A 57,671-nucleotide genomic window follows, 5' to 3' on the forward strand; every position below is an offset into this window, starting at 1 on the left:
ACGGCACGCAAGGCTACTTCGTCGGCGCCTCCCTCAAGGACGCCGGGAAGAAGAGCTTCGCCATCACCCGCATCGAGGACGGCGAGTCCGTGCGCGCCGTGCTCTCGCGCCTCGAGAGGTAGGGGCCGGCAAGCCTGCTCGCCTGAGAGGCGGGGATTCCTAGTGGCCGCCGCCGGCGGTCATCTTCACGGCGTGGGGCAGCACGCCCACGATGCCCTCCCAGTTCTCGGTGGCCGCCTTCGTGGAGCCGGGCAGGTTGACCACGAGCGTGCTTCCGCGCTGCATGCACACCGCGCGCGAGAGCATGGCGTTCGGCGTGATCTTCAGGCTGTAAGCGCGCATGGCCTCGGCGATGCCGGGCACGTTGCGGTCGCACACGTCCATGGTGGCCTCGGGCGTCACGTCGCGCAGCGAGAGGCCGCTGCCGCCGCAGGTGAGCACCACGTCCACCTTCAGGTCGTCAGCGCAGTGCTTGATGGCCTGCGCGATGTGCGGGCGCTCGTCGCGCACGAGCGTGTGGGTGCGGCATACCCACCCCTGCTCGGCGATGAGCTTCTCGAGCGCGTCGCCCGCGAAGTCCTGGGTCAGGTCGCGCGTGTCGGAGCACGTGACGATGCCGAACGTGATGGGCTTGGTTTCCTCAGACATGCTGTCTCCTATCTCAAGTTCTTTATTATTACAGGTTTCAATTCCACAAGTCGTTCGTAACGTCAGCGAGGGTTCTTGCGGTGCCTGAGATAGCCCCGCCGCGCGGCTGAGCGTACTCTGTACGCGAGGGAAAGCGCACAAGGGGCTAGGTCAGGTGCCGCAAGAAGCCGCAGCGTCGAGCAGTTCCGCCCGCTCCGTCAGGACGGGCGGAACGCTTAGAGCGCCACTTCCTCGGGCACGTCGAGCAGGAAGCACTCCACCAGGTCGCCCGCCGCCTTCGACTCCATGCCCTCGGGCATCACGGCCATGCAGTTGCTCTTCTGGATGACGCCGAACAGCCCCGAGCTCTGGTTCTTCGCAGGCGTGACCACGTAGGCGCCCGCCTCGTCCTTCGTGAGCGTGGAGCGCATGAGGATGCGGCGCGGGTCCTTCTTCCGCACGTCCTTCGACAGCGCGGCCATCACGTGCGGGTGCGCAAGGCAGCCATACCCCTGCATCTTGCGCAGCGCCGGGCGGATGATCATCTCGAAGCCGCAGTAGGCCGCGGCCGGATTGCCCGGCAAGCCGAACACCGGCGTGCCCTTCACCAGGCCGAACGTCTGCGCCTTGCCCGGACGCATGTTCACCGTGGTCATGTAGAGCTCGCCGGCGGCCTCCACCACGGGCTTGATGAAGTCGAAGTCGCCGTTGGCGGCGCCGCCCGTGGTCACCACGAAGTCGAACCCGTCGGCTGCGGCGAGGACCGCCGCCTCGAGCGCCTCGTAGGTGTCCTCAACGATGGGGAGGATGGTGGGCACGGCGCCGGCCTGCTTGGCGCAAGCCGCCATGGCGTAGCTGTTGGAGTTGCGGATCTTGCCCGCCGTGGGAACTTCGCTCGGGTCGACGAGCTCGCTGCCCGTGGCGATGATGGCCACCTTCGGACGGCGGTACGTGGCGAGCTCGAGCACGCCGCAGCCGGCGAGGAAGCCCACGCCCGCGCTGCTGATGACCTCGCCGGCACCCACGATGACCTCGTCGGCGCGCGCCTCCTCGCCCGCAGGGCGGATGTTGGAGCCCACCTTGGTCGGCGCGGCGAACGACACGACCGAGCCCGGCTTGCCGTCGCCCTCGACCACGCCGACGATCTCGTACTTCACCACGGCGTCGGCGTCGGCGGGCAGCGGCGCGCCCGTCATGATGCGCACGCACTCACCTGGCTCGATGGCGCCCTCGTACACGCTCCCCGCGCCGATCTCGGCGATGACCGCCAGGTTGACGGGCGCCTCCTCGCTCGCCGCCGCGATGTCGGACGCATGCAGCGCGAAGCCGTCCATGGCCGCGTGGGCGAACGGCGCCACGTCGATGTCGCTGCGCAGGTCCTCGGCAGCCACGCGGCCGATGGCGTCCAGGATGGAAACGCGCTCAGTGGGCAGCGGCTCCACGTGCGACAGGACGAGCTCGACCGCCTCCTCGAGCGAAATCATCTCAGGCATAACTCCCCTTTCGAAACAGGCGCGCAAAGCCCTCGGCGCGCCTCCGTGCATCGGCACTCATTATACCGCTGAAAGAATAAGCTATGACGAGAACATCTGCGGCGCCAAACAACCCCCAGCCGCCCACGGCCCGCTACGCGCGAGGCGAGCGGAAGCGGGCAAGCGGGATGAGGTAGAGCGCAGCGTACCGGTAGACGAGGCGTCGCGGCAGGCTCGCGCGCTGCCAGTTGCCGGCCTCGAGCTTCTCGAGCAGGGACTCGACGATGCGCACCTCGAAGTCTTGGAGCGGCACCTGCCCGTAGCGCTCGCGCTCCATGAGGGCGATCACGCGCAGGAACTCGGACGGATGCACCTCGGGGCGCGCCTGCGCAAGCGCGTCAACGCTCTCGCGCGGCTTCACGCTGAGCTCCACGCCCGCGTCGGCCGCAAGCCGCTGCAAGCGCTCGAACAGAAGCGCCGACGCCGCGCCGCGCTCGCACGCGCCGCGCAGCCGCGTGCTGCGCAGGCGCAGGCGCACGAGGCGCTGCAGCTCGAGCACGCCCGCCACGCACAGAAGCTCGATCATGCACAGAAGAACCAAGCCGATCCAGGCGAAGGGACGCAGCTCCTCGGGCAGAAGCTCGGTCCAGTCCGGCGCGCTCTCGCCTGTCGAGCCCGTGCTCGCGTCGTCGTCGCCGCCGCCCGCCACCTCGCGCGCGATCTCGACCGTCTCGCCCGATCCGTAGACGCGGTCGTAGAACCCCGGCGTCACCTCGACGGGCAGCCAGCCCGCGCCGTCGACGTACGCCTCGACCCACGCGTGCGCGTCGCCTTCGTCAAGCGTGCACGCGCTTGCGCCCTCAGCCTGCATGCGCCCGAGCGCGTCCTCGTCAAGCAGGTAGCCCTCCACGTAGCGCGCGGGAATGCCCGCCTGGCGGAAGGCGAGCACCGCCGCGCTCGCGAACGCCGCCGCGTTGCCCTCGCGCGCGTCCTCCAGAAACCACGTCACGTAGTCGGCCGACTGCTCACCTGAAGGCGCGAACCGCACGCCTTGCGCGTTGTAGTCGCAGCCCACGTCGAGCATCGTGCGGATGCGCGTAGCCGCCGCGTACAACGTGCCGTCCTCGTCATCCCACGTATCGTCAGAGAAGAAGAAGCGCTCGACGGCAGGCGCCACCCCATCGGGAACCTCGAGGTAGCGGTCGGCGACGAAGGAGCGGTACGCCAGCTCGCTGCGCAGGAAGTCCTGCTCGCGTGCGTCGAGGTCGTCTCCCGCAGATGCGGCGTCCGCGTCCGCGTCAAGCGCGGCTGCCTCCTCGTACACCCAGCTGCCCGGCATCGCCACCTCGGCTGTCTGCGCATCGGGCACCACCTCGAACGTCGCGCTCTCGTTGCCGCCGAGCCGATCGGCCGTGCGGTACAGGTCGAGCAGCGAGCCCACGTCGCCCGCCGCCGTGGCGGACACCGGTGCGTACGCGTACTTCTGGTACGCGCCGGGCGTGCGCACCGTCACGTCGACGGCGTCAGCGACGACGCCCTCCTCCGCGTCCTCAAGCGCGCGGTAGGCCGCATATTGGGACAGCGCGTCGAAGTCGCGCGCATCGAGCCAGTCGAACAGCCCCGTCCAGTCGCCTTCGTAATCCGCAGGTTGCAAACGCTCGAACGCCGCCCCCGTGTACGTCGCGCCCGTGAACCCGCGCAGGTAGAGCGCCTCGGACCTGCGCACGGCATCAGCGTCAGCGAAGCTCACCTCGAGGCGCTCAACCGGCCGCTCGTCCGGCGCCACGTTCATCGCATGGGCGGCAGCGAGGTCTCCCTGAGGCAGCGTGTCCGACCCGAAGCGCATCTCGTCAAAGCCAGCGACCGCGTCCTCCTTCGCCGCGTGCAGCCCCGCGCTTCCCTGGTAGCCCGCGCACACGAGCAGAGCTGCGCCCATGACGACGACCGCCGTCACGGCGAAGGAGATCGTAGCGCGCGGCGGTGTTCCGACGCGCCGGGAGCAGCAGCTCACCAGCATCAGGCCGCCGAGGAGCAGGCAGGCGAAGGCAGGTGCGCTGAGCGTCCGCAGGAACAGCCCCGCCGCGATGAGCAGCGCCGAGGTGGCGCCTGCCGAAAGGGAGAAGCGGCATGCGCACATCACGTGCGCCGCCAGTCCCGCGACCAAGCCCACGAACACGGCGAACATCAAAGCCGCAGCCTCGGGGACACCCCTCACCGCGAAGTGCAGCACGTAGCCGTCCGTCTGGGCGTTCCACGCGTCGATGAACGTGTTCGCCAAACCCGCGCCCGCCGCGCGCAGCGAGGAGCCGCCCACGACGAGGAGCGCCACCAGAGCGAACACTGCAAGCCCCGCGATCACGCCGTACGCCATGCGCGAAGGTCGCGCCGAGGCCAGCAGCACCGTCACGAGCACGGCGGAGAACACGCCCGCGGCCACGACGTGCGCGGGCCACGGAGCCGCCAGCACGGCGAGCACCATGCCCGCAGCCAGCAGGGCGGCCGCCAGCATCTCGAGAACGCGCGACGCGTACGCGCCCGCAGATGCGCCCGCGCGCTCGCCGGCAAAGCCAGCGGCCGCGTCGCCCGCGCGAGCGCCAGCCACGCCCACGCGCTCGCGCGCAGCGTCAGAGCGTGATGCGATGCTCACGGTCAGCCACCCCCTTCGCGCGCAGCGTGAAGAGCCCGTAGCGCTCGCTGACCGAGCTCGCGGAGCCCGCAAGCTCGTCGTCTGTCACCACGACCACCGTCAAGTCGACCGCCTGCGCGAGGTCGGCCCAGGTGGCCTCGTCGTAGAAGCACGTCACCAAGATGACCTTCGTGAAGCGCTCGGAAAGCGTCTCCCCTGCCAGGACCTGCGACACCTCACGTGCCGAAGACGCGAGCGGCGTCGAGAGCAGGCCCTCCGAGAACAGCGCGTGCGTCGCGACGTCATCAACCAGATGGCAGCTCACCCGCTGCTCGTGCAGAAAGCCCGCGTCGTGGAGCACGCCCGCGCGCAGCAGCGCCTCGGAGAGCGAGAGCGCCACGGAGGCAACGCCGTTGCACGCCTCGTCGGACGCCTCCCTGCAACCGCAGGCCACGAGCGCCACGTCGTAGTCAGCCGGGCGCGAGAACTGCCGTGCGATCAGCGTGTCGAACTTCGTCGAGAGCTTCCAGTGGATGCTCGTCAGGGAGTCGCCGGGGACGTACTCGCGCACGTCGAACACCTCGCCCACGTCATGCCCGCTCTTCGTGTTGTCGAACGCGTCGCCGAACACGTGCGCCTGCGGCGTCTGCGAGAGCAGCACCTCCGTGCGCACCTGGGCGGGGCGCATCACGCTCTCGCAGCTCAGGTCGAGCGGCAGGCGAGCGACGAACAGCCCCAGCGGGTCGCTCAGGCGCGCGTCCCGCGCCTCCACGAGCAGGCGCCCGTAGCGGTCGGGCAATACGGGCAGGCTGCACGCAGGATGCCGCGTGCTGACTGCCGCCTCAACCTCATGTTCCTCTTCCGCGCTGAACACGCAGTTCACGACGCGCACGCGCAGCGAGATCACGGCCAGGCACAGCGGAAGTCCGCGCTCGAGGCGCAGGCTGACGGCGCGTCCCTCGCCGATCTGGTAAGACGGCTCCACGTCAACCGTCACGCGCGTAAGCGCCGCCGCAAGGCGCAGCTGCGCGAACAGCACGGCGGGCACGGCCACCGACGCCAGCAGGAACGCCAGCGACAGGGAGCTGTCCGCCCAGAAGTGAACCATCGCGGCCAGCACGATGACGAGCGCGGATGCGATGCGGTTCTTCAGCATGGGAGACTCGCGCGCCCCTAGCGCAGCATCGGGGAGCCCAGCGTGGGCGCAGGCACCATCTCGATGACCTCGTCAAGCACGTCAGCTGCCGTCACGCCGTCGATGCGCGCCTGCGGGCGCATGGTCATGCGGTGCGCGCACACGTCCTTGAACACGTAGAGCACGTCGTCAGGCGTCACGTAGTCGCGGTCGGAGAGCACCGCCGACGCGCGCGCCATGCGCACGAGCGTCAGCACGCCGCGCGGGCTCACGCCGAGCTGCACGAGCGGCATGGTGCGCGTGGCCTCGCACAGACGCACGGCGTAGTCCATGATCTCGCGCGACACGCGGATGGTGGTCAGGTAGTGCTGGATCATGAACAAGTCGTCACGCGAGGCCACCTCGCGCACGTCGTCGAGCGGCGTCGAGACCAGCTGGTCCTCGATCATGCGGATCTGCATGTCATGGCTGGGATAGCCGATGGACAGCTGCACCATGAAGCGGTCGAGCTGAGAGTCGGGAAGCGGCTGCGTGCCCGCCGAGCCCATGGGGTTCTGCGTGGCGATGACGATGAACGGCTTGGGGATGTGGTGCGTCACGCCGTCGACGGTGACGCACTGCTCCTCCATCACCTCGAGCAGCGCCGCCTGCGTCTTGGCCGAGGTGCGGTTGATCTCGTCGCCGAGGAGCAGGTTGCAGTCGACTGCGCCCATCTTGAACTCGAAGGAGTCGGTCTGCTTGTTGTACATGCTGAAGCCCGTGATGTCGGATGGCATGGTGTCGGGCGTGAACTGCACGCGGCGGAAGTCGAGGCCGAGCGCGCGCGAGAACGCGAGCGCGAGCGTGGTCTTGCCCACGCCGGGCGTGTCCTCGAGCAGGATGTGCCCGCCCGCGTAGATGGCCATGAGCACCTTGCGGATCACGTCGTCCTTGCCCACGATGGCCTTAGCCACCTCGCGGATGATCTGCTCGTTCTTCTTGATTATCATGCGGTCTCCCCCTCGGTGGGCTCAGTGGAACGGGTTGCGGAAGACGAGGCCCCGGCGGGCGAAGCCGCAGGAATGGGCGAAGCTGCGGCGGCGTCGAGCCCTGACTCGGGGCTGCCAGACCTCGACGCTGCCCCAGATGCGGCGGAAGCGTCCTGCGCCTGGCCGGCATCGCGTGCCGCGGCAGCGTCCTGCGACTCGCGAGCGCTACCCGACTCGCTGGCGCCGTCCGTTGCAGCAGGCGAAGCCTCGGGCTCAGCCGCGCCTGGTTCAGACGAGGTCGCAGGTTCGGCGGAGCCCGGCCCCGCGGAACCTGTCTCAGCACCGCCGCCTGCCGAGCCCACGGCGTCCTCAGCCGTCGCGCTCGCAGCGCCAGCCGCGCTTGAGGCCGTCGCGTCCGCGGCGCTCGAAGCGCCGTCGGTGTGCGAGACACTCGGAGCGTTCACGGCGGCCGCCGCATCGTCGGCGTTCGCAGCGTCGCTGGCGCTCGCGGCCGCCACGTCTCCAGCAGCTTCGCTCGCCACGCGCTCAGCCTCGCTCGCTGCGGCCACAGCCGCCGCAGCCTCGTCGAACAGCATGCCGCGCGCAGCCTCCTCACCGATCGAGGCGGAGAGCACCGGCAGGTAGGCGTCATACGTGCCGTCGGGCACCTTCAGCTTGAATCCTTCCGCCATGTTCGCAAACGCGTTCGCGCCGAGCGTCGGCGCCGACTGCAGCTCGATGGAGGACAGCCCCACGCACCCGTCGAACGCGTTCGCACCGACATCCGTAAGCGAGCTCGCCAACGTAAACGAATAGGGAGCTTCCGCATGCTTGAACGCGCCCGCGAAGGCCCCGGCCCCAATACTCTCCAGCGCCGTGTACTTCCCTGGTGACCAATTATCAGCCGCTTTCAACGAAGTACAGCCCGCGTACGCACCTGCGCCGATGTGCGTGAGCGCGCCGTAATTCTTGCCAGCCGTGCGCGTAAGGCTCACGCAGTTCTTAAAGCAGTCCTTGGGAATCACCGCGAGTCCGCCGTAGATGCTCACCGTCTTCAGCTTGTCGCACTCTGCAAAGCACGCCTCACCAAGCGTCTTGACGTTCTTGGGAATGTACCCGTTCACCATGGAATCACAATTGGCAAACGCCCTCTCACCGATACTTTGCAATCCTGTATAACTGGTAGCGAGAGGCCCCGCGCTCAAGCTCGTGCAATTCATGAACGCGCGATCACCATAGCGCTGTATCGCCTTGCGTGCAGTGGCAGTCGAAGCGATAGTTGTTAAGCTCGTGCAGTTTATAAACGCCTCGTCCCCTATCTCGTTCATCGGCAGAGTGAAGGTCAGGCTGGACAGCGACGGGCAATCCGCAAATGCCCGCGGACCAATGCGAGATATAGTGAGCTTTGTACTCGAATGTCCTAGATAGGCTGACTTCAGGTTGGGGCACCCCTCAAATACACTCACGCCCCATTCCGGAATGCCACCGTTCAGCGTAACAGATTCGAGACTTTTGCACCCTGCAAACGCCCGATCTCCCAAGGCAATGCTCGCACCCAACTCGCACTGAACCGATTTCAGCTTGTCGCAGCCCTTAAACGCTTCGGGCGCAACTTTGACCACATCGCTCGTAAGCAAGATGTCGCCCGACAGGCTCTCCATCGCGTCAGTCACAATCCAGTGTCCGTCGCCGGTTGCGGTATAGGTAATGCCACGCAGCGTCTCCGAGGTGTCACTGTGCACCTCAAGCACGGAAAGCGCATAGCCGTCGCCATATTCGGGGTCGAGCTTTTGCTCGTAGGCATCAAGGTACGTCGCATATGCCTGTTCGTCAGGTACCCAAATGCGCACATACTCCGGCGGCGTTGCTCCAAACATGGAGGATCCCAACTCCGTAGGCTTTGCAGCAGTCAGCTCCATAATAGAAAAGTTGGGGCAATTCTCGAAGCAACGATCGGACACCTTCGCGAGAGATGCGGGCAACGTGACACGCAGCAATCGTGCGCAACCCTCGAATGCTCGATCTCCCAGGTACGTCAAATTAGTGCAGTCAGAGAGATCTAGGCGCTCGATGACATTGCAGCTGGCAAACGCGCACGCGCCCACCGTCGTGAGCGCCTGCTTCTGGCGATCGCCCAAGTTCACATTCGACAGGTTCGTGCAGCCGTAGAAGCTGTAGCGCCCGATGATGGAAAGCGAGCTTTCCGCGTTCAGGGTAAACAGAGCCGTGCAGTCACGGAAAGCCTCTTCGCCCATCTCGGTCAGCGTCTCCGGCAGCACCACGGTGCGCAACGTGTGACAATCGCGAAACGCTTGCGCACCGATGTGCGTGAGCGACTTCATGTTGAGCTCCTGCGTGCTCGCATTCTGCGCGAACGACACGCAGTAAGCAAACGCCCGGTCACCCACCCAAGTGATCTTATCGACATCAATTCCGCTAGCGATCGACACCAGCTGCTCGCAGCCGTAGAAGCTCTCGTCACCGACGACGCTCACGTTCGAGGCTTTTATGCTTTGCAGCGAAGTACAATTCGCGAACGTTCGCGGTGCAAGCTCACTTATTCCTTCGGCCGTCACGTACATAAGCTCCGAACAGCCGGAGAAGGCACCCTCACCCACCGTCTTCGTGGCAGCGGGCAGCTGCACTCTCTCAAGATTGGCATGGTCGGCAAAGGCCCGCTCACCTATCGACTCAACTGCTGTGTCAGCCAAGGATGCCTCGCCCAGCCCAGCACCTCCCTCGAAGCAGTGCGCACCTATCGATCGAAGCGTCTCGGGCGTAGCGAGCGTGACGCTATAGGAGTTGGGATTGAAATGCGTGCACCCTGCAAACGCCGCATCTCCCAAGTGCGCCGTGTTCGCACGCACTGTGATAGCCTTCGTGTCGGTGGGCACGTTCACTAAGGTGAGCTCACCGTTCTCATCCGTTCGATAGACGGCGCCCGTGTCGGGTTCGTAGTCGTAGGTCACACCATCACCTGGCTGGAGCAGCTGCGCGGCACCTGTGTCGGGAAGCGCAGGCAGCTTGCCGCTCACCACCACCGACTCCAGGTTCGCACAGCCTTCGAACACGCTCTCGCCCACCGAGGCAACTGATGCGGGAATATGCACGATCTCGAGCGAAGCGCAGCCTGAAAACGCCCCCTCGGCAATTTCCGTCGTGCGCGCATCGGGCTCGAAGAACGTTTGCCCTTCGTCGAACACTTCCACCAAGCGCAGTTGCGTATCGTTCTCGTCAAGCGGCAGATACTTCGCGTTGTCGAGGTACAGGTAGGTCGCATCGATGGGCTTGAGCAGCTTTTGCGCCACGTCTTCGCCAAGCGCGCTGCCCCATGAGGCCCTATAGCTCTCGAGCAACTCGCCAGGGACGAAAACCGTCATGTCGGGCACGCTGGCACCTGAACCACTACCCGAGCCGCCTGCGCTTCCAAACGCCGCTGAGTCGATGGTCACTGCCTCTGTGCCTGAAAGCGTCACACGCACCCCATCGCCGAGCCCCACCAGGCTGTCCGCGCGCAGCTCCCGCACGCTTTCAGGAATGACCACTTCACGCAAGCCATCTGTCGCCGCAAATGCGCCGGCGCCAATGGCGGTTATGCCATCAGGCACCAGGTACGCCTTCGGCGCTGAGGCAGGGACGCCCGCGAGCACCACCGCCGGCGACTCCGTGGCAAGAACCACCACGTCGCGCTCCGCGTCGTACCTGTAGGTAGTGCCCGGCGTCACGACTGCACCCTCGCCGTCGAGCACGCCCACATACATGCCGCTTGAGCTGCCCACCGCCGCTGTCCACTGCTTGCACGCCGTATCATAGGGAGTACCGGGCACATAGAAAGTGCCTTCAAAGCCAGATTGCGCCATGCCGTCGACGGGCGTCTCGCTCGCAAACTCAAGTTTGGTGACTTCTTCTTTATCTTTATTGATTCCCGCGAAGCAGCCCCCCTCAAGTTCGATAATCTGCGTCGGGATCGTCACGTGAGCGATTTTGCAGCTCTCAAATGCACTTTGGGTAATAACCCGAGCATACCACGACAAAGAATCGACCTCCGCGTGGTTCGGCGGCACATAGAGCACGCGCGAAGCGTCGGCACTGTACAGTACGCCATCATGCGAGCTGAACGTCTGACTGTTATTGTAAACCTCACCATCCTTGCCCACTTGGATATGCTCAAGGTTCGGAAAGTTCTCGGAGAGGCTGGCAAAATCAATATCGAGCACGCCCTCGGACAGGACGAGCTTCTTCACGCTCTCGTTGCGCTCCGCAAGCTTGACCCGCGTCACGCCCAGCGGCACCTCTATTTCTGCTTCCGTCCCTTTGTAACCCACGAGCACCTGATCGCTTAGGTTTCCATTCGCCCAGCGCTGCACATGGAACCCGGTAGGCACATCTTCCACTATAAGCACGGCGCTTTCCTTGGCCGATAGGCCTCCAACCTCACTCGGCATATAAATGAAAGGCCCCTCTTTTATTTCTCCTCCGGAAACAGTGGCAAAACCCTTAGCCATCTTGTCAAGATCGGAGACATACGATGTAGCAAACGGATGCAAAAAGGTCACCGCGCTATGCGTTGCGCAGGCCTTAAAGCGCTTAGAACAGTCCTCCCGGCCCAAAACGGTAACCATGAAACGGAGCGCATCGGAGCAGTCGGTAAAAAAACCGCCAACGAGGCTTTCTGGTATCGCTTCATCTTGAATGCGCTTCGCGGTTTTCTCTAAAGACTCATTGCCCAGACAATTACAATCATTGGGAAATGCTGCTGGATACCATCCGCTATTCCACGATCCATATTTTACGTCGTAGCGTTTTCCCATTACCGTATAGGTCGCATAGTCGCTTTCTCCCTTGTACACGAACGTCGCCTCATGCGTACCCGACCCCCACGCCTTCGAAAGGTACGCCTCGTATCCGTCATCGCCGCCGTAGGGCACTTTCACGGGATCCATCAGCGAGCCATCGGGCTTGCGGTAGGTGGCCCAAACCGTCACGCCATCGGGACTGTAGCTATCGCCCTGCGCGAACGTCCAGTCCGCAGGAACATCAGCCTTGATGTACTCTAAAGTGTTGCCGTCCTCATTAACGTGGGGCGGATACGGGGTGAGCTGCTCTTGCTGCTCTTCGGATGGCGGTGGGGGCGTGTTGCCTTCCTCACCGCCGGGGTTGGGGCTCTCGCCGCCGGGAGCGTCGCCGCCCGGGGTCTCGCCGCCAGGGCTTTCGCCACCCGGGCCCTCGCCCTCGCCGGAGCCAGGCTCATCGCCGCCGCTGCTGGCGCTGCCGGGAACGCTGGGGATGACCGGGGCATCGGAATTGCTCGGGTCGGCCACGACGACGGTGTCGTCACCCACCAGCGTGCTGGTATCGGTCGTGACGGCGTCGCCGATGACGGCGGCTGCCTGATCTGGGTCGGTTGCGCCAGCCTCAGGCGCGGAGGTGGGCTCGTCGCTTACGCCCTCGTCTTCGCCCTCGTCCTCGTGGATGCGGTTATCGGACTCGTCAACCTCGCCCACCTGGTACGACACGGCGCCGAACGCCTGGTTGTTCTCGTAGATGCCCTGCTGCCAGGCCATCTCGTCGAAGAAGTCAGTGCTGAACGAGCCGGAGAACGCCACGTACCCTACCATGCCTGCGAGCATCAAGCCCGAGGCGGCCCCCACGGCCTGCGCCGCATGGCCGGAGAGAAAGCCCACGACCGTCTTAAACATGCATAACACCCCTTTGCATGCTCATGGCAAGCTCAGCGTTGATCAGATGCTCGAGCTGCTCAAACTCAACGGGCTTCGAGATGTGCCCGTCCATGCCCACCTCGCGCGAGTGGCGCTTGTCCTCCATGTAGGCGTCGGCCGACAGCGCGAAGATGGGCGTGGTCTGCGCGTCAGGGCGCGAGAGCGCGCGAATGTGCTGCGCGGCCTCCCAGCCGTTGCGGTTGGGCATCTGCACGTCCATGAGGATGATGTCGAAGTGCTCGTGCTCGCTGTGCTCGAAGATCTCGCACACCTCCACGCCGTCGACGGCATGCTCCACCTGCGCGCCGAGCTCCTCGAGCATGTCGATCGCGATGCTCGCGTTGAGCACGTTGTCCTCGGCGAGCAGTATGGTGCTGCCCGCCAGCCTGAAGCCGCCGTTGTCGGGGGTGAGCTCGGTCACGGCCGCCTCGCCCGACGCCAGGTAGGCCGCCACCTCCTCCTCGGAGGCGATGGGCAGCCCCAGGTGGATCTCGAAGGTGGTGCCCACGCCCACCTCGGACTCGACCGAGATCTGGCCGCCCATGAGGCGCGTGAGCTGGTCGGTGATGGCCATGCCCAAACCTGTGCCGCCGAAGCGCCGCGAGATCGAGCGGTCCTCCTGCGAGAAGGGGTTGAACAGATCCACGAGGAACTCCGGCGACATGCCCTTGCCCGTGTCGGACTCCACGAACGCCACGTGCAGAACGCCGTCGGAGACCTGCATGCACCGCAGCGACAGCGTGATGGCGCCGCCGGGGTTGGTGAACTTCTGCGAGTTCGAGAGCAGGTTCGTGATGACCTGGGTCAGCCGCAGCTCGTCGCCGATGACGTAGGTGGTCGGCAGCGGGTCGACGCTCACCTCGAAGCTGATGCCCTTCGAGGCGATCATCTCGCCGAAGATGTTCTGCTCGGAGCGGATCACGTTGGTTATGTCGAAGCAGCGCTGCTCGATCTCGAGCTTGTCGTTGTCGATCTTGGAGATGTCGAGCACGTCGTTGATGACCGAGAGCAGGTACCTCAGCAGGTCGTCGGCTTGCGTGAGGTAGCCCTCCATGCGGGCGGCGTCGCCAAGGTGCAACTTCGCGAGCGACAGCGTGCCCATGATGCCGTTCATGGGCGTGCGGATCTCATGGCTCATGTTCGACAGGAACATGAGCTTGGCGCGCTCGCCCGACTCGGCGCGCTCGCGCTGCTCGACGAGCTCGCAGTGCATGTTGTGGGCCGACGTGACGTCGCGCGCGGAGATGAGCACCTTCCCCTCGCCGCACGGCACCACGCGCAGCACGCCCCAGCGCGGCACGTCGGGAGCCTCGGGCGTGATGCGCGCCACCGCCTCATTGCTGAAGGAGAACTCCATCGCGAAGGGGCTTGACCTGTCCCAGCCCTCGATGGCCTCGCGCACGTCAAGCAGCGAGTCGTGCTCGATGGCGCGGGCAAGCACCTCGACGTCGCCTGCGAGCGCGCGGGCGTCGATCCCCAGGATGCGCTCGACGGCCGAGGCGCTCACCACGCGATGGGCCGAGGCGTCGTAGAGGATGAGGGCCTCGTCGCAGGCCTGGTCGACCGCCACGAAGAAGGAATCGGCATGCGCATGGCCCGCGCTCGCGGAGCGCGCGGCGCCGCCCGAACGGCTCCGCCTCGCGCTGCCCGCGCGGCGAATGATCGAGAGCGTGGCGCAGAAGAGGACGACCGCCACGACAAAGGCCGCGATGCCGCACACGAAAAACGCGTTGTCCTGCAGCACCTCGAGCACGTATGCCCCTCTCCCAAATTCACATGCGAAATCCCTGCGCGAAATCTCGCACGCCAAGACGCACATCGCAAAAAAGCCGTCTTGACTTTAATCAAAGCCTAGCTTTTTCATTATGCCACAGATTGCGAATAAACTGATATATCCTCATCATTGCCCCATTGAGCTTCGCCATGCGCCTATGCGCCTCCCGAGACCTCAAGGCACAGCAGCCAGGAAGACGGCGCAAGCGAGCTCGAGGACGGCGGATGCTGGCTCGGATCCCTACTTTGTCACCCCTCCCCCTTCTTGAATCTGCGGTTTGCCTGACGCAGGGCGGCGTCGGCGTTTGCAAGCGCCCGTCCTCTGGCAACATGCCCATCGGAGCCTAGCCGCGCATGCGCATCTTCGCCAATCCCGAGGCCCCCGCTAGCGCAACGACGGCAATGCCCACGCCGGCCGCGAGCACCATCCAGCTCATCGGATCCCCGGTTTGGGCGAGCCTCGAGAAGAAGCCTTGCCCCTCTTGATCCCCGGTTTCGGCCTCGTCCGAACGGTGGACCACCTGCTCCTCGTACACGGTCTCGTGCACGAGGAGACGCACGTCGGTAAGCACGATCTGCTCGCGATTCTCCGCCACGGCATCCGCGCCGTTTACGACCACCGCGTTCCCATAGCTGTCAATGTAGAACTCGACATCCTCGATCGACTCGTAGCCCTCAGGCGTCTCGATCTCCTTGATGACGTAGTGCTCGTTCACGTTCAGCGGCACCCCGCTGTTCAGGTAGCGATCGAAGATGCGGTCATCCTCTTCGGTCGTCCATCGCACCAGCTCCTCGCCCGTGTCGGCGCGGCAGATGGCAAGCACCGCGCCTTTCACGTACAAGCGGTTCTGGTCCAGCTTCGTCACCACAAGCTTGGTCGTCAGGTCGCTGACGCCCTCGCCCTTGTAATCGTAGGTGAGCGTCTGACCGAGCGCGCACGTCGGCACGAGCGCCACTGCAAGCGTCAGGAAGACGGCGAGCGTGGCAGCTTGCCCCCATATCTTCCTCTTTGCTGCCGTCACCATGCTACTCCTCCACCATGTTGTCTTTCCACTGAGTGGGGTCGCCGGCGCCGTCGCCGCCTAAACCACGGTTGACGAACGACTCCTCATCCTCATATACCAGCGCGACCTTGCCGTCCCTCCACACCGGCGAGAACATAGCGGAGCGGAAGGAGTCAACCAAATGACCCTCAGGCGCCGCCTCCTCCTTGAAGTAGTAGCACTCGCCCTCAATGAGGTTCACGTTGCGGAAGGTGATCATTCCGTCCTCATCGGAGACCGCATTGCCCAAGTAAACGTCACGCCCGCCGTCAAAGTTCGCGATCCACAGGCCATACGTCGAGCCGACCAGCGGGTCCTTCGACTCATCCTTGCTCTGCTTGCGCACTTGCAGGTCAATGCCCTCCGCCCTGTTCACGAAGGACAGGCTCTCCTCGGTGACAAGCTTGTTCGCGCTTGTGCTCGGCGCATCATAGTACGTGCACTCCGCCTTGAGCATGCCGTCCTCAAGGTAGACGTTCACGTACACGTAGATCGCCTTGTCCTCGTCGTATATGACCCTCGCGTTGCGGTCGCTGACGTCCTCGCGAATCACATACCAGTGCTCGCCGATCTGGCTCTCGTCATAGCGCAACGCGAAGCTTCTGCTGCCGCCGTCAACCGAACCCACAACCTTGCCGTTGAAGCTCACGTTGCCATAGCGATCATTTCTCACCGTGAGGACAGGCATCTCCGCCGACCCCGCCGGGTTCTCGGCGTCAAGCTGGTAAAGCGTGAAGGAGAACTGCCCCTCCTCAAGCTCCGCGCCTACGAGGTCCTTGTGCACGGTGGGATCAACCCACACCTCGCGGGCGCTGTCATCAGAGTCAACCGGCACGCGAGCGTTGTGAGCGAAGCACGCGCTCAGCATCATGAAGCTCATGTTCCAGAACGAGATGCCGCTGCCGTCTTCGCTGAGCGCGACGTCATACCAGAAGTCCTCGCCGCCATAGCGCTGCCACACCTTGGTCACCTCGGCCTCGAGGCTCACCTCGTCAGTCGCCTCGTCGGCAGCCTCCTTGACCGTAACCTCAATTGCCCAGGTCATCGGATCGTATTGCAGCTCGGACACATCCTCGAGCGTGGTGGGCTGGACAGCTTCCTCGCTCAACAGGTAGTAGTAGGTGCCCGGCTTGTCGTAGGTGATCGTCGGGAACTGGATCGCTGCGGTGCGCAGCCCGTCGCCATCCTCGTCGTCGTCAAACTTTGCGTTGCTGAGACAGGTCGCGAAAGGCGTCCCGTCATCTGCAAGCGTGTCTCCGGCCGTCATTTCAACGGCTTCAGCCTCGCCCTCACGCAGGATGAACTGCTCGCCCTCCACGTCGCGCGTCGCGCCCGAGAGGACGAACGAGAACGCAGGGTTCAGCTCTGCGGCATCGGGCGCGTAGAGCATCTTGTCGGCAGAAAGCGTGACAGAGCCCTCCGCTCGCTCATAGGCGTTGGTGACCTCGATCACCGTGGTCGAGGCGGTGTCGTTTGCGTCGATGGTTATCTCAGCGCCGTTGGCGCTGTCGTACTCAGCGGGCGTCCCCTCACCGTTCCTCGTGACCACGACGCTCGTCTCCGGCGTCTTGCCGTTCGGAAGCTGCTCGGTCAGCGTATAGGTGCCCGGCTCGAGCCTCTCGACCATGACGGCATCGTTGCCCTGGACCTTGACCGAAATGGGCTCGGTACCCTCGGGCGCATCCTTGGGCATGAGCTGGAAGCGGTACGTTGCCTGCATGTCCTTGTCGGTGGCGCCGTCACCCGTCACCGACTTCGCCAGCTTGAACGCGCCGTACGCATGATTCGTGTACGTGTTCTCCGCCGTGATGGTGAGCGTCTTGCCCACGGCGCCTACGGCGTTCTTCTCCGTGTACTCGAAGGTGTACGCGTTTTCGCCCGGCACAGCCTGGCGCTCGACGCCGCTCAGCGAGAACGTCCAATCGGCGCCGGCAACCTTCGCCTCGCCCGACTCGGTCAGCTTGTACCTGCCGTACGGCAGCTCGGTGAAACTCTTCTGGGCGCTATCGCCGCTGCTGCTCAGCGTGAATTCCCGGGCACCGTCGGAGACCTCGTTGCCCTGCTCATCGGCAATCCGCTGCAGCGTGAAGTCAAACGATGTCGGCGCGTCGACGCCGGACCTGTTGTCGACGATCTTCTGGATGGCAAGATGGCGCTGCGTCGCCCCGTTGATGACCAGGACGTGGAACTCTCCGTCCGGGCTCTTTGTCGTGGTCACCTCAGGCGGATTGTAGTGGCTCGCGTTTACGCCCGAGACCTTGACTTCTTTCACGGTGTAGGCGATCGCGTTGCCGTCCTCATCCTCGGCAGGCAGGTCGGTCCATGCTCCCTCCCAATCGTTTGCCTCGCTGAGCGTAAGGGTCTTGCCCTCGACCCGAGTATTGCCCTGGTAGAGCTGCATGGTGACGCTCGCGCCCTCGGGCGCTTCGGACTCGCTGCCGTCAGCGTTCTTCCACGCCTTCTCAACCGACACGGACGTGAGCTTGGCATAGGTGTTGGTGACCTCGACCAGAGAAACGCTGGCGGCGGCACCCGGCGCAACGGTCACCTTCACGCCATCCATGCTGTTGTACGCGGTAGTCAAGTTGTTCGCCACGACCTTCGCCGTCGTCGAGGAGGGCTTCCTCACCTCAGGGGAAAGGACCTCGGTCAGCGTGTATGTTCCAGGAGCGAGACCTTCGACGACCGTCGACTGGTTGCCCTTGACCGACACCTCGACAGGTTCGGTGTCCTCAGGGGCGTTGTCGCGCGTGAGCGTGAAATGGTACTCCGCGTTCTTCTCGTCCGCCGTAGCGTCGTCGTTCACAACCTTCCTGAGCGTGAACGCCCCCTTCGCCTCCTGCGTCTTGGTGTAGGTGTTCGTCGCTTTGAGGGAAAGCGTCTTGTTGGCAGCGTTTGCGGACGTGTATTCGAAGGTATACGCCTTGGCGCCATCAGGTGCCGCAGCCGACTCGCAAGACACCGCGTCATCAAGCGTGAACGACCAGTTTGCGTTGTCAGCAGATGCCGAGGCCTCGGTCAGCTTGTACGTGCCGAAGGGCAGGTCATGCTTGCTCCACGATTTGTTGTCGGTCAACGTGAAGGCGTAGGGCGCTTCGTCCGTCAGCTTGTTGCCGCTCTCATCGGCAATGCGCTGGAGCGTGAACGGGAAGGAGTCCGGGACTTTGAGACCCTCGTCAGCGTCAACGTCCTTCACAATGGAGAGCGCATGATGTTCGTTCTTCTTGTTGGTGATGACGACCTGATAGGTCCCGTTAGTCTCCTCAACCTTCACGGACTTATGGTAGTCTGCCGCGTTGGCAACCGTCACAGAGCTCTCATCGACGCTGTACGTGATGAGGTTGCCGTTCGCGTCCTTGGTGGGCAGATCTGTCCACGAGCCGCTCCATCCCTTCTCTTTGCTGAGCTCGAGCGTCTTGCCCGACACCGCATTGCCGTTCGCCAGGAGCTGCACAGTGACCTTCGCACCCTCAGGCGCAGGCATGCCCTCGCCGTTCGCGTCCTGCCACTTCTTCTCAACCAACACGGACGTGAGCTTGGCATAGGTGTTGGTGACCTCCACCACGGAGGCGCTCGCCGTGTCGCCCGCCTTGACGGTTATCGTCGCGGGAAGGGAGACAGCCGCAAGCCCATCACCCGCAGAGTCAGCATCGCCCTTCTTGAGCACGACACTCGTTACGGGTTTCTTCGTCGTGCCCTCGGGGAGCACCTCGGTCAGCGTATAGTCACCGGGAGTAAGATCGTTGAAGACCACTTGGCCTTCGCCGCTCCCGCTGACCGCAACAGACTTGGACACGGAGCTGCCGTCGTTTTTCGGCGTAAGGGCGAACGTGTACGTCGCGTTCTTCTCAGCTGACGTGGCACCATCACCTGTCACGACCTTCTTGACGGTGAGCGCGCCCTTCGCCTCCTGCGTCTTGGTGTAGGTGTTCGTCGCCGTGAGGGTAAGCTGCTTGCCGGATGCGTTCTTAGGCAGATAGTCGAACTCATAGGCCTTGGCGCCGTCGATCGCAACCTCTTTGAGGCCTAGCCCGTCGCTGGCGCTCAGGGAGAAGTCCCAGTCAGCACCCGTGATCGATGCGGACGACTCAGTCAGCGTATAGGTGCCGTAGGGGATGTTGGACAAGGTCCTCGTCTGGTCGTCTCCAAGGTCGATCTTTTGGCGGTATCCCGCTCCCTCGGCAAGGGCATTGCCCTTTTCGTCCTTGGTCTGCTTCAAGATGAGGGTGAACAACTCGGGAATGCCCGTCACGTCCCCGTTGTTCACCACGTTCTTGAGGATGGAAAGATCGCGCTTGTTTTCCCTGTTCGTGACGGTATATTTCGTGACGGCATGAGAGCTGTCGTCGCTCTTCGACACGACGCCTGCTGCAAAGCTGGCATCAACGCCCGAAACAGACGTCTCCTTGACACCGTACTCGATAGGTTTCCCGCTCTCGTCCTTGATGGGCAGGTCAGTCCACGAGTCCTTCCACCCGTTTGTCTCGTTGAGCGTCTTGTCCTCCATCGGCTCGCCGTTTGTCTTGCTCATCGGTTCTTCGTTCGCCAAGAGCTGCACGGTCACGCTCGCGCCCCCAGGCGCGCTCGTCATCGCGATGCCGTTCGCGTGCTGCCACTTCTTCTCAACCGACACCGACGTACGCGCATCATATATGTTGGTAAACGTCACCTTCGACGTCGTGACAACCTTGTCCTCAGCTATCTCCACCGTTGCCTTGTATTTGCCGGTGCCATCCAGAACAGCGCCAGCACCTTCGACCTCAATCGAATCGGGCTTAGCAGGCGCATCAGACCCCTCGAAGACCTCCTCGATGGTATAGGTTCCTGCATCGAGGTTCTCGAAGGTCACGGTTTTGCCGGCGGCAACGGACTGCGTCTCGGCATACGTTCCATCGGGCTTGGTCACCTTGAAGGTGAACTCTTTCCCGCTCACAAGGTTCGCACCGTCGCCTTCAACCTTCTTGGTGATCTCCAACGAGCCCTTCTTCTTGCCAGCCGTAAAAGTATTCTCCGCCACAATGGTTACCCACGGCTTGCTTTGGTCGTAAACGAACGATGCGCTTCCGTCGTCATTAGACTTCCCGTTAACGCTCACCTTGCCCATATGCTCAAGTGATGCGCCCTCGGGCAGGCTATCTTTTGCAGCTTGCACCGATGCGGGATTCTCGACAACACGATAAGTCACACTGTCTTTTAGCTTGTCTACAGGAAGCTCCGCGATCTCGTTATCGGAGACCTCTACCGAGAACACCGGCTTTTCAACCCCAGTATTTTCTTCATAGAAATCGAAGCGATACTTCGCTTTCTTTAGTTTATCTACGCTGTCCTTTTCAAGTTGGGTTTCCGGCAGTACATTGACAATCTTTTGGACGGTCGCCCTCGGCGCACGTGTATTCTCGATAACGCAAGAGGTATACGAGCCATTTACGTTAGAGGTCGCCACAGAGGAATACCCCAGCTCATCAAGGGTCTTGGTTTTCTCTACACCGTCTTCCACAACGACGGCACTCACTTCGCCCACCGTGTAGTTGACTCTCTGATGATTTCCCTCGTCAGAGTACTTCAGCAGATCGGTCCACGCGCCCACCCACTTGCCGTCAAGTCCTTCTTTGATGCGAAGCGGGGCGCCGCAGGGCGCACCATCAGCGTAAAGTTGAACAAGAATAGCATCAGGATGACTGCCGTTGTCATTCCATCGCTTCTCAACTTCTACGCTTGCTTCTGTGAGAACATGCTTGTTGGTAAGCGTTATCGTCGTGTTTCCAGCAGAATCCGAAACGGTATGCGTAGAGGAGAGGAAATAACCTACCCACTGCACCTCTTCAACCGTGTACGTACCGTCTTTGGGAAGATTCTCCCATGTGTACGACCAGCCGTTCTCTACATTCAGCGTTACTTTGGCAGCCTCCTCGTTAGGATAAGGCTTTCCATCTTTCTTTAACGTAACCGTCAAAGACGAGGGACGTATGCCGTCATGATTGTCGGCGTCTTCCCAAACCTTCTTGACGGTGAGTGAAATATCATTCCCGTTTTGGACAGTTTTTCCCTCCTCCAGGATGTTCGCTACCGCAACATCACATACCTTGACTTGAGGCTCATTTGTGGGCCAAAAAGGAACCTTGTGAATCTCACCGTCAAGCTGGTACACCGTATCGGCAATGACCGAACCCGGGGTTGACTTACCATAGTGAATTTTGCCCTTCGGAATCAGATGGGTTCCCGAAGGAGAGCCGTTAGCATTTATCATTCCGGCATAGGGTACCAAAGAGCCGCTATCGTCATATTTCACGTAGTTCCAGATAATGTTGCCGCCCTCAACGTCAAAGGTATTATTGGGACGCATGCTGTAGTCGCCGACATAAAGACGCATCATGTTATCCCAGTCAAGGGTATACTGGTCTGCCCCCTCTGCGGGAATTATCAAGTTGATAATGACAGGCTTTGCCTTGGTAGACTTAAGGTCACCGCTATACGGGATATCCACGACAGCATTTTGCTTGATATCTTCCGCATTCAAATAATAGACTTGAACGGCGCTATCACTCTCCAGTTGAGCAAGATCGTCAGACAGCGTGGCAAGCGTGCCTGTCAACATGTCGCTAATGCCCTTGCCGTTCTCGAAGAAGTTCTTGAATTCCTCTGGCGTCACGGCATCAAGTCGGCGATCGCCGTTGTAACCCGTATTGGTGAAAACGCCGCCAAATCCGGCATTAACCGCATCTTTATTCTCGTCTATGGTCACAACATGGATGCCTTCACGAGTAGTAACTTTACCTTTGCCTGTCTTTTCGCCAATGTAGCTAACGTTTTCGCTCGCATGGATGCCCTCATTCGTGAGACCCATAAAGCCATTGCTAACGTACGAGACGGTAAAATCCCCATTTTTAGGATTATTCATGACGATTTTGCCCTTGTCATCATATACGACATTGCCACTCACGTTCTTCGGCTCGCTCTTTAGCGGATCGTCGTCTTTATCAAGTTCGTAAACGTTGTAATAGTTGCTCGAGTCTGTTCCACCACCATTGCCCGAAACATCAATGTAAACCGATCCGGTTGCATACGACGCTCCTTCAGGAACAGTAATGTCCACTGTTTCGATCGCTTCGTTAGATCCCTTTTTGAACACCCCGAACTTGAACGTCTGAGGCTTGTCAAGCACGATGCTTTGTCCCTCGTTGTTCTGCAGATACTTGGTAATATGCACTTCTATCGTCTTGATGTTCTGGTCAACATTGCTGCTGTTGCCCATGTTCAAGTTCATCCATTCCTCAACGTCAAGCTCGTTGACGGCAATGTTGCCCTCCATGTCAGTTTTCGCAACGAACCGATTTGCGAAAACACCGAATTCCGCCGCGAAACCCAGCTGATTGTAGATATAGCTCCGCGTAGTCGTCTTTCCCGTGATAGGAGTGGCGGTGATAGCGATAACACCGTCCTTGAAGACATTAGCAGGGTCAAGGCTGTCGACTATATAGCTACCCGCAAAGGCTTTTCCAGCCGGCACTTCTACGAAGAAGTTCTTGGTGTTGCCCTCATCCCAGTTCCAAACACTGTTGTCTTTCCCGCTGATCTTTTTGTCAACCTCGGAAGCCTTCCCGTACGCGAGGCGCACGAGTACAACTTCTTCAAGCTTAGTGACCGTGCTCATTTCACCTGAGAGCGTTTTGCCATTGCTCGTCAGTTCAGCACCTTTCCAGCTTTTATTATCTTTTACGAGTACAAACATCCTATCAGTAATGCTGGAGGCAGGCACGTTAAAAGTGACGGCCGTGCCGTCGCCATCGCGCGCCTCATTTGGCACATTCGTGCTCGCAATAGCTCCAACGTTGAGGCTGATACCTTCCTTGACATCTGACCCCTGAATGACGTATTCGCCATTGTTCCTTGCTATAAGGGCAATGGGGTTATACGAAGCATCGAACGCCTGCACCGAATTGGGGCCGATCTCATATCCGTCTGCAGGGATAACCTGGAAGACAACTTCTTTGCCAGGCATCACGCTGACATCGCAGGAGCCCATAAGTTCCTGATTGTCAAACTTAACGCGGACGCTCTCCCCGTTCATCGTCACGCGCATGGAAATCCCATTCCCCTCAGAGGAATGCTGAGATCTCGAAGCGTTGCCTTGCGGATCGGTGAGGACTATAACGCCGTTGGAAATCGAGGCGTTATTGCCACCGTTCTCCCCTTTGCCGCCGTCAGCGCCCGCTGCGCCTTCGCCCGCATCCGTGGGGGCAGGCGTCGTGCTGGCATGCTCCTCTGCGGCTGCAGGCGTCTCGGACCCCTTCGCATTCGCTTCTGCGCCGTCACCCGCATCCGCCTCCGTGGGAGCAGGCGTCGTGCGAGCATCCTTCTCTACGGCTGCAGGCGCATCGGAGCTCTTCGCACTCGCTTCTGCGCCGTCGCCCGCATCCGCCGCCCAGCCGATCGTGCTCTGGCTGAACACCAGGACGAACGAGAGGAGCACCGCGAGAGCGCGGTTCGCCGGACTTGACACGTTACGCTTGGTCTTCTTGCTCTTCATAGCTCCGTCCTCAAAGGTCTCGCAACCGTTCTGCCTCTTCATCCGTCGACTTCTCACGAGCGAGCCTCCGACTTCTCACGATTGCCGCGCTTGCGCAGCCAGAAGAACAGCCCGAGCGCCGCCGCTGCGGCAAGGAGAACGCCAGCCGAAATGTCGGCGATCGGGATGCCCGCCGCGCCTTCTTGAGACTTCGCCAAGCCCTGAGCCAACGGCGTCGAGTCGTCAAGCAGCTCGCGCTCGGTCGCCGTATCGACGCCTTCGTTGTTGAGCAGCACGCCTGCGCCCGTTCCGTCGTCAACCGCAGACAGCTGACCTCCTGCCGCAGCAAGCGAGGCCTGAGCCGTGGTCGTGCCGCCGTCGGCAGCTCCATCGTCAGCGGCTCCGTCGTTGACAACCCCCTCGTCGATGTAGCGCACGACGGTGTTGCGCACGACGGTGTTGCCGTACTGGGTGTCACGTGAGTCGCGATAGTACACGGTATAGGTGCGCGCAGGGGTGAAGTAGCTGTGGAGGAATGCCTCGCTCTGTCCGTCGAGGCGCACGTAGTTGTTGCCGTCGACCTGAATGGTCTCGGGCGCCGGGCCGATGAGCATCTCACCCGCCACCGTGGGGTCGATGGTCACCTTGCCCGTTTGCAGAACGTCGTCGTTCGCGATGTTCACGTAGTTCACCGTGACCTCATAGGAGTCCTTCGGCGTATAATCCTTCGGCACATAGTAGATGTCATAAACGGGACTGGCCGTCGTGCTGTACTTCAACTCGAACTTCGAGCCATAAGGCACGAGCGTGACGCCCTCAACCTCGATGCTCGCCTCCGGCTCGAATGAAACCGTCGGCTGCTCACGCGTGACCGTCACCTCCTGGGTCTTCAGAACCGTGCCCGCGCTGGAGGTGCTTTCCGCCGCATTGATGTAACGCACCGTGTACGTAACGTGCGCATTTTTCTCAGGATCGTTCACAACCTGGTAGTTCACCCGATAGTACTTCACGTTGTCGCTGCTTCTCGCCTCATCGAAGCCGTAAGGCACCTCGGCGTTAATGGTGAGCTTGCCGTTGCCCAGCACCGCCGAGCTCGGCTGGTCGCCGCACAGTCCATAAGTGAGCATGACGTTATGCCTCGCGTCGCCTTCGCCCACGGCACGCATCTGGCTGAACTGAGTCGGCACGGTATAGACGAAGTCCTTGGTCACCGACAGCTGATCCGTCATGAGCAACGCGCCTTCGCCGCTTTCGCCCGCAGTCGTCGTGTCGTAGTACTCGATAACCGCGAGAAACTGATTGGCGGCCTCACCTTGCTCAAGCTCAAATGTCATCTGCTTGCAGTGAACCGTGAACTCGGTCTGCCCGGGATAGGCGACCGTAAGCGTGTTGCCCGGGTGCACCACGCGATAGAAGATGGTCTTGCCCTCGGAGGTCACTCGCTCGACGAGGGTGGGCAGCTTCACCGTCGTCGCAGCGTCAGGGCTGATGCCGTCTATGGGAGTCTCGCGAATTTGCGCGCCGTTTTGGTCAACGTAGACGATGCGACCCGCAATGCTCTCAGAGGCGCTGAATCTCTCATAGCGGTACACGCCGTCCTCGCCCGGCTGCGCGCACTCCGCCAACTTGTAGTCGCTGCCATTGCAGAAGAAGGTAGAGGAAGGGGTGAACTCGCGGGCGTCCTCAGAACCGTCAGCTGCGAGCGTGCGGACGCCGATAAGAACCTGGTCACCGTCCATGCTGCCGTAGACCGGCTGGAACTTGCCCGTGTAGCAGGGGTCGCTGTTCGGCGAGCCCGCCTTCACCGTCAGCATGTACCGGTCAAGATGATCCAGGTTGATGCCCTTGGAGCTCAGCATGATGAGCTCTGGCTCCCCTGCCGCCTTCTCCGAGCTCACCACATGCTGGAAGTCTTTGAGGATCGTCTTGCCGCCGTACTCGACCGACACGTAGAGCTCCGTGCCCGCATCAGCCGTGACCATCAACACGTCGATGTTGCCGTTCTTGTCGACGGCCCCATAGTGGTCGGCGCCTGACACGTTGATCTCGCTCGACCCTTCATCTGCCCAAGCCGCCACCGGCGCCATCAGAGACATCGCCAGCGCGCAGGCTGCCAGAGCCGTCAAAAACCTCTTGCCCATCTGAGCCTTCTCCTCCCACCTTTCCTGCCATGCGCTGTTCCTCGCACGCGCTGATGCAGGTTTTCCCGGCATATCCTCCTGAAGGAATGCCTGTTTTTAACTCTTAGTCTTGGCTCCTAGAGTGTGTCAACTTTTATATTCTAATGATGCCTTACGTCATTTCAACCAAAACTTGACCGGGGGGTGACATTATCAAAATTGGCTGTCACGATCGGCTCGTTTTGCGTTGCAAAGCAAGCCCTTTCATATGATGATGAGGATAATCCTCATGTTTTCGGGCCTTCCTTTCCCTTGCAGAAGCCCCTTCCCCCTACGGGAAACGCGACAGCCCGCCGCCTTCCCGCTCTTCGGGAATCTGCGGTTTATCTGGCACAAAGCAGCGTTGGCATTTACAAGCGCGTGTCCTCTGCTACTATTTCACTGTACGATCAACCTATTAAAACCTGCAGGAAGACGCGCTGATGTCAGCCCCCCGCCAACAGAACGCTCGCCGTTCGCGCGCCGCGCGCGCGCAGGACGCGTGCGCTCTCAGGGGGCTTCCGGCGCCTGCGGCCACTCCAGCCGCTGCGGCCGCGCCTGCGGCTGCCCCGGCGCGCCGCTCGCACTCTACGAACCGCCCGCGTCTCGCGCGCCGCAGCGTCAGGCGCGCCGCCCGCGCCCTGGCGACAGCGGCCCTCGCGCTCGTGGCGGCGCTGTCCCTCGCGGCTTGCGGCGGGAACGCGCAAGGCGCGAACTCGAACGCGGCCGCGGGCGGCACGACCTCAGGCGCCGCCTTCGAGCAGGCCGCGCCCGCGCTGGCCCCCTTCGACGCCGCCGCGGCCGTGAGCAGCAACGGCGCGCTCATCGACATCTCGCACACGAGCGAGGGCTACGTGGCCGCGTCCGCCACCTCGTCGGCGCGCCTGAAGTTCGAGGTGGCTCAGGGCGGCGTCAGCTACTACTACGACCTTCCCGGCGACGGCACCCCCATCGCGTGCCCGCTGAACATGGGCGACGGCAGCTACACCTTCTGCGTGTGGGAGAACACCTCGGGCACGCGCTACGCGGCGCTGTCCGACCAGGTGCCGGCCACCGTGCAGCTCGCCGACGAGTTCCAGCCCTTCCTCCGCCCCAACTGCTTCTGCGACTTCGACGAGTCGAGCGAGAGCACGCGCCTCGCCAGCCAGCTCGTCGCAGGCGCGCAGAACGAGGGCGACGCGCTGCGCGCCATATGCGAGTGGGTGTGCGCCAACGTGACGTACGACGAGCAGAAGGCCGCCGCGCTCACCGACGCCACCGGCTATGTGCCCGACCCCGACGCCACCATCGCGTCGGGAAGCGGCATCTGCTTCGACTACGCCTCGCTCACGGCAGCCATGCTGCGCAGCGTCGGCATCCCCTGCAAGATAGTCACCGGCGACGTGGCTCCCGACGGAATCTACCATGCCTGGAACATGGTGTTCATCGACGGGAGCTGGGTTGCCGCGAGCTTCACCGTGAACGAGAGCACCTGGACGCGCGTCGACTTGACGTTCGCCGCCGGCGGGTCGTCAGACTTCGTGGGCGACGGCAGCTCGTACACCGACCGATACGTCTACTGACGTCACGCGGCCAGACAGCAGTTCGGAAGTTGAGAGAGACAGACTGAGAGAGACAGAAAGACAAGGAGCGAACACGGACATGGCAACAAAGATGCTCGAAAGCGGCGTGCTTTCCGCCTTCTGCGAGAGCCTGGCCATCATGTACTCCGCCGGCATCCAGACGGACGAGGCGCTGTACCTGCTCGGCGAGGATCAGCAGGGCGCCGGCGCGCGCAAGGGCGCCCCGGAGGACGCCGGCGGCTTCAGGGCCGCATGCGGCGACGTGTACGCAGCGCTCGTCGAGGGGAAGCCGCTCGCGAAGGCGCTTGAGCTGAGCGGCGCGTTCCCCACCCACCTGGTGAGCATGGTGGCCGCGGGCGAGAGCTCGGGCCGCCTCGAGAGCGTGCTGTGGAGCCTGGCGAAGCACTACGACGAGGAGGACCGCCTCTACGCCAAGACGCGCAGCGCCATCGCGTACCCGGCCGCGCTTCTGTGCGTGATGTCGGTGATCCTGCTGTTCGCCGCGGCGGTGATCCTGCCGGTGTTCATCGACGTGTACGAGGGTCTCTCAGGCGACCTGACCGCCGGCTCGTTCGCCTACGTGAACGTGTCCATCATCATCGGCTGGGCGGCGCTCGCCGTCACGCTTCTGTGCACGGTGCTCGTGCTCGTGGGCATGGCCGTGAGCTCGACGCCCGGCGGGCGCGAGAAGCTCGTGCACCTGCTCGAGAAGGTGCCGGCCACGCGCGACCCCATGCGCCAGATCGCCATAGCGCGCTTCACCGCGGCGCTGGCCACGTTCATCTCGGCCGGCATCGACACCGACACGGCCATGCAGCGCGCGGTCGACATGGTCGAGCATGCCGAGCTGCACGACAAGCTCGCGCAGGCGCGCGACGTCATGGTGGACCCCGCGCAGGGCAAGAGCCTCCCGCAGGCCATCTCCGAGAGCGGCGTGTTCGAGCCCATGTACGCGCGCATGCTCATGGTGGGCTCCCGCACGGGCAGCCTGGAGACCGTGCTCTCGAGCCTGTCCGACACGTTCTTCGACGACGCCGTCACCCGCATCGACAACGTGATCGACAGCGTCGAGCCGACGCTGGCGGCGTTTCTGACCGTGAGCATCGGCGCTACGCTGATCGCCGTGATGCTCCCGCTCATCGGCATCATGAGCTCGATAGGATAGCGCCATGCGTCGCGAGCTTACACGAGAACAGGTGAGGCGCCGGACACGGCGGCGCATGGGCGCGCTTCTTGCGGCCGTGCTCGTCGTGGCGGTGGGATGGTTCGCATACGGCCAGATCAGCGCGTCGCTGCGTGAGCAGGGCGAGGTGTCGGTGCGCAACGCCATCCTGAGCAGCGCGAAGCAGTGCTGCGCGATCGAGGGGTCCTACCCCTCCTCGCTCACCTACCTCGAGGACAACTACGGGCTGGTGGTGAACCACGGCGACTACGTGATCACCTACAGCGTGTTCGCGGGCAACGTGATGCCCAACGTGGTGGTGTTGGCGAAATGACCGGGTACGAGACGACGCGGGACAACCTGGCAAGCGAGCGCGGGCGCGGCGGGCGGATGTTCGCCACGCTGCTGTTCGCCGTCATCACGTTGTTTCTGCTGGTGGCGCTCCTGGTCGGCATGAACGCGTACCGCTCGGCGAACGCCATGCGCACCGAGGCCGACGACATGCGCCTGGGGCTGTCGCTGCTGTCGAACTCCGTGCGCACCAACGACGTGACCGACGCCGTGGGCGTGGCCGAGGGGCCCGAGGGCCCGGCGCTCGTGCTGACCGAGCACCTCGAGGCAGGCACCTACGAGACGCGCCTGTACTGGTACGAGGGGTACGTCATGGAGGAGTACACGCGCGCGGGCTCGACGTTCACGCCTGAGCGGGCGCGCGAGGTGGTCGAGTCGAGCCGCTTCGACTTCGAGTACCGCAACGGGCTCCTGACCATCTACACCGACCAGGGCTCCGCGTGCGTCGCCCTGCGCAGCGTGCGAGGAGGTGCCTGAAGATGCCTGACGTCCAATACGACCAGTACGACCAGTACGACGCGACGGTCGCCAACCTGGAGCGCATGCGCCGCCGCGCCCGCCCTGCCGAGCAGAGGACGCGCCACGAGCGCGCGTTCGTGGTGGAGGCGCTGTTCCTGCTCGTGTTCATGATGAGCTCGCTGGCCGTGCTCACCGGGCTCATGGTGTCGTCCTACGAGCGCGGCGCGGCGGCCGACGACCTGTCGTACGCCGCGGTGCTCGCGTCGAACGACGCCGAGGCGTTCGCGGCCGACCCCACGGGGCCAAGCCGCGGCGCGGCGGGCACGGGCGCGGCAGGTGCGAATGCGAGCACGGGCGTCGCCGAGGGCTTCCAGCTCACGCGCGACGTCGAGCAGCACGCGCAGGAGGCGGGCGTGCTCTACGAGGCGCACATCACCGTCTCGCGCGACGGGCACGCGATCTACGAGCTCGACACGGCGCGCTACGTCTCGAACGAGGCGGCAGCCGCGCGCGCGAGCAGGGCCGCGCAAGCCGTGAGCTTCTCCAGCTTCTCTGTCACAGACGAGTTCTCGACCCTCACGAGCACCGCAGCCCTCACGAGCGCAGCGAACGCCGCGGGCGACGCGCGCAGCGCAGGCGAGGCCGCGAGCCCTGCCGGCGAAGCCGCGCCCACCGCGAGCGCCGCGAACGACACGCGCGAGGAGGTGACGCTATGAGCAGCAACCCCCACGCCGGGCAGGGCGGGTCGGTGCGCATCGGCCCGGTGAGCCTGTTCTCGCTGGTGATCGTGCTGTGCCTGGCCGTCATGGCCGTGCTCGCCGTGACCACGGCGCAGGCCGCCTACAGCGCCGCCGAGAAGCAGGCGCGCTTCACCACCGACACCTACGTCAACGAGCAGGCCGCGCAGAGCTTCGTCGCCGAGGTCGACGGGGCGCTCGCCGCCGTGCGCGCAAGCGCAAGCGCCGAGGGCGACCTCGCCAGTGCCGCCCTGCTCGCCGTGCAAGACGTCATCAGCGGCTACGAGGGCGCCTCCCTGCAGGGCAGCCAAGCCTGCGTCGAGTTCGCCTGCGACAGCGGGCGCACGCTCTCGGTGGTCCTCACCATACGCCCTGACGCCACCTACGAGATCTCTCAGTGGCGCGCCACTACCCAATGGAATGAAGCCGGCTCTGGCGAGGTGCTGTGGTCGGGCTCCGCTCAATCACGATAGGAGAAAACATGGAACTGAAACAGCTGCTCAAGGACATGGTGGACGTGAGCGCGTCCGACGTCTTCATCATCGCCGGCCTTCCTCTGACCTACGAGGCGAGCGGCCGGCAGGTGCGCCTCGACATCGCCCCGTTCATGCCCGCCGACACCGAGGAGATCGTGCGCAGCATCTACGCCGTCTCCGGGCGCAGCATGGACGGGTTCGAGCGCAGCTCCAACCACGACGACGACTTCTCCTTCGCCATCGCGGGCATCGGCCGCTTCCGCGTGAACATCTTCCGCCAGCGCGGGTCGTACGGCGCGGTGATCCGCGTGATCCCCTTCGGCCTGCCCGACCCCGCCGCCTTCCACATCCCCGACGAGGTGCTGCGCCTGACGCAGTTCCAGAAGGGCCTCGTGCTGGTGACGGGCCCGGCCGGCGTAGGCAAGTCCACCACGCTCGCGTGCATCATCGACAAGCTCAACCACGAGCGCACGGGGCACATCGTCACCATGGAGGACCCCATCGAGTACATCCATCGCCACGGCACGTGCATCGTGACGCAGCGCGAGGTGCCCACCGACGTGGCCACGTACGGCGAGGCGCTGCGCTCGGCCATGCGCGAGAGCCCCGACGTCATCCTGCTCGGCGAGATGCGCGACCAGGAGACCATCAGCACCGCCGTCACCGCCGCCGAGATGGCGCAGCTGCTGTTCTCGACGCTGCACACCTCGGGCGCGGCGAGCACGGTCGACCGCATCGTCGACGCGTTCCCGGCCTCGCAGCAGCGCCAGATCCGCATCCAGCTGTCCATGGTGCTGCGCGCCATCGTGAGCCAGCAGCTCGTGCCCACGATCGACGGCGGTGTGATGCCGGCCTTCGAGATCATGGTGACGAACACCGCCATCCGCAACCTCATCCGCGAGGCGAAGACGCACCAGATCGACAGCGCCATCGCCGCCGGCGGGGCCGAGGGCATGCGCACCATGGACCAGAGCCTGTTCGAGCTCGTGAAGGCGGGCAAGGTGGCGAAGGAAGTGGCCCTGCAGTACGGGCATCACCAGGAGGCGCTTGCGAAGCGCTTCGAGGTGGAGGGACTGTAGGACAAGCCGCTCAGGGCAGCTGAAGCGAAGAGAAGGCGGGCGCGACTATCGCGCCCGCCTTCTTCTTTCCCTACCCTAAGAACTCGGCGAGGACCTTCATGAGGGCGTCGATCTCGAGCGGCTTGGTCATGTGGGCGTTCATGCCCGCGTTCAGGGCGCGCTTCACGTCGTCGGCGAAGGCGTCGGCGGTGAGCGCCACGATGGGCAGCGACGCGAGGTCGGGACGTCCGGACAGGCCCATCGAGCGGATGGTGTGGGCGCACTCGTAGCCGTTCATGACCGGCATCTGCCCGTCCATGAGGATCAGGTCGTAGTAGCCCGGCGGGTTGTCGCTCAGCATCTCGATCGCCACCCTGCCGTTCTCGGCGCACTCGGCCGCAGCGCCGGTGAACGACAGGATGTCGAGCCCGATGGAGGCCGCGATCTCGTTGTCCTCCACCAGAAGGATGCGCTTGTCGGAGAAGTCGGCCTCGCGCAGAAGGTCGGTGTGGTCGCGCGCGTCCTCGTGCCGCGCCTCGCCCAGGAGGCTGTTCATCACGTGGATCAGGCGCGACTTGAACAGCGGCTTCGACACGAACGCGTCGATGCCGGCCATGCGGGCCTCCTGCTCGACGGCCATCCAGTCGTACGCCGACAGGATGATGATCGGCACGTGGTCGGGCAGGATCTGGCGCAGCTCGCGCGCCGTCTCGATGCCGCTCTTGCCCGGCATCTTCCAGTCGAGGATGACCGCCATGAACTCGTCGCTCGTGTCGTACGTCTCCCTCACGCGCGCGATGGCGGCGTCGCCGGACAGCACGTACTCGGGGTTCATGCCGATCTCCTCGAGGAGCTCGCACGCGCCCTCGCACGCCGTCTCGTCGTTGTCGGCCACCAGCACGTTGAGGTCGGCCAGCGCCGTCGTGTCCTCGGCGTCCACCTCGCGCAGCTTCAGATGCACCGTCACGGTGAACGTGGTGCCCTCGTTGAGCTTGCTCTTCACGTCGATCGTGCCGTTCATCAGGCTGACGACGCTCTTCACGATGGACATGCCCAGGCCCGTGCCCTCGGCGTTGGTGACGCGGTTGTCGTTGGCGCGCGAGAAGGGGTCGAACACGCGCTTGACGAACTCCTCGCTCATGCCGCAGCCCGTGTCGGAGAACGTGAACTCGTACTGCCCGCAGCCGCCGATGCGCGACGGGATCTCCCTGATGGTCATGCCGATGGTGCCGCCCTCGGGCGTGAACTTCACCGAGTTGCCCATGATGTTCACGAACACCTGCTGCAGGCGCATGAAGTCGCCCACCACGTGCTCGTGCGTGACGTTGGAGATGTCGACCTTCAGGTGCTGGTGCTTGGCCGACACCTGCGGGTGGATGATGGTGAGCAGGTTCTCCACGGCCTCGGGCAGGTCGAAGTCGTCCTCGGACAGGCCGATGTTGCCGCTCTCGATCCTCGCCATGTCGAGCACCTCGTTGATGAGGCCGAGCAGATGCCGGCTCGACACGGTGATCTTCTGCAGGCAGTCCTTCACGCGCTCGGGATCGTCCATGTGCATGGTCGCGATGGCCGTGAGGCCCATGATGGAGTTCATCGGCGTGCGGATGTCGTGGCTCATGCTGCCCAAGAAGTCGCTCTTCGCGCGCGACGCCTGGTCGGCGACGCGGCAGGCGTCCTCGAGCGCCTCGCGGGCGCGCGCCTCCTCCTCCTTCACCACGGTCACGTCCTGCACGGCGTACAGCAGGCTGGCGGCGCGCCCGTCCGCGGTGCGGCGCAGGCACACCATGGACGGCTGCAGCCAGCGCGTCTCGCCCTGGAAGTTGACGCGGTACTCGAAGCGCAGGATCCGCACGCCGTCGTCGAAGTTGCTCCTGATGACCGAGGAGCCGATCATCTCGCGCACCTTCTCCTGCTCGTCGTCGTAGACGGCCTGGCTGATCCAGAAGTTCGAGAAGTCCTCGAGCTCGCCGCGCATGGGCAGGCGCCCGTCGAGGTCCTCTCCCTTGATGTACTCGTATATGCCGTTCTCCAAATCGAGGATCGCAAAGCGCTTGAACAGCTCGGACGACGCGTTGGTCACGCGCCTGAACTGGTCCTTCTCGATGGTGATGGCCTTGTTCGCACGCGAGGAGCGCACTATGATGATCGCCACGAGGACGGCGAACACCACGACGATCGCCACGATGGCCGCGAAGCCCATGATGTTCGCGCTCTCCACGAAGGAGGCGTTGATGTTGGCGGGATAGGTGCGCACCAGGGTCCAGTCGTGGTCGGAGAGCTTCACCATGTAGGCGAGGCCGAGGCCGCGCGGTGACTCGTAGGAGAACGTCACGCTCTCGCCGCGCGCCAGCGACTCCTGCATCTCGCCGACCGTGTCGCCTTCGGTGCTGTCAACCGAGGAGATGTCGAGCTTGTCGGAGGAGACCGTCACGAACTGGCTCGAGCACGCGATGACGGTGCCGTCGGAGTCGCACAGGTAGGTGGACGTGTACTCGCTGAAGAACGTGGCTGAGATGGCCTCCTCGAGCAGGTCGTTGCTCCACACGCCCGACAGGACGCCGACGTACTCGTCCCCGTTGTAGATGGGCTCGTAGAACACGATGTTGAGCCCCTCGCCGATCCGATCGTCCAGAAGCGTGCTGACGCCCGACCGGGTGACCTGCACCTTGCGCGGCGGAGCCTCGCTGACCTTGCCGCGCGAGTTGTACGTGGTGCGGTCGACCGACTCGAAGGCCAGGAACTCGAACGGCGTGCCCGCCTCGAGGAACGCCAACTCCTTGCAGATGGCCTCGGCGCCTTGCGGCTGGGCCTCCTCGAAGATGACGCGCGACAGGTAGAGGCTCTGCTGCGAGAACTCGAACTCGCTGTCGAGGCGGTTGAGCACCTGGTTCGTGCTGGCCTCGAGGAACATCTCGTTCTGGGCGATCGTGCGCTGGTAGTTTATCGCCAGAAACGCGCCGATGACCGCCACGACGCACAGCACCGCGACCGCCGCGATGCCGATGCGCCAGCGGAGCTCCTTCTTTTCATCACCTTTCATGATGAGAAACCTTCTTCTCCCGTCCTGTCGAAGTTATCTTGCGCGATGGCGCCCCGCCCCCGGCCTCCCGCGGGGGAAGCCCGGGCGCCACCTCGGTCTTGCTTGCTTGCCCGCCTACTTGCTTGCGTACCTGCTTGCTCGCTCGCTCGACTACTCGTCGATGGTCGCGAGCGCCTTGAGCGTGAGCTCGTAGGCGCGCTTCACGTCCCCCATCAGCTGCTCGGCCGCGGCCACGTCGACCTCTCCGCCGTCCTTGGCGGGGCGCAGCACGTTCGCGAGCGCGTCCGACACCTCGAAGAGCGGCGTGAAGCCCAAATCGCGGCTCACGCCCTTGAGCGTGTGGGCCGCGCGGAACGCCTCGGGCAGGCTGCCAGCCCCCAAGGCGCTCTCAAGGGTGGCGAACGTCTCGTCGTGCGGGAACATGCCCACGAACTTCGCCACGCGGTCGTCAGTGCGCAGGCGCCCGCGCACCCCTTCCAAATCGCCGCCCATCATGGCATAGCATGTTTCCAGGGTCATGATCTCACTCCTTGTTTCTCATCGGCAGCGCCGTGCGCGCCGCCAGGTCTCTTCTTACTCTTCATCGGGTAGACCCCCCCCCACGCCTCTCGAGGTTCTCGATGGTGGGCTCGTCAATGGGGGACAGGCTCGAATGGTCGTGCGGGAAGTCCGCCTCGTCAACGCAGAACGCGACCGCGCCGCCGCCCGAGCGCTTCACGCGGTAGAGCGCGCGGTCGGCATAGCGGAACATCTCGTCGTAGTCATCGCCCACGACGACCGAGCAGGACACGCCCATGCTCGACGAGATCGGGAAGCCCTCGTACTCGCCGCGGATGAACCGGTGGATGCGCTCCGCAAGGTGACGCTGGTCGGTATCGACGTCACAGCGCATGAACACGAGGAACTCGTCGCCGCCGATGCGCGCCACCAAGTCGCCCTCGCGCACGCTCGCGCGCAGCCGGTCGGCGAAGTAGCGCAGCACGTGGTCGCCGAACTCGTGCCCGTAGGTGTCGTTGGCCTCCTTGAAGTGGTCCAGGTCGACGATCAGCATGACGAACATGCTGTCGGGGTACGCCGACATGCGCTCGATGGCCAGCTTGCGCGCGTACGCGTGGTTCGCCAGCGCGGTGAGCGAGTCATGCCACGCCTTGAACTGCAGGTCGAGCATGAGCGAGCGCTGGTCGTGCACGTCGACGAGCTTGCCGATCGCGCCCGTGAGCACGGGCTCTTCGCCGTCTGACCACAGCGTGCGCGCCACCACGGAGAACCAGCGCGTCTCGCCGTGCACCACGCCGCACAGCTCGAAGTGGACGATGGGGTCGTCGGGCACGGCGGCCGTCAGGCGGCGGCGCACCTCGTCCATGCCCTCTTCCCCGATCATGTCAAGGAGCGCCCCGTCCTTGCACGGGTTGGGTATGACCTCGGGAAGCCCCAGGTTGATGCGCCCGTAGTCGGACACCACTATCATGGCGGGATCCCGCGTGAACTCGAACTGCACCTCGTTGGACATCTCGGCGTAGAAGCTGTACTTCATGCGCTCGTAGTCGAGCAGGTCTATGGTGTGGCTCGTCATGGTGTCCTCGGGCATGCCGATCAGCGTGCTCGCCGTGTAGCTCGAGCCGAAGCCGCCCTGCCCGTCGCGCGAAACGCTCTCCAGCTGGTCGCGGATGTCGTCGGCGTTCTCGCGGAAGCACTCCATGAGCAGCGGGTTGAACACGCCGCACTCGCCTCCCGTGATCATGGCGACGGCCTTCTCGTGGGAGTAGGCGGGCTTGTACACGCGCGCGCTCGTGAGCGCGTCGTACACGTCGGCCAGCGCGACCACCTGGGCGGACAGCGGGATGTCGTCGCCTTTCAGGCCGTCGGGGTAGCCGCGGCCGTCATAGCGCTCGTGGTGCCAGCGGCAGATCTCGTAGGCCGCCCTCACGAGCTTCTCGTCCTTGCCGGCGGGAAGGTCGTCGAGCATCTCGGCGCCCACGGCCGCGTGCGTCTTCATGATCTCGAACTCTTCCTTCGTCAGGCGGCCCGGCTTGTTGAGGATCTCCTCCGCGATGGCGATCTTGCCGATGTCGTGCAGGCTCGAGGCCATCGAGATCATCGAGATGTCGTCCGGGGACAGCCGGTAGGCGTCGGTCTTGGCCACGACGTGGGCGAGCAGGATCTCGGTGAGGATGCGCACGCGCAGCACGTGCATGCCGCTCTCGCCGTTGCGGAACTCGACGATGTGGCTCAGGATGGACACCATGAGGTTGACGTCGCGCTCGCGCTCGTTGATCTCGTCAGCCACCATGCCGGCCAGCATGCGCTGCTTGGTGTAGAGCATGATGGTGTTGCGCACGCGATGGCGCACGATGTTCATGTCGAAGGGGCGGGCCAGAAAGTCGGTGACGCCGAGCTCGTAGGCGCGCTCGATGTAGGCCGGGTCGTTCTCGGTGGACACCATGACCACGGGGATGTCCTTGATCCAGCCGCGCTTCTGCATGACCGACAGCACCGCGAAGCCGTCCATCTCGGGCATCACGTAGTCGAGCAGCACGAGCGAGATCCCCAGCCCCAGGTTGCTGATGGCGGCGATGGCCTGCTTGCCGTTCTCGGCCTCGATGACGTTGAACTCGTCGCCCATCATGTCGACGAGCAGCTCGCGGTTGAACATCGAGTCGTCGACCACGAGCACGGTCTTCTTCTTGTTCTGGGGAGCAACGTTCAGCATGCGGGGCCCCCTCCCCGTTGACGATTCGATTGCGAACCAGCGCGCACCTGGCAGTTCCTTTCGCTCGGCCGGATCCCACGGCGACGCCGCACGCGCTGCGCACGCTGCAAGCGCGCATCGCCCCGCTTGGTGGTCTTCTCCCCATTTTATTGCGTTACCCATGATCATACCACGAAAAGGGCACGTTGAGAGGGCGAGTTGCACCCTGCTCAAACTTCAATATGCAGGCAAGCGCCATGCGCCGGGGGCACCTGAATGCGGGAGGGGGAGGAAGCCGAACGTGCGGCCCCTCCCCCGCAGGTGGCGGAGGAGGGGCGGCAGGCGAACGGCCGGCCGCCGGCGAGCGCGCGGCCGCCGGGTAGCTTGCGAACGGCCGGAGGAGAGGTGGCCGCCGGCTAGCGCGCGGCGAGCAGGTCGGGGAACTCGCGCACGAGGCGGGCGGCGGGCAGGCCGATGATGGTGTCGAGCGAGCCCTCGTAGCGGTCCACGAGCGACGCGCCCTCGCCCTGGATGGCGTAGGCGCCCGCCTTGTCGAACGACTCGCCGCAGCGCAGGTAGTCGGCGATCTCCTCGTCGGTCAGGTCGCGGAAGGTCACGCGGCTCACGTCGGCGAACGTGCGGAACCCGAGCGACACCTTCTCGGCCTCGGGCGCCGCCACCATCCACACCGACACCGCCGTGATCACCTCGTGGGTGGCGCCTGACAGCGCGCGCAGCATGTGCTTGCCGTCGGAGAGCGAGCGCGGCTTGCCGAAGATCTGCCCGTCCTTCACCACCATGGTGTCGGCGCCGAGCACGATGAGCATGCCCGTGTAGTCCTCCGCGAGCACCTCCTGGATGACGGCGCCGGCCTTGCGCTCGGCGAGCTTCTTGCACGCCTCCTCGGGCTGCGCGGCCAGGTCGGGCTCGAGCGACTCGTCCACCGGCGTCACCGGCGTGCGCACCGTGAACGCAACGCCCGCCTGCTCGAGCAGCTCGCGCCGCCGCGGGCTGCCGCTCGCGAGGATCACCTCGAACGCGGGGGCGGCTTCGGCGGCGGAGGCGCCCTTCGCCTGGCTGGCTGCCTGGTCGGAGGCCTGGCCGGTTGCCTGATCGGCTGCCTGGCTGGCTGCTTGGCTGGCCGCCTGCTCGCTCGGCTGGTCGGTCATCTGGTCGGTTGTCTGGCTGTCCTGCATGTCTTTCCTCACGATCGCTCGTCTAGTTGCTCTGGCTGCTGCCCGAAGGCGCCTTCGCGTCTTTCTGCGCCTTCGCGTCCCCCTCAGCCTTCGCGTCCCTCTTCTTCCGGCGCGCGCGGAAGTACGCCATGGGCTCCACGCGCACGCCCTGCTTGTTGGCGCTCACCGCCAGGTCGCTCTGGATGTTGGCCACGTACCCACCGGCCGGCGCGCCCGTCTGCGCGTCGAAGCCGTCGAGCACCGCCTCCACCGACGCGGCCTCGACGCGCGCCTCGGCCCCCAGCATGCGCAGCAGCAGCTGGCGGACGGCGCGACGCTGCAGCGGGCGCGGGGAGGCGCCGAAGCCGGGCTGCAGCACGAAGCCCTCCGTGAGGTCGATCCCCCACGTCTCGTCCTGGGCCGCCCACGCCACCTGCTCCTCGACCAGGCGCGCGGCCATCTCCTCAAGCATGTCGTCCTCGTCGGCGATGAGGTTCATCGACCGCATGAGCGTGGCGGGCATGTGCTCGTCCCACTCCTTCGCGCGCGCGACGATGTTGTGGCGCACGAAGGCGCGGAAGCGGTCGGTGTGGGCGTTGGTGGCGTCCTCGCGCCAGAGCTCGCCGGCCGCGTCGCACACCGCGCGCTGCCCTGCGCGCTCGCGTTCGTGCAGGTAGGAGCGCAGCTCGTCGCGCGTGAGGTCGAGCATGGGGCGCACCACCGGGCCGTTTCGGTAGCGCATGGAGCGGAAGCCCCCGGGGCCCGTGCCCACGATGGAGCGCATGTAGAAGCTCTCGATGCGGTCGTCGGCGGTATGCGCCGTGAAGATGCGCCCGTCAGCCAGCGGATACGCCTCGTGCTGGCACATCGAGCGCAGCGCCTCGTTCGCGGCCAGGTAGCGCTCGCGGCGCGCCACGGCCTCCACGTTCTCGTGCGTGCGCGCAGCCTCGGCGGCTATGTCGATCTCGCACTGGAACAGCGGGATGTCGAGCGCGTGGGCGAGCTCGGCCACGAAGCGCGCGTCGTCGTCAGCGTCCTCTCCGCGCAGCTTGTGGTTCACGTGCAGCATGGCGAGCGCGCCGAGGGCGCCCTGCGCGCGCAGCTCGGACGCGACGTAGGCGAGCGCCGTGGAGTCCGACCCGCCCGACACCATGAGCAGGGCCGCCGTGTCGGGGCCGGCCAGCGCGTGGTCGGCCATGGTGCGCCGCGCCTGCTCGATCACGCGCGCCGCGATGGTTTCGCTTGCTTTTCCTTCACCCATGATCAATTCTCACTTTCAACCGCAGAAACCGCAGAACCCCCGGGCAGGACGCCTCACGCGCGCACCAGCTTGCAGATGCACTCCACGTGGTCGGTGTGCGGGAACATGTCGACCGGCCGCACCACCTCCACGCGGTAGCCGCGCTCTACGAGGTACGCCACGTCACGCGCCTGCGAGACGGGGTTGCACGAGATGTACACGATGCGCGAGGGCGCCAGGCGCACGGCCGCGTCCAGGAAGCGCTCGGTGGAGCCCGCGCGCGGCGGGTCCATCATGAGGACGAGGTCGTCGGCGGGAGCGCCCGCCAGCGTTGCGGAAGCGTCCGCCGGGACCGCGTTGGACCTGTCCGCCAGGGCCGCGCCGCCTTCGCGCTCGTCCCCTGCGCGCTTCACGGCGAGCGCGGCCATGAACGCGCTCGCGTCGAGCGCCATGAACTCGGCGTTGTCGATGCGGTTGTGCCGTGCGTTCTGCTGCGCGTCGCGGATGGCCGACTCCACGTTGTCCACGCCGATCACGCGCCCGGCGCCGGCGCGCGCCGCCACGAGCCCGATGGTGCCCGTGCCGCAGTAGGCGTCGATCACCGTCTCGCTGCCGCGCAGGTCGGCCAGCGCCACGGCCTCGCGGTAGAGCACCTCGGTCTGCGCGACGTTCACCTGGTAGAACGAGTGCGACGAGATGCGGAAGCTCAGGCCGCACAGCTCGTCGAGGATGAACCCGGGGCCGAAGAGCACCCGCTCCTTCTCGCCGAGGATCACGTTGGTCTGGCGCGTGTTCACGTTCTGCACCACGGTGGTGATAGCCGGCGCGCGGCGCACGAGCTCGCGGCAGAACGACTTCGACGAGGGGAACTCGTCGTCGTTGGTCACGAGCGTCACGAGCACCTCGCCGCTCGAGTGTCCCACGCGCACCACGCAGTGGCGCATGAAGCCCTCTCCCGTGTCCTCGTCGTAGGGCGCGATGTCCCAGCGGCGCATGAGGTCGCGGACCGCGAGCGTGATCGCCTTGGCCGTCTCGTTCTCGAGCGCGCAGGTGTCGGTGGGGATGAGCTGGTGGGTGCCCTTGGCGTACATGCCGGTGAGGATCTCGCGGCGTGCCTGCGGGCGCGCGGCCGCCTTGCCGCGGCGCGGCTGCGCGGCGGCCTTGCGGCCCGGCGCGTAGGGTGACACCACCTTGTTGCGGTAGTGGAAGGGGTCGTCCATGCCGAGGATGGGGCGCAGCGCCGTGAGGTCGGCGAGCGGCGCGAACAGGTCGATCACGAGCTGCTGCTTCTCGATAAGCTGCGCGCGGTAGGGCATGTCGAGCAGGCTGCAGCCGCCGCAGCGCCCGAACACCGCGCAGAGCTTGCAGCCCGGCGCCTTGGCTTTCTCAGGTCCCGCCTTCGGCGCCTTCGCGCCCGCGTGCTTCGCGGCCTTCGCGCTGGGCTTGCCCGCGCCCCCCTTCGGCGCCTTGCCCTTCGCAGGCTTGCCACCCGGCGCCTTGGCCTGGGAGTGTTTGCCCTTCGTGCTCGCCGCGGGGCGCTTGCTGTTGCGTTGTGATGCGTTCTTCTTTTCCATGCTTACCATTTTGTCACATCGGTTACCGCGCTGCTTCGCGCAAGGAGCTTTCACATCACTTTGCTATAGTGGACCAAACCCCTTCGCGAAAGGAAGCTCCATGAACTTCATCCTCCGCTGGATCGTAACCGCCGTCGCCGTGGCCGCCGCCGTGTGGCTCGTGCCCGGCATCGACGTGCTGGGCGGCGACTCGTGGGCGAGCATCGCGCTTCTGGCGCTCGTGCTCGCGCTCATCAACATGTCGCTGAAGCCCATCCTGCAGGTGCTCTCGCTGCCCGTGACGGTGCTCACCTTGGGGCTGTTCTACCTCGTGGTGAACACCGCCGTGCTCTATCTCTCCGCCTGGCTGGCGAACGGCCTGTTCAACGTTGGCTTCGAGATCGCCACCTTCGGCAGCGGGTTCGTGGCCGCCATCGTGATCTCCATCGTGTCGGGGATAGTCAACGGCATCGTAGGCGGCAACGACTAGCGTCGCAAACCCGCATGGCATCCAGCTTCGCGCGCGCGGCGTCAGTCCCCACGACGTAGCGCCCCTCTTCGTAGTCGCGCGTCCCTCGGGCGACCACCGAGGCGACCGACGCCTCGCAGAGCGCCTCTTCGACAGCGCTTTCCACCCTGCGCTCAAACGCCTCCTCGGAGGCGAAGATCCATGCGGCCGCCCCGTTCTCCGTTATGCGGACGATGTCCTCGCTCGCCGCCTTCTTGACCTTGGCCTGCTGCTTGGTGAGAGCCGTGATGGGAAAGATCGCCTCCATAGCCGCTCCTTGTCAATGGAATAGCCAGATTATTCTCTGACTATAACATGAAGGAAAGGGGTGCGACATCCCAAGCAGAGCACCTCCCGGACGTAGCAGATCAGGGAGCGAGCGCATTGAGAGGCACCACATACACCCCGTCTTCTCGGTAGTAGCTGTAGTCGCCCGTCGCCGTGAGAATCATAAGGAACGAGGGCGACCCGACTTTGCCGACGTCTATCTTCTTCTGGAGGGCAAGCAGACTCTTCGCGCCCTCGTTGACGAGCGTGTCTCCTCCCAACTTGACCTCCACAAGACCGTAGCGGCCGTCTCTCAGATGAACGACTGCATCAGCCTCAAGCCCCGAGCGATCCCGATAGTGGTAGACGTCACCGCCGAGAACGTCTGCGTACGCACGAAGATCCCGAACGCACATGCTCTCGAACAGAAGTCCGAACGTGTTGAGGTCAGCCATCAAGTCTCCCGGCCCAACGGAGAGCGCGGCGGCCGCGATGGACGGATCGACGAAGTGCCTCGTAGGAGCGGTGCGAATCGCTGTTCTCGACCGCAGGTTGGGATTCCACGCAAGCAAGTCCTCGATGACGAATATCTGGCCGAGCGCCTTGACGTAGTCGCGGATCGTGCTCTCGCTCGCCGCGACACCCTGCGCATTGACGTCCGCCAGCATCTCGGTCACTTTCCCCTGGGACGCTGACATCCGCGCGTAGGATCGCAGCAGGGCGCGAGCGATGCGCGGGTCGCGCTCTTTCTTGTCCACGCGGGAGATGTCGGAGTTCACCACTCCGTCCAGGTAGTCCGGAGCCTGCAGGAGCGCCGTCTCTGCATTGAGACCGGCGGCTTTGGGCCATCCGCCGCGACAGAGAAGGAATGCCATGTGCTCAAGCGAGGATTCGACGCGCACAATGGGAACCCGTTCTCCCCCGAAGAGCTTTTCCAGCGAGACGGCGCCCGTCGAATCACGGGATTCGACGAGACTCATCGGCCGCATTTTCAAGCGGGCGATTCGCCCCGTTCCCGTATGACTTATTGAGCTCGTGTCGGCTGGAACCGCAGAGCCCGTCAGGATGAATTGGCCGAAGTCGTCTCGCTGATCAACCTCAAAGCGCACCGCATCCCAGAGCTGAGGGGCGAGCTGCCATTCGTCGATGAGTCGAGGAACTTCTCCCTTCAGAAGTTCCCGCGGCGCAATTTCGGCTAGGCGCAGGTTCTGCGTCTTCGTTCGGGGATCTTGGAGATACACGACGCTTCGAGCAATTTGCTCAGCCGTCGTCGTCTTTCCGCACCATTTCGGTCCCTCAATCAGCACGGCACCTTTCGATTTGACGCGCTGCCGGAGAATCCCGTCGTAAACCCGGGGAAGGTATTCGCGCATGGCTGCTCCTGCTTCCGATAGGTTCGTCCTGCTGGCATTATGCTACTGATCTGCGATGATACTAGTTTTGGCAAATTCTTGCTACCAGTTTTGGCAAGATTTGGAAACTAGTTTTGACAACCCGTTTTCTCAAAGGTTGATTGCCATCTTTAGTGCCAAACACCAGGCCATTTGCTCCATTCTCTCACAGTCTCCGCATCTTGCCTCGTCTCTACGACAAGATGATGTAGCGAGCAAAGCCAACTCCTTGCCTCAGAAAGAGAGTCGTCTCCTTCATTCTCGAGAACTCAACGCCGATCGATGCAGAAAGACAGCCAAAAGGTGCACAACCGCTGGTGCTATCCCGCGTAGCGCGAATGAAGCACCTTATGGCCTCCGCGGATTTCGGAGCAGCGGGTGGGCAAATTGCGTTTTTTTTGGCATCGGTGCAACATAATCGAGCCTTCATACGTATTCCTTCTAGACACGCGAGTGGGAAGGAGCGCATCATGAGCAAATGGCTCGAAGACTACATTAGGATGATGGAGTCAACGAAGGTTCCCGAGGGCCTTGCCGAGAGAGTTCTGGAGAAGGCATTTGGCTGCGAACAGCTGGAGCCTGGAAAGCGATACCCGGAGCCGGACAACATCTACAACCTCCATCTGGTCGATCGCACGTGAGCATGCTGACATCGGCGTGAGGCCCTCCTCTTGGCCTTAAGGGCATGATCGCTACGTCCGCATTTGAGTCCTTCGCAAATGCGGACATGCCGCGTTGTCACCCCACCATGACGCCCTCCTTCGCTCGTCACAGCAAATTCGACTCATGGCACGTATTCGCTTCAAAGGAGCGTTGATTGAGCTTGTTCAACAGAAAGAGCGCCTATGACGTTGACGTCAACGAGGCCATCGACGCCTGGGGCGACACCGTCATGAGGGTCGCCCAACGCCTCACGGGAAACACAGCCGATGCCGAGGACGTATTCCAAACCGTGTTCATGAGGCTCTTGAGGTCGAAGGTTCGCATAGAAAGCGACGAGCACTTGAAGGCCTGGCTCATAAGGGTCACCGTCAACTGCTGCTATGATGTGCTCCGTAAACGAAGGCCAACCGCGATCCTCGACGAGGAGAGCGCAATCACAAGAGACGAGGATCCACACCTGTCGAAGACGCCCCTTGAGAGCGCAATCGATGCGCTTGTGCCGCCGATCAGGAGAACCATCATACACCTCTACTACTACGAGAACTATTCGACAGAGGAGATAGCCTCGATCATCGGCGAGAAGCCAGCGACCGTGAGGTCGCATCTCCACAGGGCGCGAAAGGCGCTCCGAATATCGCTGGAAGGAGCAGGCGATGAATGAAGGCGAGTTCAGACGGGCCTACGCACGCATCGAGGAGAACGTGAGGGCAAGCGATGAGCTGAAGCGCAGGACGAGACAGGCTCTCGGACTGCCGAACAGGCCCGAAGCAAAGAATGATTCCCCGTCTGCTAGGAGAATGAACGCTCCGAGGCGAAGGCGCATCCCCCCACGAAAGCCCAGCGGCGGCGCAATCGTCCCCTCACCGGCATGGAGAACGGTTCTCGTCGCATGCTTGGCCATCATCGCAGGTGTGGGACTTCTATTCGGCGCTTGCATACCCGATAGGATAGGAGCAGCCCTCTCCGGAAATTCCTTCTCACTCGTCGCCTATGCGGAAGAGCCGTCGCGATCAGGAGACGATTCGGCGGGGATCGGACTTGAGAAGTTCTACCCTTCGCGCACCAGCGCGGGATACCTGTACGATGCGACAACTGACACGGTGAGTCGGGACGTGGTTGCCGTCAGCAGGTGTTATGTCTTCGACATGACCGTCATCGGCAGAAACGTGGACGCAGTGGAGTACTCGATAGAGGGCGAGGGGGTCTCCTATGGAAGTTGGAAGAGCGGTCAAGGGAGCGAGGGATCCCTCGCAGAGGAGTCGTCGAAGTCGTTCGCGATTCCGTTCAACGACGGCGAACCAGTCGTGAGGGAGATCAGGCTGGACTACGTGCTCGACGACGAGGAGAGAAGCAAATTCGATAGCCTCTACGAAACCGATGACGCGGACGGGATGGAGACACTACTCGCCTCCTGCGATGCCAAGCGGCTCGCAGGCGTCACCGTCATCGCCACCGCAACATTCTCCGACGGCACGTCACAGGCAAAATCCTACGGGTTCGATCCCGCCGAGGGCTTCGAGGACATGTACCGCGCCTGTCTGTCGCAACTGCCAGACTCGACCGACGCCGAGGCGTGGGCCTCCCTGTCAGGGGAGCCTTCGCTGTTTAATCTCGTGGAGAAAGTGCGCTAGGCTGCGGGACCGTCACGAGCGCAGGAGATCTTTGCGCGACGCGACTAGAACGCCCATGACAAAAAGGGCTGCGAAGAGCGCGGCCTGCAGCCAAAGGCCATGGCCAGCACCCGGCAGCCATGAGCCGTAGAACACCGAGCTCACGTAGAAGGGAAGTGAAAGGGGGTTCGTGACGCCATTCGGATCGACGTCCAAGCTCAGCAGTCGCGCTACCTCTATGAAGAACGCTTGAGGGCCATGAACAGCCGGAAGACCTAGCAAAACCAAGACGGCGAACGGCACGGCGGGACCGCCCAGCAGCAGCCTTCCGAACTGGAACGCAGTTCCGAACACGGCGAGAACGAGAATCGACAGCGCAGTAGCCTCGGCGATAACGGCAGCGGTATCCAAGGGCTCCACCGGCACCTGCCCGGTCACCGCAGCAAAGACCCCGTGGGGGCCAAAGTCTGCCGCCGAATCTCCCGAGAATACTGCAGCTGCCGCGCACGCCGACAGCACCGTCGCCACAGCGAAGACAAGCGCCCCTACGACTGCGTCCGCAACATCCTCGACCCACAGCTCACGCGCGCTCCCATGGCGAACAGCCCAACTTACCCCTTGGCGGTTGGAACTGGCGACCGTCAGCCATACCATGAGCGCAGCCGGTGCGACACACCACAGCAAGGGGATGCCCCTGTGCGACGAGAAAAGCCAGACAAGGCTGTCAAGGTAGCCGGGCCTGAGTCCGTTCGCCAAGAGATAGGTCGTCTGTTCCGCGCAGGAGACGAAGGCCGCGGACACCACCACGAAGATGCAGCATGCCATGACGACAGGAGCGGCCCTAAACGCGGGAGCAGCTGTCTTGACACAAGATCCGAGTTTCCCGATCATAGCTCCTCCTCTCACAGAGCCCGATCCTGCCCATCGATCATGTCCTTGCGTCCAAGCACCATCCCTCCCAAAATCACGGAAGTCACTCCGACGATCACGCACTCTGAAAGGGCCACGACCGCCTCCACGCCTCCCTGCTGTACGAAGGAGCTGCGCGCCATCATCGAGCAGTCCCCTATGAGCAACGGCGAACCGAAGTAAGCCGAAGCCGCAACGAACACGATCACGAAAGCGAATGCCATGAAGGGTCCAACGGCGAGAGAGAGGGCAACCTGCGCAAGCGATAGGGCAAGCGATAGGGCTATGGGCAGCAGCAGAAGCAGGACGATCTGGCCCGCATCCAGAGCTGGTAAGGGGAAGCCGAGTACCATGATCGACTCGACATCGCCCATGGCCCCAAACCCTCCAAAGGCGGCCGCAAGCAGAGCAACAACCGATTCTACAACGTAAAAGACGATCACCGTCGCAACAACCCACAGACACTTCGACAGCCACCACGAACGCCTACCACCAACCCTCATGAACACCTGGAAAGCCTGCCCGCCGAAATCTCGCACGGTGTAATGGCCGACGAGGACGGCGATGAGCACTTGCTGGATCAACCATCTGATAGGCAGCACAAATGGAACCTTGTCATCAATGTGGTAGTAGTCTGATCCCGCGAAGAAATACGCGAGCACGTCGACGAAGCCAAACCCGCCAGGAAGCCCGTCAGAGTCGGTCGCCCCTGCGTACCCCGATACAGCTTCGAGAGCCGCAAAGAACATCGCCGCGAGAGAGACGACGCAGGCAAAGGCCATGATTAGTTTTCCCCGGTTAGAAAAGAACCCCACGGAGAGGTCATAGCGACAAAGGTGAGCGAACACCCCAAGACCTGGGCCTACGCACCCCGCACGCACCCTCCTCACAGCGCCTCATAACAGCGGCACCACCACACCAGGGACGCTACCTCAAGAAGCGCGAGCATCCCGACTACGATCAGCACGACAGGGAGCTCGACGGCGTAAGGCTGCGCTGGGTTCAAGAGGTTTATCGGAGAATACCCTGCCGTGTCGCCTAATGCGAAGAAGGAGATGGCACACACCAGAAAAGGCGCTACGAGCACCATAAACCGGTTGGACACCAGATGTGAAAACACGAGACACGAGCACGCTACAAGGCCGCACACAGCAAAGCAGAGCAGCATGAAAAACGCAACGTAGAGCCAAGGAGATACATAGAAGAGGTCCCCCAGCATCGCGCTCGGCGAGACAAAAAACGTTCCGGCAGTGGGCTCAGGCTGCAGTATCGGCACGAGAAGCGCCGTGCCGAGCAGATTGACGAGCTGGGGTACAACGCCCACCGCCCCTGCCGTCAGAAACACGGCGAGCGTCTTCGACAGGAAGTACCGACCTGATCCTCCCCTGGTCACAACGTTCGCAGCATAGCCGCTTTTCACGTCGGTGTAAAAGCTGTCGGCATAAGGCAGGCAGACGATGAGGGGCAGCACGAAGAAGTACAGCACGGACCAGATGGAAAAAGGCGTAGCGCCCATCCACGAACCGAAGACGGAGTTTGGATAGGCTCCTTTGGATCCTACACGCCAGAACGCCCATTCCTCGCCCAAGCCGTACGGCACGACGACCGTGACAAGCTGCGCGATGGCAAGGGCGAAGCCCATGGCGAGAGCCATGACGAACAGGCTGTTTGCAAACGCCCTCCTCAGCTCTACCGAGACCATGCCGAATCTCCTTCTCCGCTGTCAACGTCCGGCGCTCCCAGATCAATTGAGTACTTGTCGGGATACAAGGCCAGCTCGAGAGAGTAGCTTCGCTGCTCAACTCTCTCCCAATCACCCCGGCTGTTCATCTGCGTGTCGTAAATCAGATAGACAAGGGTCCTTTCGACCTTCTCACCGGGCTCCAGCTCGACTATCGTAGAAGGATCATCGTTGATGCTCATGTACAAAGGCGCATACAACCCATTCATCCACGCGCTGGACTCAACGTGGTAGTCACGCACGTGCGCCCTTTCCACGTCGTTAGAAGTGTTGGCAATCTCCAAGTCGATCAAAAGCGCTCTCATGTCTGAAGCGGTTCCCTCCTCTATCGACGAGTCCGTATAACCCGGGACCATCTCCCTGATGCGCCCGTACCCCACTGACCGGAAGCTCAGCGCCCTCACCGTGATCGAGCCCCGAGCGACTTCCTCACCTGACGAGTTCTGGCCGGCATAGACCGCCTCGCTCCCAGCCGAGTAAACATAGCTATGCCGCTGGGGATAAGCTGAGTTCACCTGCTCGATCCTGAAGCCGCACAGAACGGCAATGGTGACACAGGCAGCCACCGCCATAATCGGAATCGCCCTCCTCATACGGCATCGCCCCCACAGTCCTCATGACCGACAATCCGCCCCTCTGCCATTAGGTATATCTCGTCAGAAAGGCCATCGAGCTCCTCGGCGTCATGGCAGGCGACCACAACCAAGGCGCCGCGTTCCTTCTGCCGAGCAACGATTCGCTGCACCATCTCGACGCCAGCGGGGTCGAGCGCGTTGATGGGCTCGTCGAGCAACAGCAAGTCAGGGTTCTCCATGACGGCACACGCAATGCCGAGACGCTGCTTCATGCCCAGGCTGTATTTCCTGAAAGCGCGTTTGTCCCGCGGATCGAGCCCCACTTCCTCAAGAACCAGCTCAATTTCCTCGTCGCCCACCTCGTCGCGTATGCCCGCGAGGTACTTCAAGTTGCGGAAGCCCGTGTACTTCCCCACAAACGCGGGGTTCTCTATCATGATACCCACGCTCGGGGGAAACTCGCCCCGGCCAAGGATTCTCCCATCGATAGCAATCTCTCCCGCCGTGGGAAAAATGAGTCCTGCCATTGCCCGCATGAGCATGGTCTTGCCTGATCCGTTCTTCCCGCGCAAACCGTATACGCGTCCTCCCTCGAGGGAGAGGTTGATGTCGTCGAGGACGGTTGTCCCCCTAATGACCTTGACGAGTCCTCTGACTTCCAGCTTCATGACGCTCTCCCTACTCTCGAATCTGCCCAGCAACATCGAACGCCTTGAGGCCGACGAAGCCCTCCTCGCCGTTCGCGCCCCCCGGATCAACCAAGTATGCGAGCCTCTCGTCATCGATCGCGTCATCTGGCAGGACGTAGAGGAGCTTTATCTCGATCGTCGCACCAGCCTCGATGTCAACGATCCAGTACAGTTTCAAATTACCTCCCTCCCATGCGTCATGCCAGAGAGGGTCGTTCGTCCCGACATTGGACACCGTGCCGGCTTCGTCGACTTCGATGAACCGACCTTGGCTCACATCGTAAGAAACTGTTGCGCTACCTGTGTTCGACACCGCCAACTCCACGACGACGTATGAATACCCCGATGGCAGCGAGCCTTCGGGCCCGGGCGCGAAACCGAGCTGTTCTTCCATAGCTTCCGAAGACGACTCGTCAAACGCACCGCCTTTGAAGTCAGAAACGCTCACTCCTTCGGGAGGCGACGTCATCCTCATGATCGATGGATAGCCGACAGACACCTCCTCGCCCTTCGGCTGATCCTTGCCTCCGGCAATAATTCCCCCCGCCTCAATAGTCTCCCCGGGGCCGTACAGCCCCGCGCTGTCGAGCGTAGACGCCTTGGGAGCGAAAGGCTCTTCCGAATCTTGACTTGAAGGAGAAGCACAGGCTCCGAGGGCGAGCGACGCGATCCCGAGAACAAGCGCGATCACTGCCTTCCTTAAAAATGTTCTTGGCATGTCCCCCACATCTTTTCTCATCATCAGCATGGCAAGCGCGCTGGCCTCTCGAAGGTTGCGCGCCTTTTTGTAGATGCGGGCCTTAGGTCTCCGTATTCCTATCAATAAATTCCACGGTTGCCCTATGCAGAGGATCGGCGACGTTTTTTCAAACCTACCGCCATCCCCGGACTAAAGGCTACAACCAGAGAGGCTAGATGCTGTCAGGGCTCCAGAAGCCGTTGGCATACACGTAAGCAGGACCGTCGATCCACAGCGTGGCCCACGAGTATCCTCTCTCCTTAACGTTGTTCAGCATATAATCAGCCTTGTTGATCCACCAAGCGTACTTCGGGCTCACGAAGTTAACCGTTCCACCATTGGTAGCCTGGGCGCCGATCTGTGCATTGTGATTTCCGCTGGCACCACGACAGTTGTTCCATGATGAAGTGTAGTCCTCTTTGTACTCGGAAGGTGTCCACGTGTAACCATGCCCGCTCGAACTGACAGCGTAGTACTTGTCCTGCCAGTTGCCAGCAAAAGCGGCACCAGCTGCGCTCATCGCCATTGCGACTGCAAAAAGTCCGCACAGGGCGAACGAGAACACCTTCTTCAGTTTAACTGTGCTCTCCATTGCAAACCTCCTTTCGCAGAGACCCGAGACCCGCCATCGAGGAGCATTACTCCCCTATGAGATCCTATTGCCTATCTCCAGGTTTCCTGCTTAGAAATAGTCGCGTTGCGCCAATCGGCGAGTGGCTCTCCAATTGGCGCAACGTTTTCTCAAATATCTGGCATTAGGATGACTTGGGCATCGTGTCGAGCGTGCTCATGCTTCGAGCCTCTACAAGGTTATCCCCTTCACCATGTTCATTGCCGTCATCTCCGCGATCCTTGCATGCGTATTCGCTAGAGCGCGAGGCGATAGATGGCGCGGGCGTCGTCGGCGGTGAGCTTCTTGAAGCTGCCGAAGACCTCGCCCTTGTTGGCGCGCAACGTGGGGAGCATCTTCTCGAGCGCGCCGTCGAGTTCCTCCTCGCCGATGCCGAGCTCCTCAAGCGTGGTGGGCATGCCGAGCGACGCGAAGAACGCGCGCGTCTCGTCGATGGCCGACAGCGCGTCAGCCTCTGCGTCCCCCGTCGGGGACAGGCCGAACACCTCGCGCCCGTAGAAGGCGAAGCGCGCGGGGTTCGCGTCGTAGACGTACTCCATCCACGCGGGGAACATCACCGCGAGGCCCGCGCCGTGCGTGATGGAGGTGTCGAAGGCCGACAGCTCGTGCTCAAGCGCGTGGGTGGCCCAGTCCTCGTGGCGGCCGACGCCGGCGAGGCCCTGGTGGCAGAGCATGCCCGCCCACATGACGTTGGCACGCGCGTCGTAGCTCTCGGGGTCGGCGAGCACGCGCGGCGCCTCAGCGCGCACGGTCCTCATGAGCGAGAGGTTGAGGTTGTCCGTCACCGGCACCGCGCCCACGTCGTCGAAGAAGCGCTCGAGCAGGTGGCAGAACATGTCGGTGAGACCCGCGGCCGTCTGGAACGCCGGCAGCGTGAAGGTGAGCTCCGGGTTCATGAACGCCAGGCGCGGGCGCTGGCGGTCGTTGCCGCCCCCATGCCGACGTCACGAGATGGCGCCTGCGTTTCTTCCTATGTTATCGACAAGCCGCCGGGCGTTTCCCGGCGGCGGCTTTAGTATACTGGCTCATATCCCCTTCTCGAAAGGAACCTGCATGCAGACCAATCACTCCAAAGTCATCAAGGGCTTGAGCATCGCCGTCATCGTCTTCTCCGCCATCAGCCTCATCGGCTGCGTGATAGGCTTGCTCGCGCTCGGCGCAGGCGGAGCCTTCGTCAACGAGCACAGCTCCGAGATCTTCGGCTACTCGCTCGGCCACGTTGACCACGCGATGCCCGCCCACGGGTACGACGCCTACCATGACGGGTACCTCGACGAGCGCTTCGACGAGAGAGAGCTCATGGGCTGGACGAACTTCGGCCTGATCATGGGCGCCGTGACGCTGGTCTGGGGAATCCTGTGCGCCGCGGTGACGCTGGCAGCCGGCATCATCGGCCTGCGCGGCGCGGACGTGCGCGAGAAGCTCGGGCGCGTGTTCGGCTGGGGCATCGCCGGCGCCGTGGCGGCGCTGCTCAGCGGCCGCTTCATCACGTGCGTGCTGATGGTGATCGCCGCCATCTACGCCAACAAGGCCAAGAACGCGCCGGCGGAATACGGCGCCGCCCAGGGATACGCCGCGCCAGGCGCCATGCCGGGGTACGGCGCGCCTACCGGGTACCCGGCGCCGGGATACGGCGCGCCCGAGTACGGCCAGCCCCAGCCTGCGCAGCCCTACGCGCAGCCCGCGCCGCAGCCGACGAGCTACCAGCAAGCCTACGGCGTCCCGCAGCCCGTCGCGCAGCCTGCTGCGCAGCCCTACGCGCAGCCTGTCGCACAGCCGCAGCCCGCGCCCGCGATCATCCCGCAGCCTGCCGAGCAGCCCGCTGCCGAGCCCGCGCCCCAGAACCCCGGCGAAGGCTCCGACAAGTCCTAGCCTCGTTCGCCTGCGTCGCGCGCGATTTTCGCCCGAGAGCCCTGACGACAGAGAAGCCCATCGCGATATGCGGTGGGCTTCTCTGCATTGTCGCTTCGCCGCACATCAGCTCAAGCTGGCTGTTTTGAGCTTCCGCTGCAGCCCCGCTCCCTATCCGAGGGACACGTCAAGGACCATCATGAGGAGGAAGCCGGCCATCACGGCGAGGGTCCCGGCGCTCGCCCGCAGGCCGGCTCCCTCGCGCTCGCCCAGGTGGGACTCGGGGATGAGCTCCTCCACCACCACGTACATCATCGCGCCCGCCGACGCGGCGAGCATCCACGGCATGAACGGCATGACCAGACCCGCGAACAGCACCACGCCCACGCCGAACGCCGGCTCGGCCACGCCCGAGAGCGCTCCCATCAGGAAGGCGCGCGGGGCGCTCATGCCCTCCTGCAGAAGCGGCAGCGCCACCGCCGCGCCCTCGGGCACGTTCTGGATGCCGATGCCGACGGCGAGCGCCGTGGCCATGCCGAACGTCGCCGCGTCGCCCGTGAGACCCGCCATGGCGAACAGCAGGCCCACGCTCATGCCCTCGGGGATGTTGTGCAGCGTGACAGCCGTGAACAGAAGCGTCGGCCTCCCCCACTTCGAGGGCCGGCCCTCGGGTGACGCGGCGCCCGGATGCAGGTGCGGCAGCGCCGCGTGCAGCACCATGAGGAACGCCACGCCGATCACGAAGCCGCCTGCGGCGGGCACCCAGCTCATGGCCTCGCCGCCCGTCTCGGCGGCCTGCTCGATGGCGGGGATGAGCAGCGACCACACCGAGGCCGCGATCATGATGCCCGCGGCGAACCCCAGGAACACGCGCTGCGCCATCGCGCTCGTGCGCCCGCGCATCAGAAACACCGTCGACGCGCCGAGCGCCGTCATCAGGAACGTGAACCCCGTTCCGCATGCCGCCCACAAAAGCGCCTGCTCCATGCTCGCACCTCCCGCGTCCTTCGCGCATCCGCGCCGCCAGCCGCCGCGCATCGCCCCAGCAGCCGCGTGCCGCGCTTCGCACCTCCGACCAACACGCACCGCGCTTCGCGCCGCCGGCCGCCACGAGCCGCGCCGCACGCCGCCGCGCAGCCTTCCTCAACGCCCCATCATACCGAAAAGGCCGGGCGAGCCCGGCCTTTCGTCACGCGCCTGTCAAGCGCCGAAGCGCCGCGGCATCGCGGCCCTCGCAGCTCTCGCAGCCTACTCGCCCGCGAGCGGCGAGGGGACGGAGTAGACGCGGGCCGCGTACTCCTGGTTGAGCTCGTAGAGGGAGCGGGAGTCGTTGCCGAACAGCTTCATCTTGTCGATCATGTCGCGCGCGGTGTCCTCCTCCTCCAGCTGCTCGTCGATGAACCAGCCGAGGAACTTCTGCGTGCGGTAGTCGTTCGCCTCGACGGCGGCGGCGTAGATGCCGTTGATGAGCGAGGTCACGTACTCCTCGTGCTCGAGGCCCGCCTCAAGCGGCTCGAGGTGGTTGGAGAACGTCTTGTCGGGCTGGTCGATGGCGAGCAGCTTCACGCTCTCGCCGTTCTCGATCAGGTACTTGCGGAAGATGAGGGCATGGTCGCGCTCCTCCTGCGCCTGGATCATGTACCAGTTGGCGTAGCCGTCGAGGCCCTCGTCCTCGTAGTAGTCAGCGAAGGACAGGTAGAGGTAAGCCGAGTACAGCTCCTTGTTGATCTGGTCGTTGATAAGCTCGTAGACACGTGCGTCCATGGGGATGTTCCTCCTTGATCATGCAGCTCATGGTTTGCGTACGCGCCCATCATAGCGCCGCCGTGCTGCGAACGGGAGGACTATTCCCCCCTGCCGCAAAGAAAGCAGATCTGGGGAGGGGCCGCGCGAGCGCAACGCGCCACGTCACAAGCCTTGCGCGCACCCAAGACGCGCGCAAGGCTTGTGGAGTTTTGCCGCCGCGCCGGGGCCCTCTCACTTTAGCAACTAAAATACCCTTCGAGAAACGACCGCCCCGCAGCCGCGCCCGCCGGAACACGTGACGCATGTCACTTCCGCGTCGCGCCGACATGCGGGACAATAGCGCTACGAACGAAAGGCGCGCGCATGCTTCAGCTTCAGCACATCCACAAGGAGTACACCACCGGCGACTTCACGCAGGTCGCCCTCGACGACGTGTCCGTCTCCTTCCGCGACAACGAGTTCGTGGCGATTCTCGGCCCCTCGGGCTCGGGCAAGACCACCATGCTCAACATCGTGGGCGGGCTCGACCACTACGACACCGGCGACCTCATCATCGACGGCATCTCCACCAAGCAGTACAAGGACCGCGACTGGGACACCTTCCGCAACAACCGCGTGGGGTTCGTCTTCCAGAGCTACAACCTCATCCCGCACCAGACCATCCTGGCCAACGTCGAGCTCGCGCTCACGCTGTCGGGCGTGTCGCGCGACGAGCGGCGCGAGCGCGCCCGCGTCGCGCTCGCCCAGGTGGGGCTCGCCGACCACGTGAACAAGAAGCCCTCGCAGCTCTCCGGCGGGCAGATGCAGCGCGTGGCCATCGCGCGCGCCCTCATCAACGACCCCGAGATCCTGCTCGCCGACGAGCCCACGGGCGCCCTCGACTCCAAGACCAGCGTCCAGATCATGGACCTCTTGACCGAGATCGCGCGCGACCGCCTCGTGGTCATGGTCACGCACAACCCCGAGCTCGCCGAGCAGTACGCCACGCGCATCGTGAACCTGGCCGACGGCGTCATCGTGAGCGACTCCGACCCCTTCGAGCCGGGCCCCGAGGACATGCGCCTGTCGAGCAAGCAGGTGCGCCGCACCTCGATGAGCTTCCTCACGGCGCTGTCGCTGTCGTTCAACAACCTCATGACGAAGAAGGGCCGCACCATCATGACGGCCTTCGCCGGCTCCATCGGCATCATCGGCATCGCGGCCATCCTCGCCCTGGCCAACGGCGTGAACAACTACATCAAGTCGGTCGAGGAGGAGACGCTGTCGGTGTACCCGCTGCAGATCATGTCCACCGGCCTCGACATGACGTCGATGATGGTGTCGAACATGGCCGGCGGCGATGACGGCGCGGGCGCAGAAGGCGAAGGCGGCGCGGACGAGGGCGCGAGCGCCGGCGAAGGCGCGGCCGCGGATGGCGGGAGCGCGGACGGCTCCATCGGCGAGACGCCCATGATCACGCGCATGCTCTCGAGCATCGCGAGCAACGACCTGGCCTCGCTCAAGTCCTACCTCGACAGCGGGGAGAGCGGCATCGAGCAGCACACGAGCTCCATCGACTACGGCTACAACGTCACCCCGCAGATCTTCGACGCCGACACCTCGAGCGGCGTGCGGCAGGTGAACCCCGACACGTCGTTCTCGTCGATGGGCATGGGGTCGTCGGCCTACGCGGGCAACAGCCTGATGTCGATGTCCATGTCAACCGACATGTTCGCCGAGATGATGGGCAACTCCTCCATCGTGGAGGGGCAGTACGACGTCGTGGCCGGCCACTGGCCCGAGCGCTACAACGAGTGCGTGCTCGTGCTCACGGCGAACGGCAACATCAGTGACTTTCTGTCCTACGTGCTCGGCCTGCGCGACCCCGAGGAGCTCAAGGGCATGGTGGACCAGTTCATGAACGAGGAGGAGGTCGTGGTCGACCTCGAGGACATCGACATCACCTACGACGACATCCTCGCCATGCGCTTCAAGCTGGTGAACGCCGCCGACTTCTACCGCTATGACGCCGACTACGACGTGTGGGTGGACAAGTCCGATGACGACGCCTTCATGACCGAGCTCGTGAACGGCGGCGAGGACCTCGTGATCTCGGGCATCGTGCAGCCGCGGCCCGAGGCCACGGCCACCGCGCTCTCCTCGGGCATCTTCTACACGCCCGAGCTCACGCGCCATCTGATCGAGCAGGCCGCCGCGACGCAGATCGTCCAAGACCAGCTGGCCGACCCCGACGTCGACGTGTTCAACGGCAAGACCTTCGCCGAGGAGGAGGAAGGCGAGGGCGAGTCGGGCTTCGACATGAACTCCATGTTCAGCGTCGACGAGTCCGCGCTGCAGTCGGCCTTCCGCATCGACGAGAGCAAGCTCTCCGCCGGCATGTCGGACATGTCGCTCGACCTGTCCGGCGTGAGCATCGACCCCACGTCGCTGCCGCCCTTCGACACGTCGAGCATCAAGATCGATCCGAGCGCGGGGCTTGACCTGAGCAACCTGAAGCTCGACCTCAGCGGGCTTGACCTCAAGGTCAACAGCGACGCGGTGAAGGTCGACACGGCGAAGCTGTCGGCCTCCTTGGGCAAGGTCATGCAAGGGTTCATGTCATGGATTGCCGCGAACAAAGATCAGTACCACGGCGACTACGAGACCGCCCTGAGCGACTACCTGGCCACGCAGCAAGACGTCATACAGGCCGCCGTCGCGGGCAGCATCGATCTGTCCGGCCTGCAGGCCGACCTGGCCGCCCAGCTGCAGACCCAGCTGCAGGACCTGGTCAGCGCGCAGCTGCAGGCCCAGCTCGTCCCCGCGATCCAGCAGGCCATC

At 63.6% G+C, this 57,671-nt stretch carries 40 protein-coding genes and 1 pseudogene (1 of these 41 running past the window's edge); 13 read left to right on the plus strand and 28 right to left on the minus strand.

What is annotated here, in order from left to right; genetic code table 11:
* Positions 1-159: 159 nt before the first annotated feature.
* The 10 genes from G7Y49_RS04155 to G7Y49_RS04200 form a co-directional block, all read right to left on the minus strand.
* Complete coding sequence (locus G7Y49_RS04155) at positions 160-648, minus strand: molybdenum cofactor biosynthesis protein B (RefSeq protein WP_165171416.1); 489 nt, start codon at positions 646-648, stop codon at positions 160-162.
* Positions 649-863: 215 nt separating this feature from the next.
* The gene (glp, locus tag G7Y49_RS04160) at positions 864-2,120 is read right to left on the minus strand and encodes a gephyrin-like molybdotransferase Glp (protein ID WP_165171414.1); all 1,257 of its coding nucleotides are present in this window, start codon (positions 2,118-2,120) and stop codon (positions 864-866) included.
* 133 nt (positions 2,121-2,253) lie between these two features.
* Complete coding sequence (locus G7Y49_RS04165) at positions 2,254-4,746, minus strand: transglutaminase domain-containing protein (RefSeq protein ID WP_165171412.1); 2,493 nt, start codon at positions 4,744-4,746, stop codon at positions 2,254-2,256.
* Positions 4,724-5,881, minus strand: a complete 1,158-nt coding sequence (locus G7Y49_RS04170) for a DUF58 domain-containing protein (RefSeq protein WP_165171410.1) — start codon at positions 5,879-5,881, stop codon at positions 4,724-4,726. The genes G7Y49_RS04165 and G7Y49_RS04170 overlap by 23 nt, the downstream gene beginning before the upstream one ends.
* 17 nt (positions 5,882-5,898) lie before the next feature.
* The gene (locus tag G7Y49_RS04175; RefSeq protein WP_165171408.1) at positions 5,899-6,849 is read right to left on the minus strand and encodes a MoxR family ATPase; all 951 of its coding nucleotides are present in this window, start codon (positions 6,847-6,849) and stop codon (positions 5,899-5,901) included.
* The gene (locus G7Y49_RS04180) at positions 6,846-12,527 is read right to left on the minus strand and encodes a leucine-rich repeat domain-containing protein (protein WP_165171406.1); all 5,682 of its coding nucleotides are present in this window, start codon (positions 12,525-12,527) and stop codon (positions 6,846-6,848) included. Before G7Y49_RS04180 ends, G7Y49_RS04175 begins: the two co-directional genes overlap by 4 nt.
* Complete coding sequence (locus G7Y49_RS04185; protein ID WP_165171404.1) at positions 12,520-14,301, minus strand: ATP-binding protein; 1,782 nt, start codon at positions 14,299-14,301, stop codon at positions 12,520-12,522. The genes G7Y49_RS04180 and G7Y49_RS04185 overlap by 8 nt, the downstream gene beginning before the upstream one ends.
* Positions 14,302-14,665: 364 nt before the next feature.
* Complete coding sequence (locus G7Y49_RS04190; protein WP_165171402.1) at positions 14,666-15,346, minus strand: hypothetical protein; 681 nt, start codon at positions 15,344-15,346, stop codon at positions 14,666-14,668.
* 1 nt (position 15,347) lies between these two features.
* Positions 15,348-23,891: a Cna B-type domain-containing protein gene (locus G7Y49_RS04195; protein WP_165171400.1), complete on the minus strand. Its 8,544-nt coding sequence runs from the start codon at positions 23,889-23,891 to the stop codon at positions 15,348-15,350.
* A 53-nt stretch (positions 23,892-23,944) separates the two neighbouring features.
* Complete coding sequence (locus G7Y49_RS04200; protein WP_165171398.1) at positions 23,945-26,011, minus strand: hypothetical protein; 2,067 nt, start codon at positions 26,009-26,011, stop codon at positions 23,945-23,947.
* A gap of 683 nt (positions 26,012-26,694) precedes the next feature.
* On the opposite strand from G7Y49_RS04200, the gene G7Y49_RS04205 reads away from it, so the two are divergent.
* From G7Y49_RS04205 to G7Y49_RS04235, 7 genes are all read left to right on the plus strand, one after another.
* Complete coding sequence (locus G7Y49_RS04205) at positions 26,695-27,591, plus strand: transglutaminase-like domain-containing protein (RefSeq protein ID WP_241157262.1); 897 nt, start codon at positions 26,695-26,697, stop codon at positions 27,589-27,591.
* Between the two features lie 79 nt (positions 27,592-27,670).
* Positions 27,671-28,756 carry a type II secretion system F family protein gene (locus tag G7Y49_RS04210; protein WP_165171394.1) on the plus strand — a complete coding sequence of 362 codons (1,086 nt, stop codon included), beginning with the start codon at positions 27,671-27,673 and terminating at the stop codon, positions 28,754-28,756.
* Positions 28,757-28,811: 55 nt separating this feature from the next.
* Positions 28,812-29,087, plus strand: a complete 276-nt coding sequence (locus G7Y49_RS04215; RefSeq protein ID WP_241157261.1) for a hypothetical protein — start codon at positions 28,812-28,814, stop codon at positions 29,085-29,087.
* The gene (locus G7Y49_RS04220) at positions 29,084-29,581 is read left to right on the plus strand and encodes a DUF4860 domain-containing protein (protein WP_165171390.1); all 498 of its coding nucleotides are present in this window, start codon (positions 29,084-29,086) and stop codon (positions 29,579-29,581) included. The genes G7Y49_RS04215 and G7Y49_RS04220 overlap by 4 nt, the downstream gene beginning before the upstream one ends.
* 2 nt (positions 29,582-29,583) lie before the next feature.
* On the plus strand, positions 29,584-30,279 hold the full coding sequence (locus G7Y49_RS04225) for a hypothetical protein (RefSeq protein ID WP_206214547.1): 696 nt from the start codon (positions 29,584-29,586) through the stop codon (positions 30,277-30,279).
* Positions 30,276-30,773 carry a S4A5 electrogenic sodium bicarbonate cotransporter 4 gene (locus G7Y49_RS04230; RefSeq protein WP_165171388.1) on the plus strand — a complete coding sequence of 166 codons (498 nt, stop codon included), beginning with the start codon at positions 30,276-30,278 and terminating at the stop codon, positions 30,771-30,773. The genes G7Y49_RS04225 and G7Y49_RS04230 overlap by 4 nt, the downstream gene beginning before the upstream one ends.
* 8 nt (positions 30,774-30,781) lie before the next feature.
* Positions 30,782-31,855 carry a type IV pilus twitching motility protein PilT gene (locus G7Y49_RS04235; protein ID WP_165171386.1) on the plus strand — a complete coding sequence of 358 codons (1,074 nt, stop codon included), beginning with the start codon at positions 30,782-30,784 and terminating at the stop codon, positions 31,853-31,855.
* A 70-nt stretch (positions 31,856-31,925) separates the two neighbouring features.
* Here G7Y49_RS04235 and G7Y49_RS04240 read toward each other — a convergent pair whose 3' ends face one another.
* The 6 genes from G7Y49_RS04240 to rlmD all read right to left on the minus strand — a co-directional run bounded on the left by G7Y49_RS04240 (position 31,926) and on the right by rlmD (position 41,552).
* Positions 31,926-34,874 (minus strand): response regulator, encoded by a 2,949-nt coding sequence (locus G7Y49_RS04240; protein WP_165171384.1) that lies wholly within the window; start codon positions 34,872-34,874, stop codon positions 31,926-31,928.
* A 150-nt stretch (positions 34,875-35,024) separates the two neighbouring features.
* A complete protein-coding gene (locus G7Y49_RS04245) occupies positions 35,025-35,393 on the minus strand; it encodes an Hpt domain-containing protein (RefSeq protein WP_165171382.1) in 369 nt (122 codons plus the stop codon).
* A 61-nt stretch (positions 35,394-35,454) separates the two neighbouring features.
* Positions 35,455-37,584, minus strand: a complete 2,130-nt coding sequence (locus G7Y49_RS04250) for a diguanylate cyclase (RefSeq protein WP_165171380.1) — start codon at positions 37,582-37,584, stop codon at positions 35,455-35,457.
* A gap of 395 nt (positions 37,585-37,979) precedes the next feature.
* A complete protein-coding gene (locus tag G7Y49_RS04255; RefSeq protein WP_241157264.1) occupies positions 37,980-38,771 on the minus strand; it encodes a nucleoside triphosphate pyrophosphatase in 792 nt (263 codons plus the stop codon).
* Positions 38,772-38,781: 10 nt separating this feature from the next.
* Positions 38,782-39,999 carry a tRNA lysidine(34) synthetase TilS gene (gene tilS / locus G7Y49_RS04260; protein ID WP_165171378.1) on the minus strand — a complete coding sequence of 406 codons (1,218 nt, stop codon included), beginning with the start codon at positions 39,997-39,999 and terminating at the stop codon, positions 38,782-38,784.
* A 53-nt stretch (positions 40,000-40,052) separates the two neighbouring features.
* Positions 40,053-41,552: a 23S rRNA (uracil(1939)-C(5))-methyltransferase RlmD gene (rlmD, locus tag G7Y49_RS04265; protein ID WP_165171376.1), complete on the minus strand. Its 1,500-nt coding sequence runs from the start codon at positions 41,550-41,552 to the stop codon at positions 40,053-40,055.
* A gap of 100 nt (positions 41,553-41,652) precedes the next feature.
* Between rlmD and G7Y49_RS04270 the strand changes: the two genes are divergently transcribed.
* Positions 41,653-42,021 (plus strand): phage holin family protein, encoded by a 369-nt coding sequence (locus G7Y49_RS04270; RefSeq protein WP_165171374.1) that lies wholly within the window; start codon positions 41,653-41,655, stop codon positions 42,019-42,021.
* Here the strand turns inward: G7Y49_RS04270 and G7Y49_RS04275 are convergent.
* Together G7Y49_RS04275 and G7Y49_RS04280 are read right to left on the minus strand one after the other, a co-directional pair.
* Positions 41,993-42,307, minus strand: coding sequence for a hypothetical protein (locus G7Y49_RS04275; RefSeq protein WP_165171372.1), 315 nt, complete (start codon positions 42,305-42,307; stop codon positions 41,993-41,995). The genes G7Y49_RS04270 and G7Y49_RS04275 overlap by 29 nt on opposite strands.
* A 100-nt stretch (positions 42,308-42,407) precedes the next feature.
* Entirely contained in the window at positions 42,408-43,679 is a 1,272-nt protein-coding gene (locus tag G7Y49_RS04280; RefSeq protein ID WP_165171370.1) for an ATP-binding protein, read from the minus strand.
* Between the two features lie 488 nt (positions 43,680-44,167).
* Between G7Y49_RS04280 and G7Y49_RS04285 the strand changes: the two genes are divergently transcribed.
* From G7Y49_RS04285 to G7Y49_RS04295, 3 genes are all read left to right on the plus strand, one after another.
* Positions 44,168-44,338 (plus strand): hypothetical protein, encoded by a 171-nt coding sequence (locus G7Y49_RS04285; RefSeq protein WP_165171368.1) that lies wholly within the window; start codon positions 44,168-44,170, stop codon positions 44,336-44,338.
* A 176-nt stretch (positions 44,339-44,514) separates the two neighbouring features.
* Positions 44,515-45,021: an RNA polymerase sigma factor gene (locus tag G7Y49_RS04290; RefSeq protein WP_241157260.1), complete on the plus strand. Its 507-nt coding sequence runs from the start codon at positions 44,515-44,517 to the stop codon at positions 45,019-45,021.
* Positions 45,014-45,991, plus strand: a complete 978-nt coding sequence (locus tag G7Y49_RS04295) for a hypothetical protein (protein ID WP_165171366.1) — start codon at positions 45,014-45,016, stop codon at positions 45,989-45,991. The genes G7Y49_RS04290 and G7Y49_RS04295 overlap by 8 nt, the downstream gene beginning before the upstream one ends.
* A gap of 12 nt (positions 45,992-46,003) precedes the next feature.
* Here the strand turns inward: G7Y49_RS04295 and G7Y49_RS04300 are convergent, their stop codons facing one another.
* From G7Y49_RS04300 to G7Y49_RS04335, 8 genes and pseudogenes are all read right to left on the minus strand, one after another.
* Entirely contained in the window at positions 46,004-46,861 is an 858-nt protein-coding gene (locus G7Y49_RS04300; protein ID WP_165171364.1) for a hypothetical protein, read from the minus strand.
* 11 nt (positions 46,862-46,872) lie between these two features.
* Positions 46,873-47,661, minus strand: coding sequence for a hypothetical protein (locus tag G7Y49_RS04305; RefSeq protein ID WP_165171362.1), 789 nt, complete (start codon positions 47,659-47,661; stop codon positions 46,873-46,875).
* A gap of 104 nt (positions 47,662-47,765) precedes the next feature.
* Complete coding sequence (locus G7Y49_RS04310; RefSeq protein WP_165171360.1) at positions 47,766-48,581, minus strand: hypothetical protein; 816 nt, start codon at positions 48,579-48,581, stop codon at positions 47,766-47,768.
* Positions 48,569-49,192: a hypothetical protein gene (locus G7Y49_RS04315; protein ID WP_165171358.1), complete on the minus strand. Its 624-nt coding sequence runs from the start codon at positions 49,190-49,192 to the stop codon at positions 48,569-48,571. Before G7Y49_RS04315 ends, G7Y49_RS04310 begins: the two co-directional genes overlap by 13 nt.
* Before the next feature lie 17 nt (positions 49,193-49,209).
* On the minus strand, positions 49,210-49,863 hold the full coding sequence (locus tag G7Y49_RS04320) for an ABC transporter ATP-binding protein (protein WP_165171357.1): 654 nt from the start codon (positions 49,861-49,863) through the stop codon (positions 49,210-49,212).
* Positions 49,864-49,873: 10 nt separating this feature from the next.
* Positions 49,874-50,632: a hypothetical protein gene (locus G7Y49_RS04325; RefSeq protein WP_165171356.1), complete on the minus strand. Its 759-nt coding sequence runs from the start codon at positions 50,630-50,632 to the stop codon at positions 49,874-49,876.
* Between the two features lie 163 nt (positions 50,633-50,795).
* Complete coding sequence (locus G7Y49_RS04330) at positions 50,796-51,215, minus strand: hypothetical protein (protein ID WP_165171355.1); 420 nt, start codon at positions 51,213-51,215, stop codon at positions 50,796-50,798.
* Positions 51,216-51,490: 275 nt separating this feature from the next.
* A pseudogene (locus tag G7Y49_RS04335) lies at positions 51,491-52,171 on the minus strand (iron-containing alcohol dehydrogenase); the annotation flags it as partial.
* Positions 52,172-52,307: 136 nt separating this feature from the next.
* On the opposite strand from G7Y49_RS04335, the gene G7Y49_RS12395 reads away from it, so the two are divergent.
* Positions 52,308-53,126 carry a hypothetical protein gene (locus G7Y49_RS12395; RefSeq protein WP_165171354.1) on the plus strand — a complete coding sequence of 273 codons (819 nt, stop codon included), beginning with the start codon at positions 52,308-52,310 and terminating at the stop codon, positions 53,124-53,126.
* 150 nt (positions 53,127-53,276) lie between these two features.
* Here the strand turns inward: G7Y49_RS12395 and G7Y49_RS04345 are convergent, their stop codons facing one another.
* A complete protein-coding gene (locus G7Y49_RS04345; RefSeq protein ID WP_165171353.1) occupies positions 53,277-54,092 on the minus strand; it encodes a ZIP family metal transporter in 816 nt (271 codons plus the stop codon).
* Between the two features lie 261 nt (positions 54,093-54,353).
* Complete coding sequence (locus G7Y49_RS04350; RefSeq protein WP_165171352.1) at positions 54,354-54,869, minus strand: ferritin; 516 nt, start codon at positions 54,867-54,869, stop codon at positions 54,354-54,356.
* Between the two features lie 345 nt (positions 54,870-55,214).
* On the opposite strand from G7Y49_RS04350, the gene G7Y49_RS04355 reads away from it, so the two are divergent.
* Positions 55,215-57,671, plus strand: partial view of an ATP-binding cassette domain-containing protein gene (locus G7Y49_RS04355; protein ID WP_165171351.1) — the 5' portion only. Its footprint extends 882 nt past the window's final position; only the first 2,457 of its 3,339 coding nucleotides appear in the window; its start codon is at positions 55,215-55,217; its stop codon lies beyond the right edge, outside the window.

Origin of the sequence: Adlercreutzia sp. ZJ242, assembly GCF_011038995.1 — a bacterium.
Taxonomy (GTDB): Bacteria; Actinomycetota; Coriobacteriia; order Coriobacteriales; family Eggerthellaceae; genus CAAEEV01.

Bases quoted from the DNA above. Each gene is read 5' to 3' on its own strand.
- G7Y49_RS04240 (WP_165171384.1), bottom strand. From the start codon at position 34,874: ATGAAAGGTGATGAAAAGAAGGAGCTCCGCTGGCGCATCGGCATCGCG.
- G7Y49_RS04320 (WP_165171357.1), bottom strand. From the start codon at position 49,863: ATGAAGCTGGAAGTCAGAGGACTCGTCAAGGTCATTAGGGGGACAACC.
- G7Y49_RS04155 (WP_165171416.1), bottom strand. From the start codon at position 648: ATGTCTGAGGAAACCAAGCCCATCACGTTCGGCATCGTCACGTGCTCC.
- G7Y49_RS04180 (WP_165171406.1), bottom strand. From the start codon at position 12,527: ATGTTTAAGACGGTCGTGGGCTTTCTCTCCGGCCATGCGGCGCAGGCC.
- G7Y49_RS04220 (WP_165171390.1), top strand. From the start codon at position 29,084: ATGACCGGGTACGAGACGACGCGGGACAACCTGGCAAGCGAGCGCGGG.
- G7Y49_RS04330 (WP_165171355.1), bottom strand. From the start codon at position 51,215: ATGGAGAGCACAGTTAAACTGAAGAAGGTGTTCTCGTTCGCCCTGTGC.
- G7Y49_RS04235 (WP_165171386.1), top strand. From the start codon at position 30,782: ATGGAACTGAAACAGCTGCTCAAGGACATGGTGGACGTGAGCGCGTCC.
- G7Y49_RS04280 (WP_165171370.1), bottom strand. From the start codon at position 43,679: ATGCGCGAATACCTTCCCCGGGTTTACGACGGGATTCTCCGGCAGCGC.
- G7Y49_RS04305 (WP_165171362.1), bottom strand. From the start codon at position 47,661: ATGGCCTTTGCCTGCGTCGTCTCTCTCGCGGCGATGTTCTTTGCGGCT.
- G7Y49_RS04225 (WP_206214547.1), top strand. From the start codon at position 29,584: ATGCCTGACGTCCAATACGACCAGTACGACCAGTACGACGCGACGGTC.
- rlmD (WP_165171376.1), bottom strand. From the start codon at position 41,552: ATGGAAAAGAAGAACGCATCACAACGCAACAGCAAGCGCCCCGCGGCG.
- G7Y49_RS04295 (WP_165171366.1), top strand. From the start codon at position 45,014: ATGAATGAAGGCGAGTTCAGACGGGCCTACGCACGCATCGAGGAGAAC.
- G7Y49_RS04175 (WP_165171408.1), bottom strand. From the start codon at position 6,849: ATGATAATCAAGAAGAACGAGCAGATCATCCGCGAGGTGGCTAAGGCC.
- G7Y49_RS04215 (WP_241157261.1), top strand. From the start codon at position 28,812: ATGGGCGCGCTTCTTGCGGCCGTGCTCGTCGTGGCGGTGGGATGGTTC.
- G7Y49_RS04285 (WP_165171368.1), top strand. From the start codon at position 44,168: ATGAGCAAATGGCTCGAAGACTACATTAGGATGATGGAGTCAACGAAG.
- G7Y49_RS04245 (WP_165171382.1), bottom strand. From the start codon at position 35,393: ATGACCCTGGAAACATGCTATGCCATGATGGGCGGCGATTTGGAAGGG.
- G7Y49_RS04190 (WP_165171402.1), bottom strand. From the start codon at position 15,346: ATGGTGACGGCAGCAAAGAGGAAGATATGGGGGCAAGCTGCCACGCTC.
- G7Y49_RS04325 (WP_165171356.1), bottom strand. From the start codon at position 50,632: ATGCTGATGATGAGAAAAGATGTGGGGGACATGCCAAGAACATTTTTA.
- G7Y49_RS04230 (WP_165171388.1), top strand. From the start codon at position 30,276: ATGAGCAGCAACCCCCACGCCGGGCAGGGCGGGTCGGTGCGCATCGGC.
- G7Y49_RS04210 (WP_165171394.1), top strand. From the start codon at position 27,671: ATGGCAACAAAGATGCTCGAAAGCGGCGTGCTTTCCGCCTTCTGCGAG.
- G7Y49_RS04350 (WP_165171352.1), bottom strand. From the start codon at position 54,869: ATGGACGCACGTGTCTACGAGCTTATCAACGACCAGATCAACAAGGAG.
- G7Y49_RS04315 (WP_165171358.1), bottom strand. From the start codon at position 49,192: ATGGCGGTGGCTGCCTGTGTCACCATTGCCGTTCTGTGCGGCTTCAGG.
- G7Y49_RS04200 (WP_165171398.1), bottom strand. From the start codon at position 26,011: ATGGGCAAGAGGTTTTTGACGGCTCTGGCAGCCTGCGCGCTGGCGATG.
- G7Y49_RS04300 (WP_165171364.1), bottom strand. From the start codon at position 46,861: ATGATCGGGAAACTCGGATCTTGTGTCAAGACAGCTGCTCCCGCGTTT.
- G7Y49_RS04275 (WP_165171372.1), bottom strand. From the start codon at position 42,307: ATGGAGGCGATCTTTCCCATCACGGCTCTCACCAAGCAGCAGGCCAAG.
- G7Y49_RS04195 (WP_165171400.1), bottom strand. From the start codon at position 23,891: ATGAAGAGCAAGAAGACCAAGCGTAACGTGTCAAGTCCGGCGAACCGC.
- G7Y49_RS04270 (WP_165171374.1), top strand. From the start codon at position 41,653: ATGAACTTCATCCTCCGCTGGATCGTAACCGCCGTCGCCGTGGCCGCC.
- glp (WP_165171414.1), bottom strand. From the start codon at position 2,120: ATGCCTGAGATGATTTCGCTCGAGGAGGCGGTCGAGCTCGTCCTGTCG.
- tilS (WP_165171378.1), bottom strand. From the start codon at position 39,999: ATGGGTGAAGGAAAAGCAAGCGAAACCATCGCGGCGCGCGTGATCGAG.
- G7Y49_RS04310 (WP_165171360.1), bottom strand. From the start codon at position 48,581: ATGGTCTCGGTAGAGCTGAGGAGGGCGTTTGCAAACAGCCTGTTCGTC.
- G7Y49_RS04345 (WP_165171353.1), bottom strand. From the start codon at position 54,092: ATGGAGCAGGCGCTTTTGTGGGCGGCATGCGGAACGGGGTTCACGTTC.
- G7Y49_RS04250 (WP_165171380.1), bottom strand. From the start codon at position 37,584: ATGCTGAACGTTGCTCCCCAGAACAAGAAGAAGACCGTGCTCGTGGTC.
- G7Y49_RS04170 (WP_165171410.1), bottom strand. From the start codon at position 5,881: ATGCTGAAGAACCGCATCGCATCCGCGCTCGTCATCGTGCTGGCCGCG.
- G7Y49_RS12395 (WP_165171354.1), top strand. From the start codon at position 52,308: ATGCAGACCAATCACTCCAAAGTCATCAAGGGCTTGAGCATCGCCGTC.